The organism is Rhodanobacter fulvus Jip2 (genome assembly GCF_000264315.1).
GTDB lineage: Bacteria > Pseudomonadota > Gammaproteobacteria > Xanthomonadales > Rhodanobacteraceae > Rhodanobacter > Rhodanobacter fulvus.
On record NZ_AJXU01000037.1, the window covers coordinates 1 to 55,924 of the forward strand.

Consider the following 55,924-nt stretch of genomic DNA (forward strand, 5'->3'; position numbering starts at 1 on the left):
TCAATGCGGGGGGACGTCGCATGCCCTCGCTGATGGGGGTGATCGCCGACAAGTGGCTCAATGCGGAGAAGCTCTACGGCTTGCTGCACATCGGCGGCGCAATCGTCTTGTTCATCGTGCCCACGATCGACAACCCGGGCACGCTGTTCTGGGTGATGCTGCTCAACATGATGTGCTACATGCCGACCTTGTCGCTGGCGATCACGGTGGCCTACAACGCATTGAAGACTGACGGCGCCGACGTGGTGCTGGTGTTTCCGCCCATTCGCGTATGGGGCACGGTCGGCTTCATCGCGGCGATGTGGATGGTGAGCCTGCTGCATCTGGAAACCTCGGGCGGCCAGTTCTACGTGGCTTCCGCCGCTTCGCTGCTGCTGGGCCTGTATGCGTTCACCCTGCCGGCGTGCCCGCCGCGCCTGCGCGGCCAGGTGCACACGTCGTGGCTGGATACGCTGGGGTTGACCTCGTTCGCGCTGCTCAAGAACAGCAAGATGGCGGTCTTCTTCGTCTTCGCGATGCTGCTGGGCGCGGCGCTGCAACTGACCAATGCCTATGGCGACACCTTCCTGCACGACTTCGCCAACGTCGAGGCGTACAAGGGCATGATCGCGGTGCGTTACCCGGCGATCATCATGTCGATCTCGCAGGTGTCCGAAACCCTGTTCATCCTGGCGATTCCGTTTTTCTTCAAGCGCTTCGGCATCAAGACGGTGATGCTGATCAGCATGATCGCGTGGGTACTGCGTTTCGGCCTGTTCGCCTACGGCAACCCGGGCAACGGGCTGTGGATGATCGTGATGTCGTGCATCGTGTACGGCATGGCGTTCGACTTCTTCAACATCTCCGGCTCGCTGTTCGTCGAGGGGCAGAGCGACCCGTCGATCCGCGCCAGCGCGCAGGGCCTGTTCATGCTGATGACCAACGGCATCGGCGCGATCCTGGGCAGCTCGATCAGCGGCTGGATCATCGACCTGTGGTTCACCGCCGCGGACGGCGCCAAGGACTGGCGCGGCATCTGGCTGACCTTCGCTGGCTACGCGCTGGTGGTAGCGGTGCTGTTTGCCATTTTGTTCCGCCACCGCCACGAGCCCGAGGCGTTGAACGGGATTCGGCATTCGTAAGAGCAAGGGCAAGGGCGCGGTGCTCTGCGAATCCCGAATCCCTAATGCCGAATCCCGTCACTACAATGGGCGGATGCGTATCGGCCCTTACCTCATCGACCCGCCGGTGGTGCTCGCCCCCATGGCGGGCGTCACCGACAAGCCGTTCCGGCTGCTGTGCAAGCGGCTGGGCGCGGGGCTTGCCGTGTCGGAGATGACCACTGCCGATCCGCGCCTGTGGCATACGCGCAAGTCGCTGCAGCGGATGGATCACGACGGCGAGCCCGAACCGGTCAGCGTGCAGATCGCCGGCTACGACCCCACGATGCTGGCTGAGGCGGCACGCTTCAACGTGGCCAACGGCGCGCAGCTGATCGACATCAACATGGGATGCCCGGCCAAGAAAGTGTGCAACGTGTGGTCCGGCTCCGCGCTGCTGCAGGATGAGCCGCTGGTGGCGCGCATCGTGAAAGCCGTGGTGGATGCGGTCGAGGTGCCGGTGACGTTGAAGATCCGCACCGGCTGGAACCGCGACAACCGCAACGCACTGAACATCGCCCGCATTGCCGAGGACGCCGGCATCGCCGCGCTGGCCGTGCACGGTCGCACCCGCGCCGACAAATACGAAGGCGAGGCGGAATACGACACCATCGCCGCGGTCAAGGCAGCCGTGCACATTCCCGTACTGGCCAATGGCGATGTCTGCTCGCCACAGCAGGCCAAGCACGTGCTGGATGTCACCGGCGCCGACGCGGTGATGGTCGGCCGCGGAGCGCAGGGGCGGCCGTGGATCTTCCGCGAGATCGCCCATTACCTGGCCACCGGCGAACTGCTGCCCGAGCCGACACCGGCCGAGGTCGCCGCGATTCTGCTGGGCCATCTCGACCAGCTCTATGCGTTCTACGGCGAGCAGCAGGGCGTGCGCATCGCACGCAAGCATCTGGGCTGGTACGCGAAGGACCGCCCCGAGAATGCCGCCTTCCGTCAGGTCGCCAACCGGGCCGAAACGGCCACCGAGCAACTTCGGCTGACACGCGATTATTTCGCCGCGCTTGGCGACGCCAGCGCGCTGGCCGCCTGAGCCACGCGCCGCGTCAATCGGTGCCTGCAGGCACCCAATGCCGGTGCAGCCGTTGCGCCAGCGCGTCCAGCAGGAAACCCAGCGCGCCAATCAGCACGATCGCGGCCATCAGCTCCGAATAGGCCAACCGGTCGCGCGTATCGAGGATGAAATAGCCCAGGCCGGAACTGACCCCCAGCATTTCGCAGGGAATCAGCAATATCCAGATCATGCCGATGGCCACCCGCACACCGGTGAGCACGTGGCCCAGGATGCCGGGCACCACGATGCGCCACAGGATTTCGCCGCGGGTAGCGCTGAGGCTGCGCGCCAGCAACAACCAGCGCGGATTGAGCTGGCGCACGCCGGCCGACGTGTTGAGGATGATCGGCCACACCGCCGTGATGGTCAGCAGGAAGTAGATCGGTGAATCGCCGATACCGAAAATCATCACCGCGATCGGCATCCACGACAGCGGTGAGATCATGCGCAGGAACTGGAATGCGCCGCTGGTGCCGCTGTCCAGTGCGCGCGAGCTACCCACCGCCACGCCGATCGGCACGCCCAGCGCCAGCGCGGCCAACAGGCTCACCATGACGCGCTTCAGGCTGGTCAGCGTGTGCCGGGTCAGCTCGTTCCGCGCCAGCAGGTCGTACAGGCTGTGAAAGGTGTCGCCGGGGCTGAGCGCGCCGGCCAGCGGCATGCTCTTGCCCAGCACGTGGATGCCCAGCGACCACAGCACCAGCAGCACGAACAGGCCGAACAGGCTCAGCCCGATGCGGGCGCTGGAACGGTGGAGGGGAATGCTTGTTGCGTTCATGGAGTTGCAGCCTGCATGCCGACGCCGCGGCAAGCGGCAACGGCATGGCGTTACGGGTTCAGGTGGTGATGTGTTCGTGGCGGGTGAAACCTTCGGGCAGGCCGAAGGCCGTCATGCCGCCCAGCCCGGCGATCGCCTTCTTCACGAAACGGTCGTCGACCAGGTCGCGCGCCACGAAGGCGGGGTCCAGCCCGGGCAGGAAGTCGTTCTTGCCCTCGACGTAGGTGGTCTTGAGCATCGACACCAGGGTTTCGGTATAGCTGGGGAACGGGTACGGCTGGAAGTCGATGCGGTGCTGCTTCCACTCCGGATGGTGGATCGCACCCGACGCGATGTAGGCCGCGTCATCGGACGGCGGCGGCGCCAGCACCTTGGCCAGGGTTTCGTAGCTGTGCGGGGTGTAGTGGTCGGCGGCGTCCTTGGCCAGCAGGTGCGAGGTGTCGTCGCGATGGTCGCGCGCCCAGGCCTGCGCCTGCACGATGCCGTTGACCACTTTCTGCGACCACTCGGGGCGCTCGTTGAGATCGCGCTCGTGCATCTGCACCACGCAGCAGGCGTGGTCCTTCCACACGTCGCCGGTGAAACGCAGCACCTTGCCGACCTTGAGTATCTCGGCCAGCGCCACGAAGGGTTCTGCCACGATGTAGGCGGAAATCTGCCCGCCGGCCAGCGCCGGCAGCATGTCCGATGGCGCCATCACCACCAGCTTGACCTGCTTGGGCCCTGGCGTGCCGCTGCCGATCGACTCGATGCCGCGGGCTTTCAGCAGATGCTGCAGCACCACGTTGTGCACCGAATACCAGAACGGGATCGCCACCGTGGTGCCAGCCAGATCGTCGAGCTGCTGGACATTCTTCTTCACCGTCATCGCCAGCGCCGAGCCGCAGACGTGGTTCCACGCCACCACCTTCGCCGGTGCCTTGCTGCCGTAGCGCGCCCAGACCGTCATCGGCGACAGCATGTGCACCACGTTGACCTGGCCGCTGAGGAAGGCCTCCACGATCTGCGCCCAGCTGCGGAACATGCGCGGCTTCTCCACCGACAGCCCCTGTTTCTGGAACAGGCCGCGCTGATGCGCCACCAGCAACGGCGTGGCGTCGGTGATGGGCAGATAGCCGATGCGAACGGGCGCATCCGGCTCCGCCGCCACGGCGCGGTTGAAGCCTTGCAACAGCGGCAATGCGCCGGCCACGGTGAACATTGCCGACAGCTTGAGGAAGCGGCGGCGGGAGGCGGTGCTGTCGGAATCGTGGTCGGTGGTCATGAGGGCTCGATGTCGGAGGAAGCGCTGAGGGTTCTTCCGTCGCTCACGCGACGGCGCGCTGAAGTTCGGCCGGTGGCGATCCGGCGCGACGCGCTTCGCGCAACGCCTGCACGATCTCCACGCGAACCCGGGTCAGTTCGGCGGCGACGGCATCGCGCGGATGCGGCTGCTCGATGCGCCACTCGCCGATGAGCCCGCCCGGCTGGCCACCCAGCAGCACGATGCGGTCGGCCAGCACCAGCGCCTCGTCGATGTCGTGGGTCACCAGCACCGCTGCCGTCTTGTGGCGCGCGGTGATCTGCTGCAACAGGGTCTGCATGTCGCCACGGGTGATTTCATCCAGCGCACTGAACGGCTCATCCAGCAACAGGATTTCGGGCTGGCGCGCCAAGCAGCGTGCCAGCGCCACGCGCTGGGCCATGCCGCCGGACAGTTCGCTGGGGTAATGGCCCAGCGCATGCTGCAGGTCGACCTCGGTGATCGCATCGCGCACCCGCTCGCGGCGCGTCTTGGCATCGAGCACGGGCTGATGGCGGAAATCGAGCCCGAAGCCCACGTTCTGCTCCAGCGTCAACCACGGCAGCAGGCAGGGATCCTGGAATACCAGGCCCACCCGCGGATGCGGTCCGCGCAGCGATTCGCCGTGCACGCGAACGCCGCCGTTGTCCGGCGTCTGCAGACCCGCCAGCACACGCAACAGCGAGGATTTGCCAACGCCGCTGGGACCGAGCACGGCCACCACTTCGCCGGCCTTCAGCTGCAGCGAAAAGTCGCGCAGCACCACGTTGGTCGCGCGCCCGGCATGGCCGTAGCTCAGCGCGATGTGGCTGGCTTCCAGCACGGCGGGATGCAGCATTGTGGTGGGCTTGCTCATGCTTGCGCTCAATTCGGTACCAGGAAGAAATCGTCCTTGCTCACGCCGCAGTCCGGGCAGCTCCAGTCATCGGGGATCGACTCGAACGGCGTCCCCGGCGCGATACCGTCCTCGGGCATGCCTTCCGCCTCGTCGTAGACGAAGCCGCACGGCCCGCACATCCATTTCGCCATTACGCCGCCTCGGCGTGCTGCTGCCGCTGCTCGAGGTCGCGGATTTCCTTGCGCAGATGCTTCAGCGCCGGCGTCACGATGGCGACGAACACCGCTTCGCGCAGTTGGCGCTGGGCCGGATGGCGCATCAGGTAACCGCGCGCACCCGCGTGGAGCACCGCCGAATTGGCGGCGCGAAGAGCCAGTTCCGAGGCGGCGGCACGCAGCTTCAACACGGGCAGGATCGCCCCCGCACCGGCTTGGGCTTGGCGCGCCAGCACATCGGCTTCGGCCTGCAGCGCCGTCAGCTCAGCCTGCAAATCACCTTCCTGATCGTCCAGCAGCGCATTCACATGGGCATGACTGACATTGCTTTCGCGCAGCGTCTTCAGGCAGCCCTCGACCACGCCGAAGCCCATGCCCGCCTGGCCCAGCACGAAGCCAGCCTTGATCCGCGCCATGAAGGCCTCGAACTGTGGCGGATGCGCCAGCACGCTGTCGGCGCCCACCGCCACGTTCTTGAAGCGCAGGTTGAGCGTGCTGGTGCCTTCCATGCCCGAGAAATCGGGGCATGGGTGCAACTCCAGGCCTGGCGCACGACCTTCCACGGCGAACATCAGGTAACCGCCGCCTTCGACTGCGGCGGCCACGATCACCAGGTTGTCGGCGCCGGCGTTGGATACCCACGGCAGTACGCCGTTGACCACATAACCGTCGCCATCGCGGCGCGCGTCGAGACGGATCTTCTCGATCCCGGCCAGATGCTTCACCGCATTGGACATGCCGGTACCCGCCAGCAGCGAGCCGCTGGCGACCCTGTCCAGATAGCGCTGCCGTACCGCGGCCGAGGGCGCATGCTGCAGGTACCAGGCGCAGGTGGACTGGCACCACACCAGGAACGCGGTGGAGCCGCAGACACGGCCCACCTGCGTGGTGATGGCGATCTGTCGCGGGAGGTCGAGCGCATACGCATCCGTGCCGGTCGCGCCGAAACCGCCCAGCTTGCCCAGCTCGCGCATGAAGTCGACCGGATAGAAGCCTTCGCGGTCGATGCTATCGGCCAGCCGCGACAGCGACGCGTCGACCAGCGTGGCGATCGCCTGCAATGACGGGTTGTGGTTTTCGGACGGGCTCATGCCGTTCCCTCCGCTGATGACTCAGGCGTACGGTTGCAATTCGGGGTTGATCGGGGTCTTCGCCAGGTTGTTGGCGTAGTTGCACAGGGTGGCCAGGCTCACGCCCAGCACCACTTCCAGCGCCTGACCCTGGTTGTAACCGGCGGCCAGGAACGCCTGCAGTTCGTCGTCGGACACCTGGCCACGCTCCTCGATCACGGCCAGCGTGAACAGGGCCAGCGCGTTGAGCTTCGTGTCATCCAGCGCCTGCCTGGCGCGCAAGGCCTCCAGCAGGGGCTCGGGCATCTGCAGTTTCTTGCGCGCGATGGCGGTGTGGCCGGCCACGCAGAAGCCGCAACCGTTGCGGGCGGCGGCGGTGATCTGGATCACCTCGCGCTCGGTATCGGACAGGCTGTTGCGCGCGTTGATGGCGCTGACGGTCTGGTAGGTCTCGATCGCGGTGGGCGCATTGGCCAGCACACCCAGAAGATTGGGCACAAAACCGCTGTTTTTCTTGGCGGCGGCGAGGCGCGGGCCGGCTTCTTCCGGGGCGCTCTCGATGGTCTGGATGGCAATGCGGCTCATGGACTTACCTTTGCTAATAGACGGCTAGACGTCCGTCCACCTTATCCTGCGGATCGCCGTATCACAAAGGATCGGTTTCCATGTGCTTATAACCAATGCGCATGGTCGGGGGCGACGGGCGACGGCCCGGACGAAATTGACATGGATCATTGATTCGCCCCTTCCGCACCCCTATCCTGCGCTCGCTGGTTCAGATATCTCTCCATTCGAATAGAAAGATATATAGCAGGGAATCCCGGTCCTGAAGCCGGAGCTGCCCCGCAACGGTAGGTGGACACGACGCGTCGAGGCGTGTCCACGAGCCCGAACACCTGCTCCAGCCGGAAGCGTTCGCGTTTCCGCCCGACTTGGTCCGGGCGCGCCATCACGGCGCCCGGGTCGATCGCCCGCGGGGGCGAAGGTCGCGGGGCGGCAGGCATTGCCCCACTCCTTCGTTCCTCTTTGCTCACTGTCTGCAAGAGGAATCACTACATGTCACAGGTCACCTACTCCGGTTTTCCGCGCATCGGCTTGAAACGCGAGCTCAAGCGCGCACTGGAATCCCACTGGCGCGGCGAAATCACCGCCGACGCCTTGCAGGACACCGCCCGCGAACTGCGCCAGCGTCACTGGAAGCTGGCATCCGACGCCGGTGTCGACGTCGTCCCCTGCAACGATTTCAGCCTCTACGACCACGTGCTGGACACGGCGGTGTTGTTCGACGCGATCCCGGACCGCTATCGGCCGGTGTTCGCGTCCGGCCATCTGGACGGCTATTTCGCCATGGCGCGCGGACACAAGCGCAACGGGCACGACCTGCACGCGCTGGAAATGACCAAGTGGTTCGATACGAACTATCACTATCTCGTGCCTGAGCTGCAGGCCGGCCAGAAGTTCCAGCTCGCCGGCGACAAACCCGTGGCCGAATTCCTGGAAGCGCGGGCGCTGGGGCATCAGGCGCGCCCGGTGTTGCTGGGGCCGGTCTCGTTCCTGCTGCTGGCCAAATCGGTCGACGGCAGTGACCGGCTGGCGCTGCTCGACGCGCTGCTGCCGGCTTACGTCGAGCTGCTCGGCAAGCTGGCGGCCGCGGGCGCGACGTGGATACAGCTGGATGAACCGTGCCTGGTGCTGGACCTGGATGACAAGGCGCGCGCCGCCTACCGTCGTGCTTATGCCGCGCTGGCCGCGGCGGGCGGGCCCAAAGTTCTGCTGGCCAGCTATTTCGGGGCACTGGGCGACAACCTGCAGGTGGCCGCTTCGCTGCCCGTCGGCGGCCTGCATGTCGACCTGGTGCGTGCGCCGGGCCAACTCGACGCCGTGCTGGATGCGTTGTCCCTGACGCAGGTGCTCAGTGCCGGCGTCATCGACGGCCGCAACATCTGGCGCAGCCGGCCGGACAAGGTGCTGGCGCTGTTGCGCAAGGCGCAGTCGCGTATCGGTGACGAGCGGCTGTGGCTGGCACCGTCGTGTTCCCTGCAACACGTACCGATCGATCTGCAGGCGGAAACCGCGCTCGATCCGGCGCGGCGTGCCTCCATGGCGTTCGCGCGCCAGAAGCTGGAGGAGTTGCGCACCTACGCCGACGCATTGGCCGGACACGCCGAGGCCACGGCCGCACTGGCCGCGCAGCAGGCATTGCTGGATGCCCAGGCGCAATCGGCAGGTGTGGTGGATGCTGGCGTACGCGCACGGCTGCGCACCCTCAGCCCGCAAATCGCCCTGCGCCGTTCGTCCTACGCCACCCGCCACGCCGCCCAAGCCGAGACGCTGAACCTGCCACCGCTGCCGACCACCACGATCGGCTCGTTCCCGCAGACCGACGACCTGCGCAAGGCCCGCGCCGCCCATCGCAGCGGCAAGCTCGGCGACGTCGCCTACGACGACTTGCTGAAGTCGGAAATCGCCCGCGTGGTGCGCTTCCAGGAGGCCCTCGGGCTGGACGTGCTGGTGCATGGCGAGCCCGAGCGCAACGACATGGTCGAGTACTTCGGCGAGCAGATGGACGGCTATCTGTTCACCAAACTGGGCTGGGTGCAGAGCTACGGCTCGCGCTGCGTGAAGCCGCCGGTGATCTGGGGCGACATCGTGCGGCCGGCACCGATGACGGTGGCCTGGTCCAGCTATGCGCAGTCGCTGACCAGCAAACCGATGAAAGGCATGCTGACCGGCCCGGTGACGATGCTGCAATGGTCGTTCGTGCGCGATGACCTGCCGCGCGAAACCGTCTGCCGGCAGATCGCGCTGGCGCTGCGCGACGAAGTGCACGACCTGGAAGCTGCCGGCATCCAGCTGATCCAGATCGACGAGCCGGCCCTGCGCGAAGGCCTGCCGCTGCGGCGCACGGACTGGCCGCATTACCTGGCGTGGGCGGTGGAGTGCTTCCGCATCACCGCCGGTGGCGTACGCGACACCACCCAGATCCACACCCACATGTGCTACTCGGAGTTCAACGACATCATCGAGGCGGTGGCGGCGATGGATGCCGACGTGATCTCGATCGAAACCAGCCGCTCGCGGATGGAGCTGCTCGATGCGTTCGTGAAGTTCCGCTACCCCAACGGCATCGGCCCCGGCGTCTACGACATCCACTCGCCACGCGTGCCCGATCCGGCGGAAATGCTGGAATTGCTGCGCAAGGCGCTGGACGTGCTGAGCGTGGACCAGCTCTGGGTCAACCCCGACTGCGGCCTGAAAACCCGCGGCTGGCCGGAGGTGGAAGCGGCGTTGCGCGGCATGGTGGGCTGCGCCCGACAACTGCGCGGCGAGTTGACTGAAAAAGCGTAGCGCGGCTGGGCCTCGCCTGTGGGAGCGGCTTCAGCCGCGATGCTCTAGTTGCAGCTTGATGAAAAGCATCGCGACTGAAGTCGCTCCCACAAGAAGGCTGCGGCGATATGCAACCGATGGCCCGGGTTTCGGCGCCAACCGGCCTCTACAAGCAAAGAAAAACCCCGCCGAAGCGGGGTTTTTCGTCGTGCAGCCTGTGGGGCGGGGCTTAGAAGCCCATACCACCCATGCCGCCCATGCCACCCATACCGCCGGCATCGCCGCCGCCGTGGTTGTGGCCTTCGTCTTTCTTCGGCGCTTCGGCAACGATCGCCTCGGTGGTGATCGCCAGGCCGGCAACCGACGCGGCGTGCTGCAGGGCCGAGCGGGTGACCTTGGTCGGGTCCAGGATGCCGAACTCGATCATGTCGCCATACTCGCCGGTGGCGGCGTTGTAGCCGAAGTTGCCCTTGCCTTCCTTGACCTTGTTCAGCACCACGGACGACTCCTCGCCGGCATTGGCGACGATCGCGCGCAGCGGCGCTTCCAGCGCACGGCGGGTGATCGCGATGCCCAGGTCCTGATCGGTGTTGTCGCCCTTCAGGCCTTCGACGGCCTTCAGCGCGCGGATCAGCGCCACGCCACCGCCGGGGACCACGCCTTCTTCGACGGCTGCGCGCGTGGCGTGCAGGGCGTCTTCGACGCGGGCCTTCTTTTCCTTCATTTCGATCTCGGTGCCGGCACCGACCTTGATCACGGCAACACCGCCGGCCAGCTTGGCCACGCGCTCCTGCAGCTTCTCGCGGTCGTAGTCGGAGGAGGTCTCCTCGATCTGCGCCTTGATCTGGCCGATGCGCGACTGGATCTTCTCGGCCTCACCGGCGCCGTCGATGATCGTGGTGTTTTCCTTGGTGATGACGATGCGCTTGGCGCGACCCAGGTCGGCGACCGTGGTCTTCTCCAGCGACAGGCCAACTTCCTCGGAAACGACCTGGCCGTTGGTGAGGATGGCGATGTCTTCCAGGATGGCCTTGCGACGATCACCGAAGCCCGGCGCCTTCACGGCAGCGACCTTGACGATGCCGCGGATGGTGTTGACCACCAGGGTGGCCAGCGCCTCGCCTTCCACTTCCTCGGCCACGATCAGCAGCGGCTTGCCGGCCTTGGCGACGGCTTCCAGCACCGGCAGCAAGTCGCGCACGTTCGACACTTTCTTGTCGTGGATGAGGATGTACGGGTCATCCAGCTCGACCTGCTGGCTGGCCTGGTTGTTGATGAAGTACGGGCTGAGGTAGCCGCGATCGAACTGCATGCCCTCGACCACGTCGAGTTCGTTGTCCAGGCCCGAGCCTTCCTCGACCGTGATCACGCCTTCCTTGCCGACCTTCTTCATCGCGGTGGCGATGATGTCGCCGATGTTGGTGTCGGAGTTGGCCGAGATCGTGCCGACCTGGGCGATTTCCTTGTCGTTCGCGGTCGGGTTGGACAGCTTCTTCAGCTCACCCACGGCGGCCGAGACGGCCTTGTCGATGCCGCGCTTCAGGTCCATCGGGTTCATGCCGGCGGCAACCGCCTTCAGGCCTTCCTGGATGAACGCCTGCGCCAGCACGGTGGCGGTGGTGGTGCCGTCACCGGCCACGTCGGAGGTCTTGGAAGCGGCTTCCTTGACGATCTGCGCGCCCAGGTTCTCGTACTTGTCAGCCAGTTCGATCTCCTTGGCAACGGACACGCCGTCCTTGGTGATCGTGGGGGCGCCGAAGCTCTTCTCGAGCACCACATTGCGGCCCTTGGGACCGAGGGTCACCTTGACCGCATTGGCCAGGGTGTTGACGCCTTTCAACATGCGGGCGCGGGCGTCTTCGCCGAAACGTACTTCTTTAGCTGCCATCTTTTTGACTCCGGGATTCGAAATTCGGGATTGGGGATTCGTTAAAAGCGGTTGCGTGCGAGATTGGAGCTGGGCGGCGGAACGGAGCGGCTTTGCGCTCTAACGAATCCCGAATCCCAAATTCCAAATCCCGTGAGGGCATCAGCCCTCGATCACCGCCACGATGTCGTCTTCCTTCAGGAACACCAGATCCTCGCCATCGATCTTGATTTCCTGGCCGGCGTACTTGCCGAACAGCACGGTGTCGCCTGCCTTCAGCGACATCGGGCGCACCTTGCCATCGGCCATGATCAGACCGGTGCCGGCGGCGACGACCTTGCCGCGGGTGGGCTTTTCGGTGGCGCTGTCGGGGATGACGATGCCGCCGGCGGAGACGCGCTCCTCTTCCAGACGCTTGACGATGACGCGATCGTGCAACGGACGCAGTGTGCTCATGGATGGCTCCAAACAGTTGAGGTGGAACAAGGCTTCGAAGACCCGATCCCCGGCCTTGTTAGCACTCGTGGTACATGAGTGCCAATTTTAGCGATACAGCATGCCACTGCAAGCGGTTTGATCGGGTGACCCGACAGCTAATTGGGTGAATGGGTGGCGCTTTCAAGGGCGCCGGGGCAAATGATCCGCCGGCAACGGCAGCATCGCGTTTTCCGGTTACGCTGGCATGATGGTCGCCACCCCACCATCCGCTGATGCCGTATTGCTCTGCTACTGCAGTTGTCCCGACGCGGCCAGCGCAAGAGCCATCGCCGTGGCGCTGGTGGACGAGAAGCTGGCGGCCTGCGTCAGCTGCCTGCCCGGCGTCACCTCCACCTACCGCTGGCAGGGCGCGGTCACCACCGATGACGAGCATCTCCTGCTGATCAAGACCGCCGCCGCCCGCTTCGAGGCGATGAAAACGCGGTTGCTGGCGCTGCACCCGTACGAGCTGCCGGAACTGGTGGGCGTACCCGTGGCGCAGGGCCACGATGCCTACCTCGACTGGGTGCGCGAACAAAGCGCGGGATGAGGGCACCGGCTGCCGGGCGCGCATAACGCCGCACGACGCGGCTCGATCCCCGCCACTGATCCATAATGGGTGAGCAAGCGTGTCGGCACCGCGGCGGAACCGTTGCGGGCATGCCGCCATCCATAGTCGCCCTACCTATTGTCTGCCCGCGTCACCCGCCGGAGTTGTAATGCAAGCGCTGCGTTTCCCCCGTTTTCACCGTCTGCCGGTCCAGTTGATGCTGTTGCTGGGCCTGTTGTTCGCTGCATTGCCCGCGCTGGCGCAGGAGGACAACCTGCTGCCGGTGACCGAGGCCTACCAGCTCAGCGCAGACGCCTCGACCCCGGGCGTACTGAAGCTGCACTGGACCATCGCGCCGGACTATTACCTCTACCGCGGCCGCATGAAGTTCAGCGCCGGCCCCGGCATCACCCTGGGCACGGCCCAGCTGCCCGACGGCGAAAAGCACCACGACGAATACCTCGGCGACGTGGAGACCTACCACCACGGCGTGGATGCCACGCTGCCCTACACCGTGGCCGCCGGCACCACCCGCCTGAAGCTGGACGTGCAATACCAGGGCTGCCACGAGGTCGATCCGAAGATCTGCTACCCGCCCCACACCGAACATCTCGACCTGCCGCTGCCGACCAAGGCCGACGCGTCCCTGCCGGCCGGGCAAAGCCTGGGCGCGGCATTGACCGGGCTCGGCAGCCGCGGCGCCAGCGCGCCGGCGGGCATGGCCGCCGCGCCGCTGCCCGAGAACGAGGCGTTCCGCTTTGAAGCCGCGGCACCGGACCCCAGCCACCTGCTGCTGCGCTGGACGATGCCCAAGGGCTATTACCTGTATCGCGACCGCACCACGCTGGAGCTGGCCGGCGCCGAGGGCCTGCGCCTGCGGCCGCCCGAATGGCCCGACGGCGTCACGCACGCCGATCCGCAGTTCGGCAATGTCGTGGTCTATTTCGACCAGGTCGATGTGCCGGTGGCGGTGGATGGCGATTTGGCCGGCCGCAAGCGGCTGACCGTACAGGCCACATTCCAGGGCTGCCAGGACGGCGGGCTTTGCTATCCGCCGATGACCCGCACGGTCACCGTCGATCTGGGTGGCGGCGCCACGGCTGCCACATCGGCACCCGTCGACACCACGCCCTCCTCCCCGATTCGAACCGGCCTGTTTGCCGCGCTGGCGCTGGCGTTGGCGGGCGGCTTGGTGCTGAACCTGATGCCCTGCGTCCTGCCGGTGCTGTCGATCAAGGCGGTCAGCGTGCTGGAAAGCGGCGAGAGCCGCACCGCGGCGCGGCGGCATGCCTTGTTCTATACCGCTGGCGTGCTGTGCAGTTTCGCCGTGCTGGGCATGGGCATCCTGGCGCTGCGTGCCGCCGGCCACTCGCTGGGCTGGGGTTCGCAATTGCAGCAGCCGCTGCTGGTGGGCGTGCTGGCCTGCGTGATGCTGGCGGTGGGGCTGTCGCTGTCCGGCGTGGTGCAGTTCGGCGCTTCGCTGGGCAATACGGGAGCGGGGCTGGCATCGCGCTCGGGGCCGGCCGGCGATTTCTTCACCGGCGTGCTGGCCGTGGTGGTGGCCAGCCCCTGCACCGCGCCATTCATGGGCGGCGCGCTGGCCTATGCGTTTACCGCACCGATGCTGTCGGCGTTGGGGGTATTTCTGGCGCTGGGCGTGGGCCTGGCCTTGCCTTTCCTGGCGATCGGTTTCGTGCCCGCCTTGGGCCGCTTGCTGCCGCGACCCGGCCGCTGGATGGAAACCCTGAAGCAGGTGCTGGCGTTTCCGATGTACCTCACCGCCGCGTGGCTGGTGTGGGTGCTGGCCAATCAACGCGGCGCGGACGCAGTGGGCCTGGTACTGGTGGCGATGGTGCTGCTGGCGATGACGCTGTGGTGGTTCGAGCGCAGCCGCTCGCGCGGCATCGCCGGCCGCGCGTGGGTGCTGCCGCTGGCGCTGGCCACGCTGGCGCCGCTTTATCTGCTGGCCCACGTGCCGCCGGTGGCGGCCGGTGCAGTGGTTGAGGAAGGCGTGGTGGCGTACAGCCCCGAAAAGCTGGCCGAACTGCGCGCCGCCGGCACGCCGGTTTTCGTCGACATGACCGCCGACTGGTGCGTCACCTGCAAGGCGAACGAACACACCGTGCTCGATACCGCCAGCTTCCGCGCGCTGCTGCAACGCACCGGCGCGGTCTACATGAAAGGCGACTGGACCGACGTCAACCCGGTGATCAGCGCCTTCCTGCAGCAATACAACTCGCCCGGCGTGCCGCTTTACGTGGTGTTTCCGAACGACGGCGGGCCGGGCCGCCAGCTTTCCACCGTGCTGACCTCCTCGATGGTGGAACAGGCACTGACGGAGGCGGCGAAATGATCTTCAGCCGCAGCAACTGGATCATCCTGGGCATGGCCGTGCTGGTCGCCGGCGTGGGCGGCTACTGGCAACGCCAGGCCGACGCGCCGCCGGCGTCCACGCCTTTGGTCGGACAACCGGCGCCCGCACTCAAGCTGCCCGACCTGTCCGGCACCACGCACGACCTGGCGAGCTATCGCGGCCACCCGGTCGTGCTGAATTTCTGGGCCAGCTGGTGCCTGCCTTGCCGCGAGGAAATGCCGGCATTGGATCGCGCCCAGCAGCGCCGCGGCGTGACCGTGATCGGCGTGGCGATGGACCAGCCGGCGCCCGTTCGTGCCTTTCTGGCCGCCCACCCGGTGAGCTACCCGATCGTGCTGGGGCAGCTGTCGCACCCGAGTTCGGCCTACCGCTTTGGTGATGTCGGCGACGTGCTGCCCTACAGCGTGCTGATCGGCGCCGATGGCCGCGTACTGGCCCAGCATGCCGGCCCGCTGGACGATGCCCAGCTGCAGCAATGGCTGGCGCCGCGGGCGGATTGAGGCGGCCAAACGTACGATTGCGTATCGTCGACGTCGCCGGGACCGGGGCTTCTTCTTCAAACATCGCCGATCTGCGCCGAACTGGACAACTTTGATGCCGACGCGCACACTGCGCGGCATTCCGGGTCGTCCGGACGCAAGCAGTCGGGTGACGTGTGGCAAAGATCCTGGTTCTCCATGGGCCCAATCTCAACCTGCTGGGCTCGCGCGAGCCGCATATCTACGGGCACCTGACCCTGGTCGACATCAACAATCAGCTGGCGGCGCAGGCGCAGGCGGCCGGCCACGAACTGGTCTGGTTCCAGTCCAACGCCGAGCATGAGCTGGTCGGGCGCATCCAGCAGGCACGCGACGACGGCACCGCGCTGATCCTGTTCAACCCCGCCGCGTTCACCCACACCAGCATCGCGCTGCGCGATGCGCTGGCCGCGGTGGCGGTGCCCTTCATCGAGGTGCACCTGTCCAACGTGCATGCGCGCGAGCCGTTCCGCCACCATTCGTACCTGTCGGACATCGCCATTGGCGTGATCTGCGGTTTCGGTGGCGACAGCTACCGGCTGGCGCTGGAAGCGGCGATCCACCGCCTGCAACCCGCCGCGGACGCCTGACCCGGCCGAACTTTCCCAGCCACCCGCCGGTGGCATTCACTGAAACCCCATTCACTGAAACCCAAGGGCTGATCCGATGGATTTGCGCAAAATCAAGAAACTGATCGACTTGCTGGAGGAATCCAACCTCGCCGAGCTGGAGATCAAGGAAGGCGAGGAAGTGGTGCGCCTCTCGCGCGTCCCCAAGGGCACCGCGCCCGTCGCCGCCCCGGTCGCCGTGGCCGCCGCGCCAGCCCCGGTAGTCGCCGCGGCACCGGCGCCCGTCGTTGCCGAAGCCCCCGCCGCCAATGCCCTGCCAGCCGGCAACGTGGTGAAGGCGCCGATGGTAGGCACGTTCTACGCCTCCGCCTCACCCGGCACCCCGGCCTTCGTCAAGGTCGGCCAGCAGGTGAAAGTCGGCGACACGCTGGGCGTGATCGAGGCGATGAAGATGTTCAACCAGATCGAGGCCGAAGTCGCCGGCACGGTGCAGGCGATCCTGATCGAGAACGGCCAGCCGGTGGAATTCGACGAACCGATGTTCGTGATTGCCTGAGTTGCCGGGATTCGGGAATGGGGATTCGGGATTCGTCAGAGCGGCCACATGAGCGCCTGGAAGTATGGCGCGACGCGATGGATCTCGTCGAAGCCGTTTATCGAATCACGGCGGCTTTCCCCGATACCGAACGCTTTACGCTTACTTCCCAGATGCGGCGTGCGGCGATCAGCGTACCGTCGAACATTGCGGAGGGGGCGGCCAGGCGATCCACCGCCGAGTACCTGCGGTTCTTGTCCATGGCTCGCGGTTCGCTCTCGGAACTGGACACCCAGTTGCAAATCGCCGAACGGCTTGCCTATATCGCCGAGAGCCCGGACACCACCGACCTGATCAACCGCGTTTTCGCAAAACTCAACGCGCTTATCCGATCCATCCAAGCCAAGAGAGGTGACTGATGCAACGCCCGGCCCCGCTCTTACGAATCCCAAATTCCGAATCCCGAATCCCATGCTAGAAAAAGTCGTCATCGCCAATCGCGGCGAAATCGCCCTGCGCGTGCTGCGCGCCTGCCACAGTCTGGGTATCAAGACGGTGGCGGTGCATTCCACGGTGGATCGCAACCTGAAGCACGTCGGCCTGGCCGACGAGGCGATCTGCATCGGCCCGGGGCCGTCGGTGGACAGCTACCTCAACATTCCGCGGATCATCGCAGCGGCGGAGATCACCGACGCCCAGGCGATCCACCCGGGCTACGGATTCCTCTCCGAGCGCGCCGATTTCGCCGAGCAAGTCGAGCAGTCCGGCTTCATCTTCATCGGCCCGACCGCGTCGGTGATCCGGCTGATGGGCGACAAGGTGGAGGCGATCCGCGCCATGAAAGCCGCAGGCGTGCCCTGCGTGCCGGGCTCCGGTGGCCCGCTGGACGACAACGTCGAGGAAAGCCTGCGCATCGCCCGCGAGATCGGCTACCCGGTGATCATCAAGGCCTCCGGCGGCGGTGGCGGCCGCGGCATGCGCGTGGTGCGCACCGAGGCGCACCTGGCCAACTCCATCGTGATGACCAAGCAGGAAGCCAAGGCCGCCTTCGGCAACGATCAGGTGTACATGGAGAAGTACCTCGAAAATCCACGCCACGTGGAAATCCAGGTGCTGGCCGACGGCCAGGGCAATGCCATCCATCTGGGCGAGCGCGACTGCTCGATGCAGCGGCGCCACCAGAAGGTGGTCGAAGAGGCCCCCGCGCCCGGCATCACCCCGGAACTGCGCGCCGAGATCGGCAAGGTCTGCACCGATGCCTGCATCCGCATCGGCTACCGCGGCGCCGGCACGTTCGAGTTCCTGTTCGAGGCGGGCAAGTTCTACTTCATCGAGATGAACACCCGCATCCAGGTCGAGCACCCGGTGACGGAGTGGATCACCGGTGTCGATCTGGTGCGCGAGCAATTGCTGATCGCCGGCGGCGAGAAGCTGTCGATCAGGCAGGAAGACATCGTGATCCGCGGCCACGCGATCGAATGCCGCATCAACGCCGAAGACCCGGACACCTTCATGCCCAGCCCGGGCACGGTGAAACGCTTCGAGGCGCCCGGCGGCCCCGGTGTGCGCGTGGACACGCACCTGTACGACGGCTACAAGATTCCGCCCAATTACGACTCGATGATCGGCAAGCTGATCGTGCACGGACCCGACCGCGAAACCGCGATCGCGCGCATGCGGCTGGCGCTGGCCGAGACGGTGATCGAAGGCGTGAAGTGCAACATCCCGCTGCAGCAGCGGATCATGAGCGACGTCGGGTTCCAGCACGGCGGGCAGAACATCCATTACCTCGAAAAACGCATGGCCGAGCAGAAAGAGAAAGCCGCCAGCGGTGCCTGACCACCTGCAGGAGCGCACCCTGTGCGCGATGCCCTTCGTGACGTGACGAAAGGCATCGCGCACAGGGTGCGCTCCTACCCGCCATCGAAGACCTCATGCCTTTCCTCGAACTCTCCCTGGTCGTGCGCACCGAACAGCAACCCCGCGCGGAAGAGGCGCTGGAGGATCTGGGCGCGCTGTCGGTGACGCTGCGCGATGCCAATGCGGAAACGCCTGACGAGCAGGCGATCTTCGAGCCCGGCGTGGGCGAGTTGCCGCTGTGGCCCACGATCACGCTCGATGCATTGTTCGACGAGCACACCGATCGCCGCGGCCTGGGCGCCGCGCTGGGCGAGCTGCTGCCCTGGCTGGAGCCCGACCAGCTCGGCTTCACCGAAGTCGCCGACCAGGATTGGGAACGCGCCTGGATGGACCAGTTCAAACCGATGCCGTTCGGGCGCCGGCTGTGGATCTACCCCTGGAACATCGAACCGCCGACCGACGACGATTTGGTGGTGGTACGGCTCGACCCCGGCCTCGCCTTCGGCAGTGGCACCCATCCCACCACGGCCTTGTGCCTGGAATGGCTGGACGGACTGGAACTGGCCGGCAAGACCGTCACCGACTACGGCTGTGGCTCGGGCATCCTGGCCATCGCGGCGCTGAAGCTGGGCGCCGCCAGCGCGGTCGGCGTGGACAACGATCCGCAGGCGCTGACCGCATCGCGCGACAACGCGGACCGCAACGGCGTGGCCGACCGGCTCGCCCTGTTCCTGCCCGACGATGTGGACGCCGACCCGGCCGACATCTTCGTCGCCAATATCCTGGCCGGCCCGCTCGGCGCGCTGGCGCCCACCTTTGCCGCCGCCGCGAAACCCGGCGCGCCATTCGCCATCTCCGGCATCCTCGACGGCCAGCAGGATGAACTGCTGCAGCGTTACGACGAATGGTTCGACGCGCTGCGCGTGGATATCCGCGAGGGCTGGGTGCGTATCAGCGGCCGACGCCGCTGAGCATGCCGGCTCGGACTCGCTGGCCGCTGCGTTAAGCTTGCGGCTCATCGAACGAAGGCCCCCATGTACACGCAGTGTCCCGCTTGCCTCACCGTGTTTTCGCTGGACGTCGGGACACTGACGCTCGCCGGCGGACAGGTGTCGTGCGGGCATTGCGGCGACACCTTCGACGCGCTCGCCAACCTTGCCGACCAGCTGCCACCGGAGCCGTTCCGGGAACTGCCGCTGCACCCCGACCTTATGCGCCCACCGCTGCTGGAGCTGGCGGTGTATCGCCCGCCGGTGGAGCCGGTCGCGGTCGTCGCGGTCGATACCGTCGGCAGCGCGACGGCCGATGCATCCGGGCCGCAGGCCTTTGCGCCGCGCTTCGCGCGCAACCGGCGCGAGTCGACCGAACGGTTCTGGCCCTGGGTCTTCGCCTGCACCTTCCTGACCTTGCTGCTGGGCAGCCAGTTGGCCTGGGCCAAGCGGGATTTCCTGATCCGCGATCCGCAAAGCGGCCCCTTGCTGCAGCAGATCTGCAACACCCTGCATTGCCAGCTGCCGCTGGTGGCCGCGCCGGGGCAATTGCGACTGCTCGCCAGCAACGTGCAAACCCACCCCAGCGTACGGGGCGCACTGGTGATCAGCCTCGGCGTGCGCAACGACGCCCCCTTCAGCCAGCCCTATCCGGTAGTGGCGCTGACGCTGTCCGATGCACAGGGCAAGCGCGTGGCGATGCGGCGCCTGCAACCGGCCGAATACCTCGATGACCCGCAGGCCGTGCAGCGCGGGCTGGCGCCGGGCAGCCGCACCGCCTTGTTGTTCGAGGTGGAGGACCCGGGCACGCGCGCCGTCGCCTTTGCCTTCGATTTCGAATAGGCGGCATATCCCGTCGCACCAACATGACCGCACATGTCATGCCGAACGCGAACTCTCGCATCAGCACTTAAAATTCCCGCCGCGCGCGGGTAGACTCGGTCCCTTCCCGCATGCGGCACATCAGCATGCATGCGCGCCGCCATCGGCGGAGTCGAAAGAAATATAACCAGCGGCCTATGCAGCCGCGCTTCGCATGCCAGAGGAAACGCTCGTGAACGCCGTCAGACTGCCTGTTGCCGAGGCCGCAAAACAGACCTCGTCGCAGAGTGCTTCGCAAAGCGCGTTGAGCGAGTGCGTCAGTCGCACCGTGCGCCGCTATCTCGCCGACATCGGCGATGCCGAATGCAGCGAGGGCCTGCACGCGATGGTGCTGCGCGAAGTCGAAGGGCCGCTGCTGCGCGAGGTAATGGCGTTCCACGAAGGCAACCAGAGTCGCGCCGCCGCCGCGCTGGGCATCAATCGCGCCACCCTGCGCAAGAAGCTGGCCATCTACGGGCTGCTGTGATCGCGCCATCCCGCGCCGCGTTTCCTCGCTGAAAACCAGGCTATCGTTCAGACGGCTATACTGTGACGTTTTCCCCGCTGGAAAACGTCATGCCCACACCCGATCTCGTCCCCGTCCGCCGCGCCCTGCTCAGTGTTTCCGACAAGAACGGCCTGATCGACCTGGGCCGGCGGCTGAGCGCGCGCGGCGTGGAGCTGCTGTCCACCGGCGGTAGCGCCAGGGCCTTGCGCGAAGCGGGCATCGCCGTGACCGACGTCAGCGACGTCACCGGTTTCCCCGAGATCATGGATGGCCGCGTCAAGACGCTGCACCCGAAAGTGCACGGCGGCCTGCTGGGCCGGCGCGGCACCGACGACGCGGTGATGGCCGAACTGGGCATCGCGCCGATCGACCTGCTGGTGCTGAACCTCTATCCGTTCGAAGCCACCGTGGCCAAGCCCGGCTGCACGCTGGAAGACGCGATCGAGAACATCGACATCGGCGGCCCGGCGATGCTGCGTTCGGCGGCGAAAAACTGGAACGACGTGGGCGTGCTGACCTCGCCCGACCAGTACGCCGACGCGCTGGCCGAGATCGAAAGCGAAGGCGGCCTGCGCCGCGCCACGCGCTTCAAGCTGGCCGTTGCCGCGTTCAACCGCGTGGCCAACTACGGCGGCGCCATCAGCGACTACCTCTCGGGCCTGCAGCTCGATGACGCACACACCGCGGTAGCCGGCCACGCGACCTTTCCGGCGCAAGCCAACGGCCGCCACGAAAAAGTCATGGACCTGCGCTACGGCGAAAACCCGCACCAGCAGGCCGCGTTCTACCGCGACCTGCATCCCGCGCCGGGCACGCTCGCCACGTTCCGCCAGTTGCAGGGCAAGGAGCTTTCGTTCAACAACATCGCCGACGCCGACGCCGCGTGGGAATGCGTGCGCAGCTTCGTGAAGCCGGCCTGCGTGATCGTGAAGCACGCCAACCCCTGCGGTGTCGCGGTGAGCCTGGACGGCATCGGCAAGGCCTACGACCTGGCCTACCAGACCGATCCCACCTCGGCGTTCGGCGGCATCATCGCGTTCAACCGCGAGCTGGACGGCGCCACCGCGCAGGCCATCGTGGAGCGCCAATTCGTTGAAGTGGTGCTGGCGCCGGGCTATGCCGACGATGCGCTGAAAGCGTTCGCGAAGAAGGGCAACGTGCGCGTGCTGGAAATCCCGCCGCCGGCAGATGGCGACCTGCGTGCGCCGCATCCGGGCATGAACGTGAAGCGCGTGGGCTCGGGCCTGCTGATCCAGACCGCCGACACCGGCATGATCGGCGCGGGCGACCTCAAGGTGGTGACCCGGCGCGCGCCCACCCCGGCGCAGATCGACGACCTGATCTTCGCCTGGAAGGTGACCAAGTTCGTCAAGTCCAACGCCATCGTCTACGCCCGCGACCGCCAGACCATCGGCGTTGGCGCCGGCCAGATGAGCCGCGTCTACAGCGCGAGAATCGCCGGCATCAAGGCCGCGGACGAGAAGCTGGAAGTGCGTGGCTCGGTGATGGCGTCCGATGCGTTCTTCCCGTTCCGCGATGGCATCGACGCGGCCGCCGCCGCGGGCATCAGCGCGGTGATCCAGCCCGGCGGCTCGATGCGCGACAGCGAGGTGATCGCCGCCGCCGACGAGCACGACATCGCGATGGTGTTCACCGGCATGCGGCATTTCCGCCACTGAGGGGCAGGCCACTGTGGGAGCGGCTTCAGCCGCGATGCCCTGACACATCGACAGAGGCACCGCGACTGAAGCCGCTCCCACGAGAAGTGCCGCTCACGGGTTGTTGAAGCGTGTCGGTCCAGCATCGGCGTTTCGATGCGGAGACGACCATGCGCTACGAACTCTATTACTGGTCAGGTATCCAAGGCCGCGGCGAATTCATCCGGCTGGCGCTGGAGGATGCGGGCGCCGGTTACCGCGACGTGGCCCGCGACGAGGGCGACGCTGCGATCATGCCGTTCCTGGAAGGCGCGCATCAGGGCGCGCTGCCGTTTGCGCCGCCGTTCCTGAAAGCGGGCCGGTTGGTGATCGCGCAGGTGGCGGAAATCCTGCAATACCTGGGACCACCACTGAACCTGGTGCCGGAAAGCGAGTCGCGCCGGCTGTACGCGCACCAGCTGCAATTGACCATCACCGACGTGGTGGCCGAGATCCACGACAGCCATCACCCCGTGGCCAGCAGCCTCTATTACGAGGACCAGCGCGATGAGGCGGAACGGCGTGCGGAGGACCTGCGCCAGAACCGGCTGCCGAAATTCCTGGGTTATTTCGAGCGCGTACTGGAACGCAACGGCGGCCGGCATGCCTTGCGCGAGTACTCGTACGTCGACCTGTCGCTGTTCCAGTTGATGAGCGGCCTGGACTACGTGTTTCCCCGCGCGATGCAACGGCTGAAGCGTGAGCTGCCTCTGTTGTGCGCATTGAGCCAGCGCGTGGCGCAGCGGCCGCGGGTGGCCGCCTACCTGGCATCGCCACGGCGCCTGGCGTTCAACGAGGACGGCATCTTTCGCCACTACCCGGAACTGGACGACCCGACCTGACCCGAGGTTCAGAACAGCGCGATCACCATCGCACCGGCCACGATCAGCACGCCGCCGACAGCCAGGGGCCAGCTGGGCCGCTCGCCCAGGAACACCAGCCCCAATACGATCGCCAATGCCACGCTGAGCTTGTCGATCGGCGCCACCTTGCTCACCGGGCCGAGTTGAAGCGCGCGGTAGTAGCACAACCACGACAGGCCGGTAGCGATGCCGGACAACACCAGGAACAGCCAGCTGTGCAGCGGCAGGCCGGCGGGTTTGGCCCATTCATGGCGCAGGCTGAGAATGCCGGCGGTGACCAGCAGGATCACCACGGTGCGGATGAAGGTGGCGAGGTTCGAATTGATGCCGACCACGCCGAGCTTGCCAAACAACGCGGTCAGCGCGGCGAACAACGCCGAGCCCAGTGCAAACAGCAGCCAGCTTTCACGCAATGGCATGGCGCGTCTCCGCTTCCACTTGTCGCTCCTGGGCTTGCCCGGTCAGGACGATCAGCGGCCGGTGTCGGCCGGCGTCGAGTCATCCGTGGCCGGCGGGCTCTTGCCCCATTCCAGCACCTTGTACATCACCGGGCGCGTGGGCTTCTGGCCGTGCTCATCCACCAGCCGGCCCTGCGGGTCGACGGTGTAGGTGTGCGGGATGCCGGCTTTCGGCGTCACCACCACCATGTAGAGCTGGCCGTTGCGGCGGTATTCCTGGATGGTGTTGTCGCCCTCCTTGCGTACGGCAACGTCGGGCAGCGCATCGCTGGTGTCTGGCGCCGCGACCACGTTCGCCTGCGTGGACGGCACCGTGTGCGGTTTCAGGTCGAGCGGTTTCTTCGCGGGAGTCGTGGCGTGCACTCCCGGATCGTTGATGCCCGGCGGTGGCAGCGCCTTGGTCGGCGGTGTCTGCGCGAACGCGCTGGCGGCGAACAGCAGGCTGGAGGTGGCCAGCAGGACAGCGGATTTCATGACGGTACCCTCGGTCGGAGCCGGCAGGATAACAGCGCCCATGCCCGCCAACCGTGAAGCGCGGCTGGCCATGCGTGCGAGAATGATCGACCAACGGCCAGCGCGAAGCCGGCCGCCAGCAACGGTTGCCCTGTCATGCCCAAACTTGTCCTGATCGACGGCTCGTCCTACCTGTACCGCGCGTTCCACGCGCTGCCGCCATTGACCAACGAATTCGGCGAGCCCACCGGCGCGCTGTTCGGCGTGGTCAACATGCTGCGCGCCACCTTGCGCGAGGCGCCGGATTACCTGGCGTTTGTCTGCGACGCGCCCGGCCCCACGTTTCGCAACGAGCTGTACGACCAGTACAAGGCCAACCGCCCGTCGATGCCGGACGATCTGCGCGGCCAGGTGCAGCCGATGCTGGCGATCGTGGGCGCGCTGGGCTTTCCCATCCTCTGCGAAAGCGGGGTCGAGGCGGACGACGTGATCGGCACCATCGCGCTGCAGGCGCAGGCGCAAGGCATCGAGGTGGAGATTTCCACCGGCGACAAGGATCTGGCGCAATTGGTCGGCTCGCAGGTAACACTGGTCAACACGATGACCAACACCACCCTGGACACCGCCGGCGTCACCGCGAAATTCGGCGTGCCGCCCGAGCGCATCATCGATTTCCTGGCGCTTACCGGCGACAGCGTGGACAACGTGCCCGGCGTCACCAAGTGCGGCCCCAAGACGGCCGCGAAATGGCTGGCCGAATACGGCTCGCTGGATGGTGTGATGGCCCATGCCGACAAGGTCGGCGGCAAGATCGGCGAATACCTGCGCGATGCGCTGCCGCAGCTGCCGCTGTCGCGCGAGCTGGTCACCATCAAGACCGACGTGCCGCTGCCACTGGCGCCCACCGACCTCACCCTGCGCGAACGCGACACCGATACGCTGCGCGCGCTGTTCACCCGCTACGGTTTCAAGGCGGCGCTGAAGGATCTGGATGCGGAAGCCGGCGGTGGTGATGTAGTAGTCGAAGTGGTGGCGATCACCGCCGCTGCCGAAACACCCGCTGCGTCCGACGCGCCCGATCCTTCACTGTCGCGGCCGGGCGAGTACGAGCTGGTGACCACGCCCGAGCAGTTCGCGATCTGGCTGCAGCGACTGCACGACGCCGAGCTGATCGCGTTCGACACCGAAACCACCAGCATCGACGCGATGCGCGCCGACATGGTCGGCATCAGTTTTTCGGTAGAGCTGGGCAAGGCCTGCTACATCCCGGTGGCGCACGACTACCCCGGCGCGCCCGCGCAGCTCGACCGCGACACCGTGGTGCGCGCACTGAAGCCCATCTTCGAGGACCCGGCCAAGGCCAAGCTGGGCCAGCACGCGAAGTACGACATCAACATCCTGTCGCACTACGGCGTCGCGGTGCAGGGGCTGAAATACGACTCCATGCTTGAGTCCTACATCTGGAACGCCACCGCCACGCGCCACGACATGGACTCGCTGGCGAAGAAATACCTGGGCTACGACACCGTCAAATACGAGGAGGTAGCCGGCAAGGGGGCGAAGCAGATTTCGTTCTCGCAGGTGGACCTGGATACCGCCTGCCGCTACGCCGCCGAGGATGCCGACATCACCTGGCGCCTGCACCACGCGCTGTGGCCGAAGCTGCAGGTGGAACCCAGCCTGCGCCGCGTGTACGAGGACATCGAGATTCCATTGGTGCCCGTGCTGGCGGCGATGGAGCGTCGCGGCGTGCTGATCGACGGCGACGAACTGCGCCGGCAGAGCCAGCAACTGGGCAAGCGCATGCTGGAGTTGCAACGGCAATGCCACGGCTTGGCCGGGCGCGAGTTCAACCTCGATTCGCCCAAGCAACTGCAGGCGATCCTGTTCGACGAACTGGGCCTGCAGGCAAAACTGAAAACGCCGAAGGGTCAGCCGTCCACCAACGAGGAGGCGCTGGAGGCGATCGCGGACATGCATGAATTGCCGCGGTTGATCCTGGAACATCGCAGTCTGGCCAAGCTGCGTTCCACCTACACCGACAAGCTGTCCGGCATCGTCAATCCGCGCACCGGCCGCGTGCACACCAGCTACCACCAGGGCGCGGTGGCGACCGGGCGGTTGTCGTCCACCGACCCCAACCTGCAGAACATTCCGGTGCGCACCGAGGAGGGCCGGCGCATCCGCCAGGCCTTCATCGCACCGCCGGGCTGGAAGGTGATGGCGGCGGATTACTCGCAGGTGGAGTTGCGCATCATGGCCCACCTGTCGGCCGACGAAGGCCTGCTGCGCGCCTTCCGCGAAGGTGGCGACGTGCATCGCGCCACCGCGGCGGAGGTGTTCGGCGTAGCGCCCGAGGAGGTGACCACCAATCAGCGGCGCGCGGCCAAGGCAATCAACTTCGGCCTGATGTACGGCATGAGCGCGTTCGGTCTGGCCCGCGCGCTGGGTGTGGATCGTGGCGAAGCCAGCGATTACATCGGACGTTATTTCACCCGCTATCCCGGCGTGCGCGGCTACATGGACGCCACCCGCGAGAAAGCCCATCGCGATGGCTACGTGGAAACCATCTTCGGCCGCCGGCTGTATCTGGAAAACCTCAACTCGCGCAATCACGGCCTGCGCCAGGGCGCCGAACGCGCCGCGGTGAATGCGCCGATGCAGGGCAGCGCCGCCGACATCATCAAGCGCGCGATGATCGCCATGGCCGCCTGGATCGACGGTCGCGACGACGTGCACATGCTGATGCAGGTGCACGACGAACTGGTATTCGAAGTGCGCGACGACGCCGTGGACACCGTGCGCGCCGCCGTGATCGAGCGGATGTCCGGCGCGGCGGAACTGGACGTGCCGCTGCTGGTGGACGTGGGCGTGGGCAAAAACTGGGACGAGGCGCATTGATGGGCGAGCTGGATTCCGATGGCCTACAACGGCTTGCAGGTTAACGTTCCGTAAGCATGAATCGGCTCTGAATTCTTTCGTCCATCGTGCAACTTTGTCGCCCCGGCGCGTTCCAATCCTTCGGATGCACGCAATGGCATCCACGGTTGGCTCACCTCCCTGAACCACCCGACCGGAATGCGAGCCTCTCCCCTGGGCCTCGCCTTCCCCCGGCCCCGAAGGTCCCCCCTGGCCTTCGGGGCCTTTTTCATGGCGCATCTCCACCTTTCCTGCACACTCTCGGTCGGCATACTCCGCTGCACATCCACAGAGGGGACGTATCCATGCGTATGGGACTGATCATTGCCGGCATCATTCTGCTGATTGCCGGTATCTGGGTAAGCGTGGGCGACGCCAGCTACAAGGACACCGACACGGTGGCGCAGATCGGACCGGCCAAGATCGAAGCCACCCACGACCGTGCCGTACCGCAGTGGGTGGGTATCGCCGGCATCGTGGTCGGCGGCCTGCTGCTGGTGGGCGGCATCGCCAACAAGAAGCGCTGATCTCGCTGACCGCACGAAAACCGCCGCCTTTGCGGCGGTTTTTCGTTTGCGGCGCAGCGCGCCCTTACAATGGCGTGATGGATGTTTCGTACCTGATCGACCCGCTCAACGACGCGCAGCGCGAAGCCGTCTGCGCCCCGCCCGGCCACTACCTGGTGCTGGCCGGCGCCGGTTCCGGCAAGACCCGCGTATTGACCCACCGCATCGGCTGGCTGACCCAGGCCGAGCGGGTGCCGCCATGGGCGATCCTGGCCGTCACCTTCACCAACAAGGCCGCCGGCGAAATGCGCGCGCGGCTGGGCGCGCTGATTCCTGGCGGCACGCAGGGGCTCACCGTGGGTACCTTCCACGGCATCGCCCACCGCCTGCTGCGCCGGCACTGGCGCGAAGCCGGGCTGCCGGACACGTTCCAGATCCTCGACGCCGACGACCAACTGCGGCTGATCAAGCGGGTGATCGCCGGTCTGGGCCTCGATGACGCCAAGTTCCCCGCGCGCCAGGCCAGCTGGCAGATCAACAACTGGAAAGACGAAGGCAAGCGCCCCGACGGCATCGAACACCGCGACCACCCCGTCACCCGCACCTTCGTGCAGATCTACCAGGCCTACGAAGACGCCTGCCGCCGCGCCGGGCTGGTCGACTTCGCCGAGCTGCTGCTGCGCGCGCACGAATTGTGGCTGAAGAATCCCGCGGTGCTGGAGCATTACCAGCAGCGTTGGCGCTACCTGCTGGTGGACGAATTCCAGGACACCAACACGCTGCAATACGCATGGATTCGCGTACTGGCGGGCGCCACCGGCCAGGTGTTCGTGGTGGGCGACGACGACCAGGCGATCTACGGCTGGCGCGGCGCCAAGGTGGAAAACGTGCAGCAGTTCCTGCGCGATTTCCCCGGTGCGCGCACCATCAAGCTGGAGCAGAACTACCGTTCCACCTCCACCATCCTGAAAGCCGCCAACAGCGTGATCCAGCGCAACGGCAGCCGCCTGGGCAAGCAGTTGTGGACAGCCGGCGACGAGGGCGAACGCATCGCGCTGTACGCGGCCTACAACGAGCAGGACGAGGCGCGCTTCGTGATCGAGCGCATCCGCGAATTCATCGCCGAGCACGGCGACGCGAAGGACTGCGCCATCCTGTACCGCTCCAACGCGCAGTCGCGCAACTTCGAGGAGCAACTGGTCCAGCGCAACATCGCCTACCGCGTCTACGGCGGCCAGCGCTTCTTCGACCGCGCCGAGGTGAAGGACGCGCTGGCCTACCTGCGCCTCACCGCCAACCGCCACGACGACGCCGCCTTCGAGCGCGCGGTGAACACACCCACCCGCGGCATCGGCGATCGCACGTTGGACGTCCTGCGTCACCGCGCCCGCCGCGAGGACGTGTCGATGTGGGAGGCCGCACTGATGGAACTGGGCAGCGGTGGCCTCGCCGGGCGTGCGAAGAATGCGGTGAAGGCGTTCCTCGCCCTCATCGACGAAATGGCGCGCACCTTCAATCCCGCCGGGACCAGCTCCCTCTCCCCCGGCACCGTCGGGGGAGAGGGTCGGGGTGAGGGGGCGCTTTCCGCCGCGGCGCCGTCAGATCAAGAGCCCCCCTCACCCTACCCTCTCCCCCGAGCAAGCTCGGGGGAGAGGAATGAAGAAAGCCTCGCCCTCGCCGAACAGATCGACCACGCCATCATCCACAGCGGCCTGCGCGACTTCTACGAAAAAGACAGCCGCGGCAATGGCGAGGCCCGCGTCGAAAACCTCGACGAGCTGGTCAACGTGGCCAGCCGCTTCGAACGCACCGACGAGGACAATGAACTGGGACTCAGCGAGCTTTCCGCGTTCCTGGCGCACGCCACGCTGGAAGCCGGCGAACACCAGGGCGAGGCCGGCGACGACTGCGTGCAGCTGATGACGCTGCACTCGGCCAAGGGACTGGAATTCCCCGTGGTGTTTCTGGTCGGCATGGAAGAAGGCCTGTTTCCCAGCCAGCGCTCGGTGGACGACGAGGGCCGGCTGGAGGAGGAGCGTCGCCTGGCCTACGTGGGCATCACCCGCGCCCGCGAAAAACTCATCGTCAGCCACGCCGAATCGCGGCGCATGCACGGCACCGAAATGCTGGCGCGGCCCTCGCGCTTCCTGGGCGAGATGCCCGCCGAACTGATCGACGAAGTCCGCCCACGCGTCCACGTGACGCGTCCGATGTTCGCCGGCCGCCCCAACGAAGTGTCCTCGTCACTGGAAGAATCGCCACCGGTAAAACTGGGCCAGCGTGTGAGCCACCCCAGCTTCGGCGAAGGCGTGGTGATCAGCGCCGAAGGCAGCGGCGCGCACACGCGGCTGCAGGTGAATTTCGAGGCGGGCGGCAGCAAGTGGCTGGTGGCTGCCTACGCCAACCTCACGGCGCTGTAGCGCCCTTCGGGAAAACGCCGTTCGCAGAGCGGCAAACGGCGGATTTGTTCCGACCTGATCGCCCGGGCCACCTTGTCCCGATGCGTGATGTCGCCGACGATGGTTTATTCACACCGCGCGTGCAAGACTGCGTCGCACGGTGTCACGCCAAGGGGATGTACATGCACAGCGCAACCGTCGGCACGGCGTTCCGGATTTTCAGTTATGTGGTGTTGCTGCTGATGGTGAGTGCCATCTGCTACGCGGCTTTCATCACCTTGAAATACTGGTCCGGCATCAGCGTGTAAGGGAGAGGTCATGAACAAGCGACAGACCCGACTGTTCGCCATTGGCGGCAGCGTGCTCGCAGCGTTGCTGTTCCTGGGCATGACCCTGGACAGCCATCGCCAGTTTCCCAAACTGACCAACGCGCAGAACATCTCGCCCGAGGTCACCCTGGGCAACAAGGTGTGGCACGCCAACAACTGCATCAACTGCCATACCTTGTTCGGCGAGGGCGCCTATTACGCGCCGGACCTGACCAAGATCACCCAGTTGCGCGGCGAGGCCTACCTGCGCGCGTACCTGCACGATCCGGCGAAGTTCTACGACGAGCAGAAAGTGCGCCGGCTGATGCCGAAGCAGGATTTGAGCGACGCCGACATCACCGGCCTGATCGCGTTCCTGGACTGGGTCAGCAAGGTCGACAACCAGGGCTGGCCGCCGCGGCCGTTGCTGGTCAGCGGATCGTCGCTGCCGGGCATGGCGATGACCGCCGCGCAGCAAGGCTCCACCACCGGGACGGCCGCAACGGGGCCGGCGGACACCCGCCCCACCACGTCGGGCGACAACCCGATCGCGCAGGGCGAGTCGCTGTTCCATTCCGCCTCGCCGCCGTGCGCGGCCTGCCATTCCATCGCGCCGGGCGTGAACATGGCCGGCCCCTCGTTGGCGGGCATCAGCGCGCTCGCGGAGAAGGCCCTGGCCTCGGGCACGTACAAGGGTGAGGCGAAGAACGCCAAGGAATTCATCCACGAGTCGATCGTGCATCCCAGCGCGTACCTGGAACCGGGCGACATGTATTCGGCCGCCGGCACTTCGTTCATGCCCGACACCTACGCCACGTCGCTGACACCCGAACAGGTCGATCAACTGGTCGATTATCTGTCCACCTTGAAGTAATCGCGCCACTGCGCTGCGCGCCTTGCGCGACAGCAGCAAGCGAGCGCGGGATTCCGCACACCGATTCGACGGAGAGCGCCATGCGTTACAAATCCCAGTCAGTGGCTTATTGGTATTTCGCGGTGGCGATGGCGCTGTTCGGCCTGCAACTGGTGTTCGGCCTGCTCTCGGCGGCCAAGTACCTGGGGCCCGATCCACTGTTGTACATCCTGCCGTTCGACGTCACCAAGATGATCCACACGAACCTGCTGATCGTGTGGGTGCTGACCGGTTTCATGGGCGCCACATACTGGATGGTGCCGGACGAATCGCGCACTGAGCTGTACAGCGTAAAGCTCGCGATCTGGCAGCTGGTGCTGTGGACGGCGATGGGGCTGGCCACGATCTTCGGCTACTTCTTCCGTTATGGCACCGGCAACAAGCTGCTGGAACAACCGCTGCCCTCGAAGATCATCATCGTCGTGGTGATGCTGATGTTCCTCTACAACATCTTCATGACGATCAAGCGCTCCGGCCGTTTCACCACCACCGAAGGCGTGCTGATCGGCGGCCTCGGCCTGGCGGCGGTGCTGTATCTGCCCGCCTTGCTGCACTACGAAAACTACGTGATATCGATCTTCTACCGCTGGTGGACCATCCATCTGTGGGTCGAGGGCGTGTGGGAAATGATCCAGGGCGGCTTCCTCGCCTACCTGCTGATCCGCCTGTCCGGCGCCGACCGCGAAGTGATGGAGAAGTGGCTGTACGTGATCGTCGGCCTGGTGTTCATCGCCGGCATCATCGGCACCGCGCATCACTACTATTGGGTCGGCGTGCCGCACTACTGGTTGCCGATCGGCGGCGTCTTCAGCGCGCTGGAACCGGTGGCGCTGGTCGGCATGGCGGTGTACGCGTATTCGGCGATCCGCCGCTCGGGCCTGCAGCACCCCAACGTGCTGGCGCTGCATTGGACCGTAGGCAGCGCAGTGTTCACCTTGTTCGGTGCCGGACTGCTCGGCCTGGCGCACACCTTCCCCAGCGTCAACAAATGGACGCACGGCACCATGATTACCGCCATGCACGGCCACGCGGCGTTCTACGGCGCCTACGCCATGATCGTGCTGGCGATGATCACCTATGCGCTGCCGTCCCTCACTTCCGGCCGCCGCGAGCAGGGTTCGCCGGTGGGCTACTGGGCGTTCTGGATGCAGCTTGGCGGCATGTTCGGCATGACGCTGTCGTTCGGCACCGCCGGCATCGCGCAGGTGTATCTGGAGCGCATCCTGGGCCTGGGCTATCTCGACACGCAGCTGAAGATCCAGATCCACTTCGTCATGCTGATCGCCACGGCCACGGTGTTCACCATCGGCGTAGGGCTGTTCATCTTCGATTTCTTCCGCTACCCGCCGCGTTTCGCGGTGAGCGCCGAGCCGGAACTGAAGCCACGCGGCGTGGCCGATGCCTGAACCGGACGCAGGTCTGCATGGCGCAGCGGCGGCAGCCGGCGGGGTCGCTGCCACCGAGCCGTTCTACCTCCCTGCCGGCAACGAGGTGGCGCTGTTCGAGCAATGCCACGCGCGGCAGCTGGCGGTCATGCTCAAGGGCCCGACCGGTTGCGGCAAGACCCGCTTCATCGAGCACATGGCGTGGCGGCTTGGCCGCCCGCTGGTCACCATTGCCTGCCACGACGATCTCAGCGCCAGCGACCTGATCGGCCGCTTTCTGATCCGTCACGACGGCACCGCATGGCAGGACGGTCCACTGACGCGCGCCGTGCGCGAAGGCGCGATCTGCTACCTCGACGAGGTGGTGGAAGCGCGCCAGGACACGGTCGTCGTGTTGCATCCGTTGACCGACTACCGGCGCATGCTGCCGATCGACAAGACCGGCGAAACGATCGAAGCCGCGCCCGGCTTTCAACTGGTGGTGTCGTACAACCCCGGCTACCAGCGCATGCTGAAGGACCTGAAACCAAGCACGCGGCAGCGCTTCGTGGCGCTGGATTTCGATTTCCCGCCGCTGGATACCGAGGTCGCCATCGTCGAGCGCGAAGGCGCCGCCAACCACGCGACGGCGCATGCGCTGGTCACCTTGGGCCGGCGCTTGCGCGGTCTGCAGGATCGCGGCCTGGCCGAAGTACCCAGCACGCGGCTGCTGATCGCTGCCGCGCGGCTGATCGCCAGCGGCATCCCCGAGCGTGATGCCTGCATGGCAGCGATCGTCTCGCCGCTGTCGGACGAGGCAACCCTGGTCGGCGCCATGCACGACCTGGTGGACGCCAGCTTCATCTGATCGCGCAAACGCGCGCCGGAGCCACCCATGGCCGAAGCCGAAGATGTCATCGTCGATGCCGCGCGCCACGCCACCATCTACGCGCGTGCGCTGTGGCGGCGCTACCGGCCCGTCCCAACCCAGACGCCACCGCTGGCGTTGGCCGATGTGGCGCCCCGGCTCGACCTGTTGATCGCCGCATTGTGCGGCCATGGCTTGCGGTTGCGCGTCGCCCAACCGCCGACGCCGCCATCGTTTCTTGCCCTGGCCCTGCGCCATCGCCACGGGCCGGTCCATCGCTGCGCGCTGCCGGCCACGGATGACCAGGCCATCTGGCTGCCGGCAAACTTCGGCACGCTGGGCGCAGCGGAGGCGCGGCAGCGCTACCGCATGCTGGCCTTGCGGCAAGCCATGCGCGCCATGCGCGGCAGCGCGACGCATGCACCCACGACAAATGATGCGCTGCTGCGCGACCTGTACCTGTTGTGCGAGGCCGATGCCGCCGACCACGACCTCGCGCTGGCCCTGCCCGGCATCGTCGGAGCGCTCGCCGCGCTGCGCAGCGCGGCGCTGGCGGCGCGACCAACACTCACTGTCCTGCCCTCCGTATTGCGTCCGCTGGAGGCGGTGCTGCAAGGCGTGCTCGCTGCCGCGCGCGGCCCGGAGCTCGAGCCGGTGTGCGGCACGCCCGCCGACTCCCTCGCCCGCGCACAGCGGCTCGCGGCCGGGCTACGCGCCGCCGCGCACGGCCGCGACTTCGGCCCGCATCCGCTTCTCAAGGACTTGTGGACCGGCGAGCTTCTCATTCCGGCAGCGCCGCCCGTCGCGGCTGCCGATGCGGCTGGCGCCACCCACCCAACGCACGAAACACCGCGCAGTGCGCATTTGCCGCGCCGCCCCGACGTCCGCCAGCCGGACGACGACGAGCAGGAAGACCGCCCCGGCGCGTGGATGGTGCAGACGGCGCAGCCGCACGAACAGGCGGAGGATCCGCACGGCCTGCAGCGCCCGACCGATCGCGATGACGACACCGCCGCGGACGAGTACGCCGACGCCCTGTCCGAATTGCCCGAGGCGCGTTTGCTGACGCGTCCGGGGCAGCCCAGGGAAATCCTGCTTTCCGACGACGCGCCAACACCCGCGGCCCATGCACCCGCGAGCGCGACGGTGTCGGCCGACGACGCGCTGGCGTACCCCGAATGGGATTACCGCCTCAAGGCCTATCGCCCGCGCGGTGTCACCGTGCACTGCCTGGCGGCCGCGGCCGGCGCGCAGTCATGGGTGGACGCCTCGCTCGACGCGCACCGTGGCATGCTGCATGACATTCGCCGCCGTTTCGAACTGTTGCGCGCGCGCCGCGTGCAGGTGCACCGGCAACTGGACGGCGACGACATCGACCTGGAAGCGTGGATCGAAGGCCAGGCCGACTACCGTGCCGGCCTGCCGCTGTCGCAGCGCCTGTATCGGGGTGAGCGCCGGGTACAGCGCGACATGGCGGTAATGCTGCTCATCGACGTCAGCGGCTCCACCGACAGTTGGGTCGCCGGCAATCGCCGCATCATCGACGTGGAGCGCGAGGCACTGCTGCTGGTGTGCATTGCGCTGGAAGGCCTGGGCCAGCCCTACGCCGTGCAGGCGTTTTCCGGCGAGGCCGCGCAGGGCGTCGTTTTGCGCGCGGTCAAGCATTTCGACGAACCGTACGGCCCTGCCGTGGCGCTGCGCATTGCCGGGCTGGAGCCGGAAAACTACACGCGCGCCGGCGCCGCCATGCGCCATGCCACCGCGCTGCTGATGCGCCAGGACGCGCGTCACCGGCTGCTGCTGCTGCTGTCCGACGGCAAACCCAACGACGTCGACCAATACGAGGGCCGCTACGGCATCGAGGATCTGCGTCAGGCAGTGGTCGAAGCGAAACTGCAGGGCGTCTCACCGTTCTGCCTGACCATCGATCGCCAGGCAGCGAACTACCTGCCCTTCGTGTTCGGCGCCAACCAATACGCGCTGCTACCGAAACCCGAACTGCTGCCGACGGTGCTGCTCGACTGGTTACGCCGATTGGTCGGCCACTGAGCCTGGCGACATGCGCCCACGCCGGATCCGTGTCGCCGCCACTTACTCCCGCAATCGCGGCACGCCATGTACATCCCGCTCCTCGACCGCCGTCGGGTGGGTGTCGGGGTAGGCCGGGTTGGCGGTTTGCGGCAGCGGCGCCGCGGTCTCGCCGCGGGCCGTGGCCAGCGCGTTGCGATAGCAGCGTTGCGCATTGGTGAAGTCGCCCTGCCCCGCGAATGCGTCGCCGGAGGCTTCCCATGCGGCACCGCTCGGGGCGAGCGCCAGCGAGCGATTCAGGTATTGATGCGCCTTGCCCCACAGCTTCAGGCGCACGCACATGCGACCCAGGGTGAGCAGCAGGTTCGCGTCGTTCGGGTGCGCGTCCAGCCAGCCCTCGGCGCGATGCAGGCGCGCCTCGATGTCCTCGCCGGCCAAGGCGCCGTAGGTTTCGATCAGCAATGGCGACCATTCGCGGCGCAGCGCGGATTCCACTTCGTCCATGGCCGGCAAGGTCAGGCCGAAGGCGGCGGCGCGGCGTGCATAGGCGTCGATGATGGCGGGCACGCGGCGCTGTGCCTTGGGCAGTTGCGACCACAGTGCATTGAGCGTGGCGCCATCGGCAGCGGCGTTGATGGTGGCGGACAGCACCTGGATTTCCAGCGCGGCGTAACCGCGCGCGCCCAGGGCGGCGCTCTTCTGCAATGGCGTCAGCGCATCACGGGCACGGCGCAGGTCGCCGCTGGCCAGCGCGGCCAGCGCCAGTTCGCGCCACCCGGCCGGCGCCAGGCTGCCCTTGTCCGCCTCGGGCGCCAGCAGGGCCAGCGCCTCGGACGACTTGCCTTCGCGGCGCAACACGCGGGCCCGCAACACGCGTGCCGCCTGCGGCGCCGACTGCGCCGCCTGGTTGAGCGCCTCCAGCGCGCGCCCGTGTTCGCCCCGGCGTGAGGCAGCCTCGGCGGACGCCAACAGGGCCGGGCCGCGCACGCTGGGCAGACGCGAGGCGCGGTTCAGATCGCGCTCGGCGTCGCCATGGCGGCCCTCGAAAAGGGCGATGAGACCTTCACCCAGACGCTGCTGGCTGAGCCGCCGATGGCGCCGCGAGAGCGCGCCGAACGGCCAGCGCAGCAGTCGCCACGCAAGACTGAGCAAGGCCCACGCCAGTACCAGAATGACCACGGCGGCGACCACCGTGGTTTCCACCCGCCAGCCGCGCAGGCGCAGCAGGACGTAGCCGGGATCTTCGGCAATCCAATGCCAGCCGAAGGCGGCCAGCGCCGCCACGACCACCAGCAGCAGGACCCAGCGCCAGAGCTTCATCGCCGCGCTCCGCCCGCCGCGGCGCTGCCCGAGCGCGCCGGTACCGCGTTGCTGGCCGCATGGGCGGGGCCACTGCCGCCCGCATTCAACGCATGCACGGCGCGCAGGTTGTGCAACTCGATCAGCGCCGCGCCCAGCACCACCTCGTCGCCAGCAGGTCGCGCGGCGATGAGCTTCTTGATGGTGGCTCGCGCCTGCTGCACGGCATTGGCATCGGGGTCGAACCAGGTGGACAGGCTGGCGTCCACCCGCTGCAACGCCTCGGCGTAGGCCTTGCCGTCATGGGCCAGCAGGGCCGCTTGCGCCTGGGCCAGGTCGATCGCGGTCAGCTCGCGCGCAAAGCGCGCGTCGGCCACGGCCAGCGGGGCACCGTTGTCGCGCTGCACGCTGACCACGCTGGCAAGCGCACGACCGATGCGTGCCCAGCCATCCGCCGCCGGCGCCGAGGCGGCGGTATCCAACGGTTTCAGCGGCAGCTGGGTGAACGTGCCGCGCAAGGCATTCAACTGCTGCAGGGTGCTGGTCAGATCGACCGGCTGGCTCTTGGCCAGCGCGTCGCGCTCGGCATCGATGCTCTGGCGCAGGCCGGTGAAAGCGCCATCGTCCACGCCCGCCAGGGTCTGGTCGGCCAGCGTGTACGCGGCGGCCGCACCTTGCGCGTCATGGAACAGGGTGTAGCGCTCGCTGGCCATCCGCAGCAGCGACTCGGTTTCGTCCAGCAGCATGGCGTCATGGCCGGACAGGCTCTTTTCGGCCAGCTGCGCCACCGCGTCCTCCAGGTGCCGCGTGCGCTGGGCCTGGCTGAGCAGGCTTTCGCGCAGTGACTGGTTGACCTGCGCCGCCTCGTTGAGGCGATGGTCGACGCTGCCGCGCTCGCCGCTGATGGTGGCCACGGTGGTCTCCAGCGCATCGATGCGCTGGGTCAGCGCCGCGGCGCCGCGGCGGCTGGCGTCGCTGCCCTGCTCCTGTTGCCACTGCCGCCAGCCCACATACGCGGCCACGGCGATGGCGACCAGCGCCAGCAGGATCGCCAGCGCCAGCATGCCGCCACCGGGGCGCGCGGGGCGCGCGGCGGCGGGAGTTCGGGCGGGGCGTGCCGGCACGGGGTCGGGGCGGGAATCGCCGGGCACAATCGGTTCGTCTGGAGTGGTCATAACGGCATGCTAAGAGGCTGGAAGAGAGAAAGCGAGCGAGGATGAAGCGCGAAACGCCGCACGTTTTTTCGACGTGGAAGGGTGGCGGATCGACGGCCCGGCAACACACCGCGCGCCATCGCTACCGCCAGCGACCTTAACCTGTCAGCCTGGCGACCCGGCGTGAAGACAGCGGCAATTCATGGGCCCATGGCCGCCGCAAGCAGGTCGTCCGCCATCGCCGAAGCGGCTTGCCTGATCCGCGCAAAGCCGGCCGCGGCCGCGATGCCCGCCAACCGCTCGCTGCTCACCACCGCGGTGGCGGCGCAGAGGTGGCGCAACGCGTTCGGCGGCAGCGCAGCGGCAAGGTTGTGCCAGCTTTCGGCGCTGGACAGCAGCAGCAACGCCGATACCGGCAATCGCCGCACGGCGTCAACATGGCGCCGGTCCAGCCGCGCCGGCACGCGTCGATAGACATGCACTTCGCGCAAGGCGGCGCCGCGCTCGGCCAGGGTCGTGCGCAACATGCCACGGCCGCCGGGCGCACTGATCAGTGCGACGGCGCGGCCATTCAGTTCGCGCAGTTCGGCTAGCGCCAGCAAGCCCTCGCTGTCCTGCCGTTGTGGCGCACGCACGTCGTTGAAACCGTGGCGCCGCAATGCACGGGCAGTGCCCTGGCCCACCGCCAGCACCAACGCGGCCGTCCGCGGCGACGCCAGCGCCACGGCGTAGCGCACCGCCGCCGGACTGGTGAAAATCAGCACTTCGCCGGCGCATGCCGCCTGCCAATCCCGGCGCGCTGCGGCCTCGTCCGCCACCGCGCGCAGGGCAAGCCCGGGCAGCAGCAACGGCAGCCCGCCCAGCGCACGCACCTTGCGCGCGAGCGCGGCGCCACTGCCCACCGGGCGCGTAATCACCACCGTGCGGCCGCGCAAAGGCCCCGCCGGCGACGTACCGGCAACAGCGCGCACGCGATTCGATTCACCGATAATCATGGTGACCAGTGTAGCGGCGCCCTACACTACGCGGTTTGCTCCTTTCGTTTTGGATTCCACCGACGTGACCTTGCCCGATACACCGTTGCTGGCCCGGCAGCTGATCCAGTTCATGCGCTCGACGATTCCGCTGGCCAAGGCCATGGATCTGCAGCTCGGCGGCCACGACGCCGACAGCCTCACCCTGTTCGCGCCGCTGCAACCCAACATCAACGACAAGGGCTGCGCGTTCGGCGGCAGCCTGGTGAGCGTGATGACCCTCAGCGGCTGGGCCCTGGTCGAGCTGGCCCTGCGCCAGCGCGGCGATGATTGCGACGTTTTCGTGGGCGAATCGACGGTGCGTTACCTGAGCCCGGTGTGGGCCGACTTCACCAGCGTGGCCCGCTTGCCGGTCGATGTCGGCTGGGCCGGCTTCTTCCGTTCGCTGGACAGCCGCGGCAAGGCGCGCATCGAGGTCAGCTGCGTGATTCCGGGCGACAGCGGCAAGCCCGCCGCCACCCTGATCGCGCGCTTCGTGGCCAAACGCCGTGCCGCGTCGGCAGCCGTCGCCGGCGGCACGCACTGAGGGCCGCGCGCAGCGACGCACGTCTTGCGGCAGAATGCGGGGTATCGCGCTTGCCGGGGGAGCCATCCATGCGTCGCATCCTTATCGTCGTTGCCGCCGTCGTTTTGCTCGCCGGCTGTGCCACGGCCCAGCGCAAAGACGCGCTGACCAGCACCCTCAACGCCTACGCCGCCACCTTGCGCTGGGGTAGTTTCCAGAGCGCGCTGAAATTCGTCGACCCCAAGGTGCTGCAGATGAACCCGCCCACCTCACTGGACATGGCGCGCTACCAGCAAGTGCGCGTGAGCGACTACGACGAGGGCGCCGGCCCGAGCGTGGTGGCGGAAAACGAGGTGCAACAGGTGGTGCAACTGCACCTGATCAATATCCACACGCAGTCCGAGCGCACCGTGATCGACCGCCAGACCTGGCGCTACGACCCGGAAGCGAAGCACTGGTGGCTCACCAGCGGCCTGCCGAACGTTACCCAGGACTAGGCTGCAAGCGGCGCTGCCGCCACGCTGCCCGTATAATCGCCGGTTCACCCGAACCCGCGCGGTCGCCGCGCCTGTGGAAACACGATGAACGAAATACTGCACAAGCTGCCGGAATTTGTTGGCAACCACCTGGCCTTGTCGGCCTTGTTCGTGATCCTGCTGCTGGCGCTGATCGTGATCCAGGTCAGCATGCTTTTCAGCAAGACGCGAGAGCTGACCCCGGCCGGCCTGACCGCGCTGATCAACCGCGAAAGCCCGCTGCTGATCGACCTCTCCGCGATCAACGATTTCGAGAAGCGGCACGTGCCCGGCGCGAAGCACCTGCCGATGAGCCAGTTCGACCCCGAGAAAAAAGACCTCGCCAACGCGCGCGACCTGCCCGTGGTGGTGATGGACAAGGATGGCCGCGGCAACGCGCCGAAGGCGGCGCAGCGGCTGGTGAAGGCCGGCTTCAGCAAGGTTCACATCCTCGCCGGTGGCGTGCTGGCCTGGCAGGCCGCGCAGCTGCCGATGGCCAAGGGCAACAAGTAACCGCCCCTTGGCGGCGAACAGCGCCGCCGATCAGGCCATGCCGATCAGAACCCGGTGAAACCCGCGCGACCGGTGATGATGCGCGCCAGCACCTCGGGCGCGTAATCGAACGAGTCGTAGTACAGCCGTTCTTCCGGCAGCCCCGCTTCCATGAACAACCGATGGCCGGCATCGATCATGGGCGGCGGGCCGCTCATGTAGAGGTCGTGGCCGGACAGGTCGGGGTGATCGGCCAGCACCGCCTCGTGCACCAGGCCGGGCCGCTCGCCCGCAGCCACGTCGGCCCCGGAAATCACCGCGTGGAAACGCACGTTTTGCGTACTTGCCGCCCAGCGCTCGGCCAGCGGTCGCAGGTACAGGTCGGCCGCGCTGCGCGCGCCCCAGTACACATCGATCGGGCGGCGCGAACCCAGCCCGATGAAATGTTCGACGATGGCCTTGACCGGCGCAAAACCGGTGCCGCCGGCCATGAAGATCATCGGCCGCTCCGAATCCTCGCGCGGCACGAACGTACCCAGCGGGCCTTCGATGCGCAGGCGGTCGCCGACCTGCAGCTTGCCGTCCACCCATGACGTGAACTCGCCGCCGTTCACGTGGCGCACGTGCAGCTCGATCATGCCGTCGTCCTGCGGGCCGTTGGCGATCGAGAACGGACGGTGCTGGCCATCGTCCAGCACCACATCCAGGTACTGGCCCGGCAACCGCAACAAACGGCGCTCCCCCGGCGCCGGCACCAGGCGCAAGCCGATCACGCCGGACGCCAGTGTCCATTTCTCCACCACCATCACGCTGAGCTGGCGACGGGCGATGTCTTCAACCGAGGTGACTTCACGCGCGCGCAGCAGCATGTCGCTGGTGGCTACCGCCTGGCACGGCAGGATCGCGTGCTGCGCCAGCTCGCCCGCGCTCAACGCCAGGGGTGGATTGCTGGGGTATTCACAGCTGCCTTCCAGCATGATCGCCTTGCAGCTGCCGCACACACCGGCGCGGCACGAATAGGGCAAGGCCACTCCGGCTTGTTGCGCCGCCCCCAATACGGTTTCACCAACGGCCACGGGAAACTGGCGGCCAGACGCTTGGAGAGTGACGGTAAACAAGGCAAGCCCCGAATGATCCGCTGCACGCGGCAGCGTAGGTACAACGACACAGGTGACGTATCGCATTGCCGCAGCGATATCAGCGATCAACAATACGGTTTCGACCGAGAGGAAGCAACGATGAGCATCTGGAAACAGCCGACCGATCTGGCCCGTATCAACGGCTGGAGCAAGGGCACCATGATGGAGACCCTGGGCATCCGCTTTACCGCCATCGGCGACGACTGGTTGCAGGGCACCATGCCGGTCGACCACCGCACCCACCAACCTTACGGGCTGCTGCACGGCGGCGCGTCGGTGGTGCTGGCCGAAACGCTGGGCAGCACCGCGGCGATGCTGACGCTGGACCCGGAGAAGGAAGTGGCGGTGGGGCTGGACATCAACGCCAACCACATCCGCGGCGTGCGCGAAGGCACCGTCACCGGCACCGCGCGCATGCTGCATCTGGGCCGCACCACGCAGGTGTGGGAAATCCGCATCGAGGGCGACAACGACGCGCTGGTGTGCATTTCGCGCATCACCATGGCGGTGATCCCGGCACGTGTAGTGGCGCCGCGTTGAACGCGCTTCGCCACTCTCCGCCCAACCTCTCGGGGTGCGGCACGCCATGACCGCGCAAGCGCCCTACGCCCGACTGAGCCCCGACCTGGTGCTCGATGCCGTCGGCGCCTGCGGCCTGTGGCCCGACGGTCGGCTGCTGGCGTTGAACAGTTACGAGAACCGCGTGTGGCAGGTCGGGCTGGAGGCCACCGACGACGAGCCGGCGACGCCGGTCATCGTCAAGTTCTACCGGCCCGGTCGCTGGAGCGATGCGGCGATCGAAGAGGAACACGCGTTCGCGCAGGAACTGGCGAACGACGAATTGCCCGTCGTAGCGCCACTGGCGTTCGACGGAAAGACGCTGCTGCACCACGACGGTTTTCGCTATGCGCTGACACCACGACGCGGCGGGCGTGCGCCGTCACTGGAATCGGCCGAACAACTGCAATGGCTGGGACGGCTGATCGCCCGCATGCACGTGGTGGGTGCGCGCGAGCCGTTCGTCCATCGCAGCCGGCTCGATCGCGACACGATGGTGCGGCAACCGATGCAGGCGGTACTCGCCTCCGCGTTGTTGCCCGCGTCGCTGCACGGCAATTACCGCGCGGCAGCCCATCGGCTGGATAACGCCATCGCGCAACGACAGGATGCCGTGGGCGCCGTGCGGCAGATCCGCCTGCACGGCGATTGCCATCCGGGCAATGTGTTGTGGACCGACAACGGCCCGCATTTCGTCGATTTCGACGACGCCCGCAGCGGCCCGGCGGTGCAGGATCTGTGGATGCTGGCCGGCGGGGACGCGGCGATGGACGCGCTACTCGAGGGCTACCAGCAATTTCGCGATTTCGATCACGGCGAACTGGCGCTGGTCCCCGTCTTGCGCGCGATGCGGCAACTGCATTACGCCGGCTGGATCGCGGCGCGCTGGTCCGATCCCGCCTTCCCCGCCGCCTTCCCGTTCGCCGCCGAACCGCGCTGGTGGGAGCAGCACGTGGCCGACCTGCACGAGCTGGCCGACGCGCTGGAATAGACGCGGCGCGCGCGAAAACCGGGCTTTCCCCCGCGCGGTCAAGCAGGCATGCTTGACCGGATACCCTCCCCGCCGAGCATTCCCATGAAGCGATCCAAGACCGCCGCCCTGTTGCTGATGAGCGCGGCCCCGTTGCTGTTGACCGCCTGCGACAGCGAAAGTCCGGCGCGCGAAGGCCTGTACACCTCGGTCGAGGCCTGCGTGGCACAGACCAATGACAGCAATACCTGCCAGCTGGCGTTCGCCAAGGCAGAGAAGGAAGCGGTAGCCACTGCCCCGCGTTTCGCCAACCGCGAGGCCTGCGAGGCCGACTACGGCAAGGAGAAGTGCGCCGAGCGCAGCGACGGCGCCAGCCATTCGTTCTTCGGTCCGCTGATGACCGGCTTCTTCCTGTCGCAAATGCTGTCGCGCAACGGCGCGCCGATGAACGGCTTCAATAGCGGCCCGGCGTTCCGCGACAGCAACGGCGGCTGGCAGCGCCCGGCCGCCGCCGGCGCGAGCGGCGGTGTGTACCGCGGCGGCAGCCGCACGGCGATGGTGCCGATCAGCGCCACGCCAAACCGCGCCGTCACCACCAGCCGTTCCGGTTTCGGCAGCGCCGGCCACAGCCGCGGCTTCGGCGGCTGATGCGCCGCATCGCCACGGCCGAGCGCCCCGACTGGCGCGACAAGGCCGCCGCGTGCGGCTTCGGTTTCCACACCATCGACGATGCGCCGTACTGGGACGAGTCGGCGTATTACGCCTTCAGCCTGCGCGAGATCGAGGATGACCTCGAAGCGCCGACCGAAGAGCTGCACACGATGGCGCTGGACATGGTCGACCGCATCGTCGACAGCGAACAGCACATGCAGCAGTTGGCGATCCCCGAGCCGTACCGCGACTGGATCGCGCAGAGCTGGCGCGAACGCCAGCCGCACCTGTACGGCCGCATGGATTTCGCCTACGACGGCACCGGCCCGGCCAAGCTCTACGAGCTGAATTACGACACGCCGACCTCGCTGTTCGAGGCCGCGTTCTTCCAGTGGCAATGGCTGGAAGACCAGCTCGCGCGCGGCCAGTTGCCCGCCGGCAGCGACCAGTTCAACGCCATCTACGAAACCCTGGTGGAAGCGTTCGGCACCATCGCGCGCGGCATCGCGCGGCCGTTTCATTTCGCCGCGGTACGCGACTCGATGGAAGACCAGGGCACCGTGGACTACCTGCGTGACTGCGCGCTGCAGGCCGGCATCGAATGCGGCGCGTTGGCGATCGAGGATATCGGCGTGTCCGAAGACGGCCGCTTCACCGATCTCGACGACAACATCATCGGCTGCCTGTTCAAGCTGTACCCGCTGGAAGACATGTTCCGCGAATCGTTCGGTGCGCACCTGCCGCGCTCGGGCCTGCAGTTGATCGAGCCGCCATGGAAGGCGCTGCTCAGCAACAAGGGCATCCTGCCGCTGCTGTGGGAGGCGCACCGCGGCCACCCGAACCTGCTTCCGGCCGAGTTCGACAACGGCGGCGCGCTGCCGCGCGGCTGGGTGCGCAAGCCGCTGCATTCGCGCGAAGGCGCCAACGTCGCGATGCATCTGGACGACGGCTGCGAACTGCACACCGATGGGCCGTATGACGATGGCCCGTGCATCCGCCAGGCCTGCCATGCGCTGACCCGCTTCGACGGCCACTACCCGTTGATCGGCAGCTGGGTGGTGGGCGATCGCGCCTGCGGCATCGGCATCCGCGAGGACAGTTCGCTGATCACCAGGGACACGGCGCGCTTCGTGCCCCACGTCATCGTCGAGGAAGCACGCGGCGTATTGATGGCGTAACCGCACGCGGCGGCATCGGCTAAGCTCGCTCTCTTTTTTGGACAGGACCTCAGCGTGCGCACTCTTCTGTTTCGCCTGATCGGCATGTTCGAAGTCGCTGGCGGCCTGTACGGCACGATAACGATGCTGCGCCGGCTATTGCCGCTCGGTTCCACCCACGACAGCGTGCTGGCGCTGATCGGCCTGCTGGTATTCGGCTTCGTGCTGGTGGCCGGCGTGCTGCTGCTCGAAGGCAGCGAACAGGGCGTGCAATGGTCGCGCTGGGCGCAACTGTTGCAACTGCCGCTGATCGCCACGCCGGTGTTCAGCTATGCGCTGCACAGCGGCGCCTTCGTCAACGTGTTTGCCACGCTGCAGTCCACGCCGCGGCTGGGCATCGACTGGCACGCGGGCAGTCAGGGCTTCGTGCTGGCGGTAGCCGGCCCCGCGGTATCGCGCCTGGGCCTCAACCTGCTGGCGCTGCTGTCGTGGCTGGTGCTGCGACTGCGCTGAGCGCACTAACTCCCTCCCCTGCTCGCAGGGGAGGAGCCAGGGGCACCACGCTTTCGCTCCCTCCCCTGCTCGCAGGGGAGGGCTGGGGAGGGGTCGCTCTTGATCTTCCCCGCCAGCGCAAGCAACCCCCTCCCAACCTCCCCCTGCACGCAGGGGGAGGAGCGTCACGGCCCGCACTTTCGTTTCCCTGCAACGCAGGGGGAGGAGCCGAGGGCACCAGCTATCATGGCCGGATGAATACTCCCGCCAGCCTCCCCGTCATCCGCCTGAAATCCGACCGCAGCCCCGGCCATCCGTGGGTGTGGTCGGCACAGATCCACAAGCCCGAATCGAAACTGCCGCCGGGCAGCGTGGTCGAGGTGCATGACGCGAAGGGCCGTTTCGTGGGTCGCGCGTTCTGGAACGGCCACGCGCGCATCGCGCTGCGCCTGCTGGACACGCACCCGGAGGCCAGCATCGACGCCGACTGGATCGCCTCCCACATTGCCCGCGCCGTGCAATTGCGCCGCGACTGGCTGCAGCTCGATGCGGTCAGCGACGCCTGGCGCGTGGTGCACAGCGAGGGCGACGGGCTTTCCGGCCTGATCGTCGACCGCTACGCCGACGTGCTGGTGATCGAATATTTCGCCGCCGGCATGTGGAAGTTCCGCGAGGCCATCCACGCCGCGCTGCTCACGCACTTCCCCGGCGCGCAGTTGTACTGGTTCGCCGAATCGCATGTGCAGAAGCAGGAATCGTTCGACGTGCGCAGCCCCGACGTGCCGCCGGCGTTCGAGGTGCATGAGCACGGCCTGCGCTTCCACGCCGCACCGGGCTCCGGCCACAAGACCGGTTTCTTCGCCGACCAGCGCGACAACCGCAAGCGCTTCGCCGAGCTGGCAAAAGGCCGCCGCGTGCTCGACCTGTGCTGCAACGCCGGCGGCTTTGCCGTGCATGCGATGGCGGCCGGTGCGCGCGAGGCGGTCGGTGTGGATCTGGACGCGGGCATCCTGGAAGTCGCCCGCGCGAATGCGCAGGCCAACAAGGTGGCGGTGACGTTCGAACAAGCCGACATCTTCGACTGGGTGCGCGCGGCCGTGGCCCGCGGCGAGCGCTACGACGCGGTGATCCTGGACCCCGCCAAGCTCACCCGCGACCGCAGCAAGGTGATGGACGCACTGAAGAAGTACTTCGCGATGAACCGCATGGCGCTGGACATCATCGCGCCGGGTGGCCTGCTGCTGACCTGCTCGTGCACCGGCCTGGTGGGCGAAAGCGAGTTCCTGGAAATGCTGCGCCGGGTGGCGCTCAACGCCGGCCGCGAGATCCAGGTACTCGAAGTGCGCGGCGCCGGCGCCGACCATCCTTTCCGCACCGATGTGCCCGAGGGGCGCTATCTGAAGGCGGTGTTCTGCCGGGTGGAGTGAGGCTCACATCGGCTTGACCGTGGCCCCGCGCACCATCCGCGCATGGCCAGCTCTCCCGATGACATCGACCCCGCCCTGCGCCGCGAAGTGCGCGCCGCCGGCCTCGTCTACGTCCACGACGATCAACCCGGCATCCGCCGGCAACGTTGCGGCAAGGGCTTCAGTTATCGCGACGCCGATGGCCGCTGTATCCGCGACAAGGAACCTCTGCAACGCATCCGCGCATTGGCCATTCCACCGGCGTATGCCGACGTGTGGATCTGCGCCAACCCGCGCGGCCACCTGCAGGCCACCGGCCGCGATGCACGCCAGCGCAAGCAATACCGCTACCACGCGCAATGGCGGGCGCTGCGCGACCACGGCAAGTTCGATCGGGTGCTGGCCTTCGGTGCCGCACTGCCGGCGCTGCGGCGACGTGTTCGCCGCGATCTGGCCCGCCCCGGCCTGCCGCGCGAAAAGGTGCTGGCCCTGGTCGTGCGCCTGCTCGACGACACCCTGATCCGCATCGGCAACGAAGGCTATGCACGCGACAACAAGAGCTACGGGCTGACCACCCTGCGCTCGCGCCACGTGCGTGCCGAACGCGGCCGCCTGCGTTTCGCGTTTCGGGGCAAGAGCGGCCAGGAGCAGGAAGTGGAATTGAGCGACCGCCGCCTGGCGCGCATCGTGCGCCGCGTGCAGCAATTGCCCGGCCAGCGCCTGTTCCAGTACCTGGACGACGACGGCCAACGGCAGCCGATCGATTCGGGCGAGGTGAACGAGTACCTGCATGAGGCTTGCGGCGAGGACTTCAGTGCCAAGGACTTCCGCACCTGGGGCGGCACCGTGAACGCGGCCGGTGTGCTGGCGCGCACGCCGCTGCCGGAGACCGGCGGGGAGCGTGCGATACGCAGCGCGCTGGCCGCGGCGATCAAGGAAGTGGCGGCGATCCTCGGCAATACGCCGGCGGTGTGCCGCGCCTCCTACATCCACCCGCTGATCCTGCAGGGCTGGCAGGACGGCAGCCTGCAACGGGCCATCGCGCCCGCCGTGGCGGCCCATCCGCGCCAGCTGGAACAACACACGCTGCGCTATCTGCGCCGGCAGCTGCGGCTTGCCCGTCGCGGCGGATGAACTACGCCTAGCCCGCTGCCGGCAACCGCCCGCGCAAACTCGCCGCGTCGAACGGGCCGGGCTCGGCCAGCAAGGCGCGAGCGGCGTCGACCTGGTCCCACACGTTCCACAGCAGCACGCCGCGCACACGGCCGCCATCGAGGTAATAGATCACGCCCTCGCGGTTGGGCTCGCGCCAGTCCTCGACCACCTGCAAGCGGGTGTCGAGCAGGCCCACCGCCTCGTAGCCCAGGTCGAACAGATCCGAGTAGAAGAACGGCTGCGTGACATAGTCCTCGGCGACACCAGCCATGGCGCGGCCGGCGTGCCGGCCCATGCCGATGGCCGCGTCCTCGTGCTCCACCCGCAGGCGCCGGTCCAGCGCCACGCTGTGGAAATTGGCCACGTCGCCGGCGGCCCAGATGTCCGCGTCGCTGCTGCGCAACTGCGCGTCCACCACGATGCCGTTGTCGACGGCCAGGCCGGCCTGCTCGGCCAGGGCCGTATCCGGCGTCACGCCGATGCCCGCCACCACCGCGTCCACGCGCAGCGTTTCTCCCGCGGGCAGCTCCAGCTCCACCCCGCCGTCGACGGCACGGCCGCCGGTCACCTTGGTGTCGGCACGCAATGCGACGCCGTGCTCGCGATAGTAGGCATCGAGATAGGCGCACAAGCCGTCCGGGTAACGACCCGCGCCGATCGACTTGCCGGGGAACAGCATCGTCACCTTGCAGCCGATGCCGCAAAGCGACGCGGCCAGTTCGCTGCCGATGAAACCGCCACCGATCACCGCGATATGCGCGCCGGGTTTCGCAAACCGGCGCAACGCCTCGTAATCCGCCAGGGTGCGGTAATGGATCAGCCGCTCGCCGCCATCGAATCCCAGCCTGCGCGGCGTGGCGCCCGTGGCCAGCAGCAGGCGGCGATAGCGATACGTATCCCCCTGCGCGTCGCGTGCCACGTGGGCCTCGCGGTCCAGCGAGACGATGCGCCGGCCCAGGTGGAAGCTCGCCCCCGTCTTCGCCGTGGCCAGGTCGATGTCCGCCGGCGACTTGTCGCCCTTCCACAACGCCTTGCTCAGCGGCGGGCGCTGGTACGGCGGCGAGGGGTCGTCGCCCACGATGCCGATGTTCGCGCCGCGCTCGACCTCGGCAATGGCCTTGGCCGCCGCGTCGGCCGCCATGCCGCCGCCGATGATCAGGTAATCGTGTACGTATTCCATGATGTTCTCCTGGCTGACGTCAGCCCATGATGCGCCTATGTGACGGCGGCGAAGCGGCAAGCCCGACGCAGCTGGTGAGACGGCGCGACGTACACTGGATGCATCAACCCGGGAAAACGTTCCATGCCGCTCATCCAGATCCTGCTGATTCTCCTCGTCGTGCTGGTCGCCGCCGTGCTGTTGCTTCAGGTGGTGGCGCTGCTGCGCGGCCGCGGCGATCCCGGCCTCGGCGCCAAGCTCGACGCGCTGAAAGACGACAGCGCCCGCGTAGAACGCACCCTGCGCGAGGAGCAACGCGCCGGCCGCGAGGAACTGCAGCAGGGCTTCGACCGCTTTCGCGGCCATCTGGGCGAGCAGCTCGGCAACGCCTCGCAACAGCAGGCCGAGCGCATCGAAAGCTTCGCCCAGCGCCTGACCCAGCTCACCGAACGCACCGACAACGGCCTGCAATCATTGACCCAGCGGCTGATCGACGACGCCCGCAAGGGCCGCGAGGAAGTCGCCGCCACGCTCAACCGGCTGGGCGAGCAGCAACAGCAACGGCTGGCCGCGCTCACCGCCGACAACGAAAAGCGCATGGGCGAGATGCGCGCCACGCTGGAAGCCAAGCTCGGCGCGATCCAGCAGGACAACGCCGCCAAGCTGGAGCAGATGCGTGCCACCGTGGATGAAAAACTGCACGCCACGCTGGAAACCCGGCTGGGCGAATCGTTCAAGCTGGTGTCCGAACGCCTCGAAGCGGTGCAACGCGGCCTGGGCGAAATGCAGAACCTGGCCACCGGCGTCGGTGATCTCAAGCGCGTGCTGACCAACGTGAAGAAACGCGGCATCTTCGGCGAAGTGCAACTGGGCGCACTGCTGGAAGACATGCTCACCGCCGAGCAATACGCCTCCAACGTAATCACCGTGCCGGGCAGCAACGACCGGGTGGAGTTCGCCATCCGCATGCCGGGCCAGGACGAGGGCGACCACGTCTATTTGCCGATCGACGCGAAATTCCCGGTGGAGGATTACCAGCGTTTGCTCGACGCGCAGGAAGCGTCCGACGCCGACGCCGCGCTGGCGGCCGGCCGCGCGCTGGAGCTCTGCGTGCGCGAGGAAGCCAAGCGCATCCACAGCAAATACGTGGCGCCGCCGCACACCACCGATTTCGCCGTGCTGTACCTGCCCACCGAAGGCCTCTACGCCGAAGTGATCCGCCGTCCCGGCCTGTTCGAAAACCTGCAACGCGACCACCGCGTCACCGTCGCCGGCCCCACCACCCTGAGCGCCCTGCTCAACAGCCTGCAGATGGGCTTCCGCACCCTGGCCATCGCCAAGCGCTCCAGCGAGGTATGGAAAATCCTGGGCGCGGTGAAGAACGAATTCGGCAAGTTCGGCACGGTGCTGGACAAGACCCGCAAACAACTCGACGCGGCCCGCAACAGCATCGACAGCGCCGGCCAGCGCACCCGTGCCATCGAACGCAAGCTGCGCGACGTGGAATCGTTGTCCGGCGGCGCCGGCGAGGCGTTGCTGGAAGACATGCCGGCCTTGAACGATGGCACCGAGGAAGCGGGCGACGATTGAGGGGCAGGTAGCGCCTTCTGCGGCGGACGGCGGGTGCACCACGGCCAGACCCAGCCCGCATGCGGGTAAACTGCTCGCTCGATCACCCAAGGATCCGGCATGAGCGACCACGCCAACCAACCCGATGTCACCCGCGAGCAGGCCGAAGAGGCCGTCCGCACACTGCTGCGCTGGGCCGGCGACGATCCGGCGCGGGAAGGCCTGATCGACACGCCCAAGCGCGTGGCCAAGGCCTACCGCGACTGGTTTTCCGGCTACGAATCCGACCCGGCTGAATTCCTTCTGCGCACCTTCGAGGAGGTGGGCGGTTACGACCAGATGGTGGTGTTGCGCGATATCCAGTTCGAAAGCCACTGCGAGCATCACTTGGCGCCGATCATCGGCCGCGCTCACGTGGGCTACATGCCGACCAATCGCGTGGTCGGCATCAGCAAGCTGGCGCGCGTGGTGGATGGTTTTGCGCGGCGGCTGCAGGTGCAGGAGAAGCTCACCGCGCAAATCGCCCACTGCATCCAGGAAACCCTGCAGCCGGCCGGCGTGGCGGTGGTGATCGACGCCAGCCACGAATGCATGACCACCCGCGGTGTGCACAAGCGCGGCGTGTCGATGGTGACCAGCCAGATGCTGGGCTCGTTTCGCGACGACGCCCGCACGCGCATGGAGTTTCTGCAGTTCATCGGCCTGCAGGGCGGTCATCACTGAAGATTTTCCGGCGCCGGCCGATGAGGAGCCATCGGCTGTAACGACGGCCGCCCTGCCCTCCCCACCGTGCACATTGATCTGGTCACCCTGAGCCTGGTCGGCGCGCTGCAGGCCTTGCTGCTGGCGCCTTTGCTGCTTGCCGCCACCCGCGCCTATACCGGCGTGGCGCGCCAGAGCCTGCGCATCTGGGGCACGGTGCTGGTGTTGCAGGCGCTGGGCTGGGCGCTGATGGGTGCGCGCAACCAGATCAGCGACTGGCTGTCGATCGTGCTGGCCAACGGCGTATTGATGATCTCCTACGCCGAGACGGCGCGGGCGTTGCGCCTGCTGCTGGGCGTGCCGCCGCGACGCGGCCTGCTGGCGGCCATCGGCATCGGCGGCTGGCTCGGCATCGTGTGGTTCGCCCAGGTGCAGCCGGATTATCCGATGCGGGTGTATATCGCGACCGTGTCGCTGGGCGGCTTCCTGCTGTTGTTGTTGTGGCCGCTGCGGCATGCGCTGCGACGGGGCGGATCGACCGCGCAGCGGGTGATGCTGCTGGTGCTGGTGGGTGCAGCGGCGGGCTGGTTTTTCCGCGTGTGCGAACTGGTATTCGGCGACGTGCCGACACCGGGCCTGCTGGCCGCCACGCCGGGCAATATCGCGCAGATGATCTACAGCGCGATGGAGCCGGTGTTCGCCAGCGTCGGATTCCTGCTGATGTACAACGAACTCGCGCAGACAGAATTGCGGCGCCTGGCGCGTACCGATGCGCTCACCGGCATGCTCAACCGGTTTGCGCTGGACGAAATGGCGCAGGAGCTTTTCCAGCGGACCACGCCGCATTCCGGCGCCGTACTGATGATCGACGTGGATCATTTCAAGGCGATCAACGACCGCTTCGGCCACGCCGGCGGTGATCGCATGCTGGCCACGCTGGCCCGCGGTATCGGCCGCTGCCTGCGCGAGGGCGACGTGCTGGGCCGCGTGGGCGGCGAGGAGTTTCTGGTGCTGCTGCCCGACACCGGCATCGACGACGCGCTGATGCTGGCCGAGCGGCTGCGCACGGCGGTGTCCACCATCCAGGTGATGCTGGATGGCGAGCCGCAGCGGGTCACGGTGTCGATCGGTGCCGCCGTGCGGCAGGCGGAGGACAAAAGCCCCGGCACCCTGGTTCGGCGTGCCGACCGCGCGCTTTACGCGGCCAAAAGCGCCGGCCGCAATCGGGTGGCCACGCTGGACGCCATGCGAACCGTGGCGAATGTCACCGATGCCGGCTGATGGCATCGGTCTGGCAAGCGCACGACCAACCTGATCCAATGCGCCGATGCGCCTACCGCTGATCCTGCTGCTTTCCCTCTGCTGCGCCGGCGCTGTCCACGGGCGCGATTATCCCGCCACGCCGTCCGGCTACCTGGCCATGATCGATGCGAATGGCGACGGCCGCATCAGCGAGGCGGAATACGTGGATTACCTGAGCGCCGGCTTCCGCCGCATGGACCGCAATGGCGACAACCTGCTCGATGCCGGCGAGCTGCCCCCCGGCCCGCGCCACACGCCACGCAGCCTGGCGGCGTTCCAGGCCGACCTGGGTGCGCAGTTCCATCGGCTGGATCGCAACGGCGACGGTTCGCTGAGCGCGAAGGAACTGGCCCAACCGCCGCGCTAGCCGCCGGACAGCGGAAACGTCCGTGGTGGGACATTGGCTGCGCCCGTTCTGTGGGAGCGGCTTCAGCCGCGATGCTCTTTGGCTTCCGGGCGACAAAGCCCGGAGCATCGCGGCTGAAGCCGTTCCCACAGGCGCGAAGCCGCGGCAACCTCGCCCTGCGAAACACGAGTGCGCCATGCCGCGATGATTCCGCTATCGTGCGCTTCTTTTCCTGCGCCACCCCATGAGCCTGCCGACCGCCCCTCGCCACCGCGCCGCGCTGGCCTTCATCTACGTCACCGTGCTGCTGGACATGCTGGCGTTCGGCATCATCATCCCGGTGTTGCCGCACCTGATCGAACAGCTGGCCGGTGGCGGCATCGCCAAGGCGGCGTGGTGGGTGGGCATTTTCAGCACCGTGTTCGCAGTCGTGCAGTTCGTGTTTTCGCCGGTGCAGGGCGCGTTGTCGGACCGCTTCGGACGGCGGCCGGTGATCCTCATGTCCAACCTGGGCCTGGCGGTGGATTTCGTGGTGCTGGCGCTGGCGCCCACGCTGTGGCTGCTGTTCGTGGCGCGCATCCTGCTGGGCATGACGGCGGCCAGCTTCAGCACCGCCAATGCGTATATCGCGGACATTACGCCCAGGGAGAAGCGCGCGGCCGCGTTCGGCATCCTGGGCAGCGCGTTCGGGCTGGGCTTCATCATCGGGCCCGGGCTGGGTGGCTTTCTGGGCGGCATCGCGTTGCGGCTGCCGTTCTGGGTGGCGGCCGCGCTGGCGTTGTGCAACTTCCTGTACGGCTGTTTCATCCTGCCGGAGTCGCTGCCGAAGGAACGTCGCACCGCGCGCATCGAACTGCACAGCGCGCACCCGTTCGGCGCGCTGAAGCTGCTGCGTCGCCAGCCGCAGGTGTTCGGGCTGGCGGTGGTGCTGTTTCTGGTTTACCTGGCGCATTACGTGTTGCAGACGGTGTTCGTGCTGTACGCGGATTACCGCTACAGCTGGGGTCCGCAGGCGGTGGGCTATGTGCTGATGCTGGTGGGCGCCTGCGACGGTTTCGTGCAGGCGGTGCTGACCGGCAAGCTGGCGCCGCGCTTCGGCGAGCGCCGCGTATTGCTGGCCGGCATGGCGTTCGGCGTCGGCGCGTTCCTGGTGATGGGTGTGGCTGACAGCGGCAGCATGTTCCTGTTCGGCATTCCGCTGCTGGCGCTGTGGGGGCTGGCGATGCCGCCGATCCAGTCGATCATGACCCAGCACGTGGAGCCCTCCGAACAAGGCCGCTTGCAAGGCGCGATCGGCAGCCTGGGCAGTTTTGCGGGCATCTTCGGGCCGTATCTTTTCGCGCAGGTTTTTGCGCTGTCGATCGCGCCGTCCGCGTCGATCCATCTGCCCGGTGTAGCCTTTGTGCTTTCGGCCACGCTGATGCTGGTGGGCCTGGTGATTGCCGCCCGCGTCACCCGGCATCCACCGCCGGCGGTGACCGCTCCCCTTCTTCACGAACCCCGGGAACAACCATGACCCTGTCCATGTACCAAGCCTCCGCCCCCGTCTTCATCCGCGCCCTGGGCAACCTCACCCACGTGCTGAAAAAGGGCGAGGCCCACGCCAAGGCGAAGAACGTCACCGACGAAGCCCTGCTGCAGACGCGACTGATCATCGACATGCTGCCGCTGATCAAGCAGGTGCAGATCGCCTGCGACATGGCGACCCGCGGCATGGCCCGACTGGCCGGCGTGGAACCGCAGAGCTTCGAGGACAACGAAACCACGCTGGCCCAGGCGTACGACCGCATCGCGCGCGCCACCGATTACATCAAGAGCTTCACGCCCGAGCAGATCGACGGCAGCGAAACCCGCGCCATCCACCTGAAAATGCGCAGTGGCGAACTGAATTTCGAAGGCCAGGCGTACCTGCTGCACTTCCTGATCCCGAACGTCTTTTTCCACTGCACCACCGCGTACAACATCCTGCGCGAGGCGGGCACCGAGATCGGCAAGGCGGATTTCGTCGGCCAGGCGTGACAAACAACCCTGACTGCTCCGGTAGGGCAGTTATCTGTGGGAGCGACTTCAGTCGCGATGCTCTTGCTTCGCAGCCCAAAAGCAATGGCATTGCGGCTGAAGCCGCTCCCACCGGTGATATCTGCGAAAATCCGCACACCGACTTTCACCTGCGGACTGCTGGCCCATGCTGCGACTGACCGACCTCAAGCTGCCGCTGGATCACAGCGAGGCGGACCTCGTGGCAGCTATCCGCAAGCGCCTGCACCTGGATGCTGCCGAACTGGCCGGCTACGCCGTCGCCAAACGCAGCTACGACGCGCGTAAACGCGGCGCGATCGTGCTGATCTACGCGCTGGATATCGACACGCCACGCGAGGCCGAGCTGCTGCAACGCTTCGCCGACGATACGCATGTACGCCCCACGCCCGACACCGGCTACCACTTCGTGGCCAAGGCGCCCCCGCGCATCGAGCACCGCCCGCTGGTGATCGGCTTCGGCCCCTGCGGCCTGTTTGCCGGATTGATCCTGGCGCAGATGGGCTTTCGCCCGATCATCCTCGATCGCGGCAAGGAAGTACGCGAGCGCACCAGGGACACCTGGGACCTGTGGCGCAAGCGCCAATTGCATCCGGAATCCAACGTGCAGTTCGGCGAGGGCGGTGCGGGCACGTTTTCCGACGGCAAGCTGCACAGCCAGATCCGCGACCCACTGCACCACGGTC

At 67.1% G+C, this 55,924-nt stretch carries 55 protein-coding genes and 1 riboswitch (1 of these 56 cut by a window edge); of the genes, 40 read left to right on the forward strand and 15 right to left on the reverse strand.

The annotated features are described in order from the left end of the window. The first annotated feature begins 20 nt into the window (after positions 1–20). Both UU9_RS09385 and dusB read left to right on the forward strand, forming a co-directional pair. Complete coding sequence (locus UU9_RS09385) at positions 21–1,121, forward strand: nucleoside permease (RefSeq protein ID WP_007081511.1); 1,101 nt, start codon at positions 21–23, stop codon at positions 1,119–1,121. A gap of 73 nt (positions 1,122–1,194) precedes the next feature. Beyond that, a complete protein-coding gene (gene dusB, locus UU9_RS09390) occupies positions 1,195–2,181 on the forward strand; it encodes a tRNA dihydrouridine synthase DusB (RefSeq protein WP_007081512.1) in 987 nt (328 codons plus the stop codon). Between the two features lie 13 nt (positions 2,182–2,194). On the opposite strand, the gene UU9_RS09395 is transcribed toward dusB, so the two are convergent. Genes UU9_RS09395 through UU9_RS09420 form a run of 6 tightly spaced genes read right to left on the reverse strand, consistent with a single transcriptional unit; the run spans position 2,195 to position 6,970 of the window. Then, on the reverse strand, positions 2,195–2,980 hold the full coding sequence (locus UU9_RS09395) for an ABC transporter permease (protein ID WP_007081513.1): 786 nt from the start codon (positions 2,978–2,980) through the stop codon (positions 2,195–2,197). 58 nt (positions 2,981–3,038) lie between these two features. Further along, on the reverse strand, positions 3,039–4,244 hold the full coding sequence (locus tag UU9_RS09400) for an ABC transporter substrate-binding protein (RefSeq protein ID WP_007081514.1): 1,206 nt from the start codon (positions 4,242–4,244) through the stop codon (positions 3,039–3,041). Positions 4,245–4,287: 43 nt separating this feature from the next. Next, positions 4,288–5,118 (reverse strand): ABC transporter ATP-binding protein, encoded by an 831-nt coding sequence (locus UU9_RS09405; protein ID WP_007081515.1) that lies wholly within the window; start codon positions 5,116–5,118, stop codon positions 4,288–4,290. An 8-nt stretch (positions 5,119–5,126) separates the two neighbouring features. After that, on the reverse strand, positions 5,127–5,291 hold the full coding sequence (locus UU9_RS09410; protein WP_007081516.1) for a rubredoxin: 165 nt from the start codon (positions 5,289–5,291) through the stop codon (positions 5,127–5,129). Further along, positions 5,291–6,406 (reverse strand): acyl-CoA dehydrogenase family protein, encoded by a 1,116-nt coding sequence (locus UU9_RS09415; protein ID WP_007081517.1) that lies wholly within the window; start codon positions 6,404–6,406, stop codon positions 5,291–5,293. The genes UU9_RS09410 and UU9_RS09415 overlap by 1 nt, the downstream gene beginning before the upstream one ends. A gap of 21 nt (positions 6,407–6,427) precedes the next feature. Further along, on the reverse strand, positions 6,428–6,970 hold the full coding sequence (locus tag UU9_RS09420; RefSeq protein ID WP_007081518.1) for a carboxymuconolactone decarboxylase family protein: 543 nt from the start codon (positions 6,968–6,970) through the stop codon (positions 6,428–6,430). A gap of 171 nt (positions 6,971–7,141) precedes the next feature. Next, a riboswitch (cobalamin riboswitch) is annotated at positions 7,142–7,303 on the forward strand. Between the two features lie 138 nt (positions 7,304–7,441). Between UU9_RS09420 and metE the strand changes: the two genes are divergently transcribed. Beyond that, positions 7,442–9,733, forward strand: coding sequence for a 5-methyltetrahydropteroyltriglutamate--homocysteine S-methyltransferase (gene metE, locus UU9_RS09425; protein ID WP_007081519.1), 2,292 nt, complete (start codon positions 7,442–7,444; stop codon positions 9,731–9,733). Positions 9,734–9,941: 208 nt separating this feature from the next. Here metE and groL read toward each other — a convergent pair whose 3' ends face one another. Next, positions 9,942–11,600, reverse strand: a complete 1,659-nt coding sequence (gene groL / locus UU9_RS09430; RefSeq protein ID WP_007081520.1) for a chaperonin GroEL — start codon at positions 11,598–11,600, stop codon at positions 9,942–9,944. 141 nt (positions 11,601–11,741) lie between these two features. After that, positions 11,742–12,035, reverse strand: coding sequence for a co-chaperone GroES (locus tag UU9_RS09435; RefSeq protein WP_007081521.1), 294 nt, complete (start codon positions 12,033–12,035; stop codon positions 11,742–11,744). Positions 12,036–12,261: 226 nt separating this feature from the next. On the opposite strand from UU9_RS09435, the gene cutA reads away from it, so the two are divergent. The 12 genes from cutA to UU9_RS09495 all read left to right on the forward strand — a co-directional run bounded on the left by cutA (position 12,262) and on the right by UU9_RS09495 (position 23,359). Further along, the gene (cutA, locus tag UU9_RS09440) at positions 12,262–12,606 is read left to right on the forward strand and encodes a divalent-cation tolerance protein CutA (RefSeq protein WP_425476843.1); all 345 of its coding nucleotides are present in this window, start codon (positions 12,262–12,264) and stop codon (positions 12,604–12,606) included. Positions 12,607–12,775: 169 nt separating this feature from the next. Then, the gene (locus UU9_RS09445) at positions 12,776–14,959 is read left to right on the forward strand and encodes a protein-disulfide reductase DsbD family protein (protein WP_007081523.1); all 2,184 of its coding nucleotides are present in this window, start codon (positions 12,776–12,778) and stop codon (positions 14,957–14,959) included. Next, positions 14,956–15,480, forward strand: coding sequence for a TlpA family protein disulfide reductase (locus UU9_RS09450; RefSeq protein ID WP_007081524.1), 525 nt, complete (start codon positions 14,956–14,958; stop codon positions 15,478–15,480). The genes UU9_RS09445 and UU9_RS09450 overlap by 4 nt, the downstream gene beginning before the upstream one ends. Before the next feature lie 155 nt (positions 15,481–15,635). Beyond that, positions 15,636–16,088, forward strand: coding sequence for a type II 3-dehydroquinate dehydratase (gene aroQ, locus UU9_RS09455; RefSeq protein WP_007081525.1), 453 nt, complete (start codon positions 15,636–15,638; stop codon positions 16,086–16,088). 76 nt (positions 16,089–16,164) lie between these two features. Continuing rightward, positions 16,165–16,623, forward strand: coding sequence for an acetyl-CoA carboxylase biotin carboxyl carrier protein (accB, locus tag UU9_RS09460; protein WP_007081526.1), 459 nt, complete (start codon positions 16,165–16,167; stop codon positions 16,621–16,623). A gap of 17 nt (positions 16,624–16,640) precedes the next feature. Continuing rightward, complete coding sequence (locus UU9_RS09465; RefSeq protein ID WP_007081527.1) at positions 16,641–17,021, forward strand: four helix bundle protein; 381 nt, start codon at positions 16,641–16,643, stop codon at positions 17,019–17,021. Positions 17,022–17,073: 52 nt separating this feature from the next. Then, positions 17,074–18,441: an acetyl-CoA carboxylase biotin carboxylase subunit gene (accC, locus tag UU9_RS09470; protein WP_007081528.1), complete on the forward strand. Its 1,368-nt coding sequence runs from the start codon at positions 17,074–17,076 to the stop codon at positions 18,439–18,441. A 95-nt stretch (positions 18,442–18,536) separates the two neighbouring features. Further along, on the forward strand, positions 18,537–19,433 hold the full coding sequence (prmA, locus tag UU9_RS09475) for a 50S ribosomal protein L11 methyltransferase (protein ID WP_007081529.1): 897 nt from the start codon (positions 18,537–18,539) through the stop codon (positions 19,431–19,433). Positions 19,434–19,496: 63 nt separating this feature from the next. Beyond that, positions 19,497–20,294 (forward strand): zinc-ribbon and DUF3426 domain-containing protein, encoded by a 798-nt coding sequence (locus UU9_RS09480; protein WP_007081530.1) that lies wholly within the window; start codon positions 19,497–19,499, stop codon positions 20,292–20,294. Between the two features lie 211 nt (positions 20,295–20,505). Then, positions 20,506–20,799 carry a helix-turn-helix domain-containing protein gene (locus tag UU9_RS09485; RefSeq protein ID WP_007081531.1) on the forward strand — a complete coding sequence of 98 codons (294 nt, stop codon included), beginning with the start codon at positions 20,506–20,508 and terminating at the stop codon, positions 20,797–20,799. 89 nt (positions 20,800–20,888) lie between these two features. Beyond that, positions 20,889–22,499 (forward strand): bifunctional phosphoribosylaminoimidazolecarboxamide formyltransferase/IMP cyclohydrolase, encoded by a 1,611-nt coding sequence (gene purH, locus UU9_RS09490; RefSeq protein ID WP_007081532.1) that lies wholly within the window; start codon positions 20,889–20,891, stop codon positions 22,497–22,499. A 149-nt stretch (positions 22,500–22,648) separates the two neighbouring features. Further along, on the forward strand, positions 22,649–23,359 hold the full coding sequence (locus tag UU9_RS09495) for a glutathione S-transferase (RefSeq protein WP_007081533.1): 711 nt from the start codon (positions 22,649–22,651) through the stop codon (positions 23,357–23,359). A gap of 8 nt (positions 23,360–23,367) precedes the next feature. On the opposite strand, the gene UU9_RS09500 is transcribed toward UU9_RS09495, so the two are convergent. Together UU9_RS09500 and UU9_RS09505 are read right to left on the reverse strand one after the other, a co-directional pair. Continuing rightward, positions 23,368–23,799: an EamA family transporter gene (locus UU9_RS09500; protein WP_007081534.1), complete on the reverse strand. Its 432-nt coding sequence runs from the start codon at positions 23,797–23,799 to the stop codon at positions 23,368–23,370. Positions 23,800–23,850: 51 nt separating this feature from the next. Further along, complete coding sequence (locus UU9_RS09505; protein ID WP_007081535.1) at positions 23,851–24,312, reverse strand: DUF2782 domain-containing protein; 462 nt, start codon at positions 24,310–24,312, stop codon at positions 23,851–23,853. A gap of 135 nt (positions 24,313–24,447) precedes the next feature. Here UU9_RS09505 and polA point away from each other — a divergent pair, with 135 nt between their 5' ends. The 8 genes from polA (at position 24,448) to UU9_RS09545 (ending at position 35,617) form a co-directional block, all read left to right on the forward strand. Next, the gene (polA, locus tag UU9_RS09510) at positions 24,448–27,192 is read left to right on the forward strand and encodes a DNA polymerase I (protein WP_007081536.1); all 2,745 of its coding nucleotides are present in this window, start codon (positions 24,448–24,450) and stop codon (positions 27,190–27,192) included. A 323-nt stretch (positions 27,193–27,515) separates the two neighbouring features. Continuing rightward, positions 27,516–27,737, forward strand: coding sequence for a hypothetical protein (locus tag UU9_RS09515; protein WP_040670714.1), 222 nt, complete (start codon positions 27,516–27,518; stop codon positions 27,735–27,737). A 77-nt stretch (positions 27,738–27,814) separates the two neighbouring features. Beyond that, on the forward strand, positions 27,815–30,136 hold the full coding sequence (locus UU9_RS09520) for a 3'-5' exonuclease (RefSeq protein ID WP_007081538.1): 2,322 nt from the start codon (positions 27,815–27,817) through the stop codon (positions 30,134–30,136). Between the two features lie 161 nt (positions 30,137–30,297). Continuing rightward, entirely contained in the window at positions 30,298–30,423 is a 126-nt protein-coding gene (locus UU9_RS18505; RefSeq protein ID WP_272941975.1) for a hypothetical protein, read from the forward strand. Between the two features lie 10 nt (positions 30,424–30,433). After that, on the forward strand, positions 30,434–31,297 hold the full coding sequence (locus tag UU9_RS09530; protein ID WP_007081539.1) for a c-type cytochrome: 864 nt from the start codon (positions 30,434–30,436) through the stop codon (positions 31,295–31,297). A gap of 80 nt (positions 31,298–31,377) precedes the next feature. Continuing rightward, positions 31,378–32,742, forward strand: coding sequence for a cbb3-type cytochrome c oxidase subunit I (locus tag UU9_RS09535; RefSeq protein WP_007081540.1), 1,365 nt, complete (start codon positions 31,378–31,380; stop codon positions 32,740–32,742). Next, positions 32,735–33,568: a CbbQ/NirQ/NorQ/GpvN family protein gene (locus UU9_RS09540; RefSeq protein ID WP_007081541.1), complete on the forward strand. Its 834-nt coding sequence runs from the start codon at positions 32,735–32,737 to the stop codon at positions 33,566–33,568. The genes UU9_RS09535 and UU9_RS09540 overlap by 8 nt, the downstream gene beginning before the upstream one ends. A gap of 27 nt (positions 33,569–33,595) precedes the next feature. Continuing rightward, on the forward strand, positions 33,596–35,617 hold the full coding sequence (locus UU9_RS09545) for a nitric oxide reductase activation protein NorD (protein ID WP_007081542.1): 2,022 nt from the start codon (positions 33,596–33,598) through the stop codon (positions 35,615–35,617). A 42-nt stretch (positions 35,618–35,659) separates the two neighbouring features. Here the strand turns inward: UU9_RS09545 and UU9_RS09550 are convergent, their stop codons facing one another. From UU9_RS09550 to UU9_RS09560, 3 genes are all read right to left on the reverse strand, one after another. After that, positions 35,660–36,916 carry a heme biosynthesis HemY N-terminal domain-containing protein gene (locus tag UU9_RS09550; RefSeq protein ID WP_007081543.1) on the reverse strand — a complete coding sequence of 419 codons (1,257 nt, stop codon included), beginning with the start codon at positions 36,914–36,916 and terminating at the stop codon, positions 35,660–35,662. Then, positions 36,913–38,070, reverse strand: a complete 1,158-nt coding sequence (locus tag UU9_RS09555; RefSeq protein WP_040670717.1) for a uroporphyrinogen-III C-methyltransferase — start codon at positions 38,068–38,070, stop codon at positions 36,913–36,915. Before UU9_RS09555 ends, UU9_RS09550 begins: the two co-directional genes overlap by 4 nt. A gap of 179 nt (positions 38,071–38,249) precedes the next feature. Continuing rightward, complete coding sequence (locus UU9_RS09560; RefSeq protein WP_007081545.1) at positions 38,250–39,044, reverse strand: uroporphyrinogen-III synthase; 795 nt, start codon at positions 39,042–39,044, stop codon at positions 38,250–38,252. Positions 39,045–39,108: 64 nt separating this feature from the next. Here UU9_RS09560 and UU9_RS09565 point away from each other — a divergent pair, with 64 nt between their 5' ends. The 3 genes from UU9_RS09565 to UU9_RS09575 all read left to right on the forward strand — a co-directional run bounded on the left by UU9_RS09565 (position 39,109) and on the right by UU9_RS09575 (position 40,616). Beyond that, positions 39,109–39,609 (forward strand): YiiD C-terminal domain-containing protein, encoded by a 501-nt coding sequence (locus UU9_RS09565; RefSeq protein WP_007081546.1) that lies wholly within the window; start codon positions 39,109–39,111, stop codon positions 39,607–39,609. Between the two features lie 68 nt (positions 39,610–39,677). Next, the gene (locus UU9_RS09570; RefSeq protein ID WP_007081547.1) at positions 39,678–40,085 is read left to right on the forward strand and encodes a hypothetical protein; all 408 of its coding nucleotides are present in this window, start codon (positions 39,678–39,680) and stop codon (positions 40,083–40,085) included. Between the two features lie 84 nt (positions 40,086–40,169). After that, entirely contained in the window at positions 40,170–40,616 is a 447-nt protein-coding gene (locus tag UU9_RS09575) for a rhodanese-like domain-containing protein (RefSeq protein ID WP_007081548.1), read from the forward strand. A gap of 44 nt (positions 40,617–40,660) precedes the next feature. Here the strand turns inward: UU9_RS09575 and UU9_RS09580 are convergent, their stop codons facing one another. After that, complete coding sequence (locus tag UU9_RS09580; protein WP_040670719.1) at positions 40,661–41,713, reverse strand: 2Fe-2S iron-sulfur cluster-binding protein; 1,053 nt, start codon at positions 41,711–41,713, stop codon at positions 40,661–40,663. A gap of 120 nt (positions 41,714–41,833) precedes the next feature. On the opposite strand from UU9_RS09580, the gene UU9_RS09585 reads away from it, so the two are divergent. The 7 genes from UU9_RS09585 (at position 41,834) to UU9_RS09615 (ending at position 48,102) form a co-directional block, all read left to right on the forward strand. Next, complete coding sequence (locus UU9_RS09585) at positions 41,834–42,274, forward strand: hotdog fold thioesterase (RefSeq protein WP_007081550.1); 441 nt, start codon at positions 41,834–41,836, stop codon at positions 42,272–42,274. Between the two features lie 46 nt (positions 42,275–42,320). Further along, positions 42,321–43,283, forward strand: a complete 963-nt coding sequence (locus UU9_RS09590) for a serine/threonine protein kinase (RefSeq protein ID WP_007081551.1) — start codon at positions 42,321–42,323, stop codon at positions 43,281–43,283. Between the two features lie 84 nt (positions 43,284–43,367). Then, on the forward strand, positions 43,368–43,910 hold the full coding sequence (locus tag UU9_RS09595; protein WP_007081552.1) for a DUF1190 domain-containing protein: 543 nt from the start codon (positions 43,368–43,370) through the stop codon (positions 43,908–43,910). Then, positions 43,910–45,091, forward strand: a complete 1,182-nt coding sequence (locus tag UU9_RS09600) for a glutathionylspermidine synthase family protein (RefSeq protein ID WP_007081553.1) — start codon at positions 43,910–43,912, stop codon at positions 45,089–45,091. Before UU9_RS09595 ends, UU9_RS09600 begins: the two co-directional genes overlap by 1 nt. 54 nt (positions 45,092–45,145) lie before the next feature. After that, a complete protein-coding gene (locus tag UU9_RS09605; protein WP_007081554.1) occupies positions 45,146–45,583 on the forward strand; it encodes a hypothetical protein in 438 nt (145 codons plus the stop codon). Positions 45,584–45,816: 233 nt separating this feature from the next. Then, complete coding sequence (locus UU9_RS09610) at positions 45,817–46,989, forward strand: class I SAM-dependent rRNA methyltransferase (RefSeq protein ID WP_007081555.1); 1,173 nt, start codon at positions 45,817–45,819, stop codon at positions 46,987–46,989. A 42-nt stretch (positions 46,990–47,031) separates the two neighbouring features. Next, positions 47,032–48,102, forward strand: coding sequence for a DNA topoisomerase IB (locus UU9_RS09615; RefSeq protein WP_007081556.1), 1,071 nt, complete (start codon positions 47,032–47,034; stop codon positions 48,100–48,102). A gap of 7 nt (positions 48,103–48,109) precedes the next feature. Here UU9_RS09615 and UU9_RS09620 read toward each other — a convergent pair whose 3' ends face one another. Then, a complete protein-coding gene (locus UU9_RS09620) occupies positions 48,110–49,303 on the reverse strand; it encodes an NAD(P)/FAD-dependent oxidoreductase (protein WP_007081557.1) in 1,194 nt (397 codons plus the stop codon). 123 nt (positions 49,304–49,426) lie between these two features. Here UU9_RS09620 and UU9_RS09625 point away from each other — a divergent pair, with 123 nt between their 5' ends. From UU9_RS09625 to UU9_RS09655, 7 genes are all read left to right on the forward strand, one after another. Next, complete coding sequence (locus UU9_RS09625; protein WP_007081558.1) at positions 49,427–50,872, forward strand: DNA recombination protein RmuC; 1,446 nt, start codon at positions 49,427–49,429, stop codon at positions 50,870–50,872. 99 nt (positions 50,873–50,971) lie between these two features. Beyond that, positions 50,972–51,574: a GTP cyclohydrolase I FolE gene (gene folE, locus UU9_RS09630; protein ID WP_007081559.1), complete on the forward strand. Its 603-nt coding sequence runs from the start codon at positions 50,972–50,974 to the stop codon at positions 51,572–51,574. A gap of 66 nt (positions 51,575–51,640) precedes the next feature. Next, positions 51,641–52,834, forward strand: coding sequence for a GGDEF domain-containing protein (locus UU9_RS09635; protein WP_007081560.1), 1,194 nt, complete (start codon positions 51,641–51,643; stop codon positions 52,832–52,834). Positions 52,835–52,880: 46 nt separating this feature from the next. Continuing rightward, positions 52,881–53,222: an EF-hand domain-containing protein gene (locus UU9_RS09640; RefSeq protein ID WP_007081561.1), complete on the forward strand. Its 342-nt coding sequence runs from the start codon at positions 52,881–52,883 to the stop codon at positions 53,220–53,222. Positions 53,223–53,445: 223 nt separating this feature from the next. Continuing rightward, complete coding sequence (locus UU9_RS09645) at positions 53,446–54,717, forward strand: TCR/Tet family MFS transporter (RefSeq protein WP_007081562.1); 1,272 nt, start codon at positions 53,446–53,448, stop codon at positions 54,715–54,717. Next, the gene (locus UU9_RS09650; protein ID WP_007081563.1) at positions 54,714–55,220 is read left to right on the forward strand and encodes a DUF1993 domain-containing protein; all 507 of its coding nucleotides are present in this window, start codon (positions 54,714–54,716) and stop codon (positions 55,218–55,220) included. Before UU9_RS09645 ends, UU9_RS09650 begins: the two co-directional genes overlap by 4 nt. Before the next feature lie 166 nt (positions 55,221–55,386). Then, on the forward strand, positions 55,387–55,924 hold the start of the coding sequence (locus UU9_RS09655) for an NAD(P)/FAD-dependent oxidoreductase (protein WP_007081564.1). 1,103 nt of this gene lie beyond the right edge of the window; the window shows 538 of its 1,641 coding nt (coding positions 1–538); its start codon is at positions 55,387–55,389; its stop codon lies beyond the right edge, outside the window.

What these genes read in the sequence shown, in the direction of transcription:
- UU9_RS09385 (WP_007081511.1), top strand. Translation starts at nt 21, where the DNA reads ATGCCCTCGCTGATGGGGGTGATCGCCGACAAGTGGCTCAATGCGGAG.
- dusB (WP_007081512.1), top strand. Translation starts at nt 1,195, where the DNA reads ATGCGTATCGGCCCTTACCTCATCGACCCGCCGGTGGTGCTCGCCCCC.
- UU9_RS09395 (WP_007081513.1), bottom strand. Translation starts at nt 2,980, where the DNA reads ATGAACGCAACAAGCATTCCCCTCCACCGTTCCAGCGCCCGCATCGGG.
- UU9_RS09400 (WP_007081514.1), bottom strand. Translation starts at nt 4,244, where the DNA reads ATGACCACCGACCACGATTCCGACAGCACCGCCTCCCGCCGCCGCTTC.
- UU9_RS09405 (WP_007081515.1), bottom strand. Translation starts at nt 5,118, where the DNA reads ATGAGCAAGCCCACCACAATGCTGCATCCCGCCGTGCTGGAAGCCAGC.
- UU9_RS09410 (WP_007081516.1), bottom strand. Translation starts at nt 5,291, where the DNA reads ATGGCGAAATGGATGTGCGGGCCGTGCGGCTTCGTCTACGACGAGGCG.
- UU9_RS09415 (WP_007081517.1), bottom strand. Translation starts at nt 6,406, where the DNA reads ATGAGCCCGTCCGAAAACCACAACCCGTCATTGCAGGCGATCGCCACG.
- UU9_RS09420 (WP_007081518.1), bottom strand. Translation starts at nt 6,970, where the DNA reads ATGAGCCGCATTGCCATCCAGACCATCGAGAGCGCCCCGGAAGAAGCC.
- metE (WP_007081519.1), top strand. Translation starts at nt 7,442, where the DNA reads ATGTCACAGGTCACCTACTCCGGTTTTCCGCGCATCGGCTTGAAACGC.
- groL (WP_007081520.1), bottom strand. Translation starts at nt 11,600, where the DNA reads ATGGCAGCTAAAGAAGTACGTTTCGGCGAAGACGCCCGCGCCCGCATG.
- UU9_RS09435 (WP_007081521.1), bottom strand. Translation starts at nt 12,035, where the DNA reads ATGAGCACACTGCGTCCGTTGCACGATCGCGTCATCGTCAAGCGTCTG.
- cutA (WP_425476843.1), top strand. Translation starts at nt 12,262, where the DNA reads ATGATGGTCGCCACCCCACCATCCGCTGATGCCGTATTGCTCTGCTAC.
- UU9_RS09445 (WP_007081523.1), top strand. Translation starts at nt 12,776, where the DNA reads ATGCAAGCGCTGCGTTTCCCCCGTTTTCACCGTCTGCCGGTCCAGTTG.
- UU9_RS09450 (WP_007081524.1), top strand. Translation starts at nt 14,956, where the DNA reads ATGATCTTCAGCCGCAGCAACTGGATCATCCTGGGCATGGCCGTGCTG.
- accB (WP_007081526.1), top strand. Translation starts at nt 16,165, where the DNA reads ATGGATTTGCGCAAAATCAAGAAACTGATCGACTTGCTGGAGGAATCC.
- UU9_RS09465 (WP_007081527.1), top strand. Translation starts at nt 16,641, where the DNA reads ATGGGGATTCGGGATTCGTCAGAGCGGCCACATGAGCGCCTGGAAGTA.
- accC (WP_007081528.1), top strand. Translation starts at nt 17,074, where the DNA reads ATGCTAGAAAAAGTCGTCATCGCCAATCGCGGCGAAATCGCCCTGCGC.
- prmA (WP_007081529.1), top strand. Translation starts at nt 18,537, where the DNA reads ATGCCTTTCCTCGAACTCTCCCTGGTCGTGCGCACCGAACAGCAACCC.
- UU9_RS09480 (WP_007081530.1), top strand. Translation starts at nt 19,497, where the DNA reads ATGTACACGCAGTGTCCCGCTTGCCTCACCGTGTTTTCGCTGGACGTC.
- purH (WP_007081532.1), top strand. Translation starts at nt 20,889, where the DNA reads ATGCCCACACCCGATCTCGTCCCCGTCCGCCGCGCCCTGCTCAGTGTT.
- UU9_RS09495 (WP_007081533.1), top strand. Translation starts at nt 22,649, where the DNA reads ATGCGCTACGAACTCTATTACTGGTCAGGTATCCAAGGCCGCGGCGAA.
- UU9_RS09500 (WP_007081534.1), bottom strand. Translation starts at nt 23,799, where the DNA reads ATGCCATTGCGTGAAAGCTGGCTGCTGTTTGCACTGGGCTCGGCGTTG.
- UU9_RS09505 (WP_007081535.1), bottom strand. Translation starts at nt 24,312, where the DNA reads ATGAAATCCGCTGTCCTGCTGGCCACCTCCAGCCTGCTGTTCGCCGCC.
- polA (WP_007081536.1), top strand. Translation starts at nt 24,448, where the DNA reads ATGCCCAAACTTGTCCTGATCGACGGCTCGTCCTACCTGTACCGCGCG.
- UU9_RS09515 (WP_040670714.1), top strand. Translation starts at nt 27,516, where the DNA reads ATGCGTATGGGACTGATCATTGCCGGCATCATTCTGCTGATTGCCGGT.
- UU9_RS09520 (WP_007081538.1), top strand. Translation starts at nt 27,815, where the DNA reads ATGGATGTTTCGTACCTGATCGACCCGCTCAACGACGCGCAGCGCGAA.
- UU9_RS18505 (WP_272941975.1), top strand. Translation starts at nt 30,298, where the DNA reads ATGCACAGCGCAACCGTCGGCACGGCGTTCCGGATTTTCAGTTATGTG.
- UU9_RS09530 (WP_007081539.1), top strand. Translation starts at nt 30,434, where the DNA reads ATGAACAAGCGACAGACCCGACTGTTCGCCATTGGCGGCAGCGTGCTC.
- UU9_RS09535 (WP_007081540.1), top strand. Translation starts at nt 31,378, where the DNA reads ATGCGTTACAAATCCCAGTCAGTGGCTTATTGGTATTTCGCGGTGGCG.
- UU9_RS09540 (WP_007081541.1), top strand. Translation starts at nt 32,735, where the DNA reads ATGCCTGAACCGGACGCAGGTCTGCATGGCGCAGCGGCGGCAGCCGGC.
- UU9_RS09545 (WP_007081542.1), top strand. Translation starts at nt 33,596, where the DNA reads ATGGCCGAAGCCGAAGATGTCATCGTCGATGCCGCGCGCCACGCCACC.
- UU9_RS09550 (WP_007081543.1), bottom strand. Translation starts at nt 36,916, where the DNA reads ATGAAGCTCTGGCGCTGGGTCCTGCTGCTGGTGGTCGTGGCGGCGCTG.
- UU9_RS09555 (WP_040670717.1), bottom strand. Translation starts at nt 38,070, where the DNA reads ATGACCACTCCAGACGAACCGATTGTGCCCGGCGATTCCCGCCCCGAC.
- UU9_RS09560 (WP_007081545.1), bottom strand. Translation starts at nt 39,044, where the DNA reads ATGATTATCGGTGAATCGAATCGCGTGCGCGCTGTTGCCGGTACGTCG.
- UU9_RS09570 (WP_007081547.1), top strand. Translation starts at nt 39,678, where the DNA reads ATGCGTCGCATCCTTATCGTCGTTGCCGCCGTCGTTTTGCTCGCCGGC.
- UU9_RS09575 (WP_007081548.1), top strand. Translation starts at nt 40,170, where the DNA reads ATGAACGAAATACTGCACAAGCTGCCGGAATTTGTTGGCAACCACCTG.
- UU9_RS09585 (WP_007081550.1), top strand. Translation starts at nt 41,834, where the DNA reads ATGAGCATCTGGAAACAGCCGACCGATCTGGCCCGTATCAACGGCTGG.
- UU9_RS09590 (WP_007081551.1), top strand. Translation starts at nt 42,321, where the DNA reads ATGACCGCGCAAGCGCCCTACGCCCGACTGAGCCCCGACCTGGTGCTC.
- UU9_RS09595 (WP_007081552.1), top strand. Translation starts at nt 43,368, where the DNA reads ATGAAGCGATCCAAGACCGCCGCCCTGTTGCTGATGAGCGCGGCCCCG.
- UU9_RS09600 (WP_007081553.1), top strand. Translation starts at nt 43,910, where the DNA reads ATGCGCCGCATCGCCACGGCCGAGCGCCCCGACTGGCGCGACAAGGCC.
- UU9_RS09610 (WP_007081555.1), top strand. Translation starts at nt 45,817, where the DNA reads ATGAATACTCCCGCCAGCCTCCCCGTCATCCGCCTGAAATCCGACCGC.
- UU9_RS09615 (WP_007081556.1), top strand. Translation starts at nt 47,032, where the DNA reads ATGGCCAGCTCTCCCGATGACATCGACCCCGCCCTGCGCCGCGAAGTG.
- UU9_RS09620 (WP_007081557.1), bottom strand. Translation starts at nt 49,303, where the DNA reads ATGGAATACGTACACGATTACCTGATCATCGGCGGCGGCATGGCGGCC.
- UU9_RS09625 (WP_007081558.1), top strand. Translation starts at nt 49,427, where the DNA reads ATGCCGCTCATCCAGATCCTGCTGATTCTCCTCGTCGTGCTGGTCGCC.
- folE (WP_007081559.1), top strand. Translation starts at nt 50,972, where the DNA reads ATGAGCGACCACGCCAACCAACCCGATGTCACCCGCGAGCAGGCCGAA.
- UU9_RS09640 (WP_007081561.1), top strand. Translation starts at nt 52,881, where the DNA reads ATGCGCCTACCGCTGATCCTGCTGCTTTCCCTCTGCTGCGCCGGCGCT.
- UU9_RS09645 (WP_007081562.1), top strand. Translation starts at nt 53,446, where the DNA reads ATGAGCCTGCCGACCGCCCCTCGCCACCGCGCCGCGCTGGCCTTCATC.
- UU9_RS09650 (WP_007081563.1), top strand. Translation starts at nt 54,714, where the DNA reads ATGACCCTGTCCATGTACCAAGCCTCCGCCCCCGTCTTCATCCGCGCC.